The following is a 57,671-nucleotide window of genomic DNA, read 5'->3' as shown; positions in this document are numbered from 1 at the left end:
AATAGAGTTCCGTCCGGGTTGAATTGTTTCCACATCAAACCTTGTGTAAATCCTGAAATATACATTGGAACTGCGTAGAAAATAATTCCTAAAGTACCTAACCAAAAATGCCAGTTAGCCATTTTTACAGACCAAAGTTTTGTTCTCCACATGATTGGTACCAAATAATAGATCACACCGAATGCCATGAAACCATTCCATCCTAATGCCCCTAAATGTACGTGACCAATTACCCAATCAGTAAAGTGACCGATTTTGTTGATATTTTTTGTTGCCAATAATGGTCCTTCGAAAGTTGCCATACCATAACATGTAACTGCAACCACAAAGAATTTCAAAATAGGATTTTCTCTTACTTTATCCCACGCTCCTCTCAAGGTAAGAAGACCGTTTAGCATTCCTCCCCAAGATGGTGCAATAAGCATGATTGAGAAACCTGTTCCCACTGCCTGTGCCCAAGCTGGTAAAGCAGTATACTGAAGGTGGTGAGGACCAGCCCAGATATATACGAAAATTAATGACCAGAAGTGAATAATGGATAACTTGTATGAGAATACAGGTCTGTCAGCAGCTTTTGGTAAGAAATAATACATCAAACCTAAAACCGGAGTCGTTAATACGAATGCAACCGCATTGTGACCATACCACCATTGTACGATAGCATCTTTTACCCCTGCATACGCTGAGTAAGATTTCCATCCGCCGAATGATAAAGGTACTTCAAGGTTGTTGAAAATATGAAGCATCGCAACCGCAATCCATGTTCCGATGTAGAACCAAATCGCAACATAAAGGTGACGAACTCTTCTTTTCCCGATGGTAAGGAACATATTGATTCCGAAAATAATCCATGAGAATGCAATTAAAATGTCGATTGGCCACTCGTGCTCAGCGTATTCTTTTGAAGTGTTGATCCCCATAAAGAATGTGATGAAAGTAGCTACAATCATGATTTGCCACGTCCAGAAATGAATCCAAGATAACGTGTCGCTGTACATTCTTGTTTTTAAAAGTCTCTGTAAAGAGTAGTAAACTCCCACATAAACGATATTACAAACGAATGCAAAGATTACCGTGTTGGTGTGTAGCATTCTGATTCTACCAAAGCCTAATGCACCGTTGGTATTGATTAAACCTTGTATGTTTCCTGATGCCAGACTGTTGATTGTTGTATCATCGGTCCCGAACAAAAATTCAGGAAGCTCAGGATAGAAAAGCATCAATGCTGCCGTAAGTCCAAACACGAAACCGATAATTCCAAAAACTATGGTAGCGTATAGGAATGCACGAACAATACTGTTGTCATAACTAAACTTTTGTGTCTCCATATTAACTATTCACTTTTTTCTTCAAATTTATTATTATCTCCTTTTTTCTCTTCGTTTTTGTTGCCACCTTCTTCTTTTTCCTTGATTTCATCAGAGTCAAAGAGAATTCTTACAGCTGGTGATTCGTCATCTTCAAACTGTCCTTTTCTGGCAAAAACTATAAATACGACCAGAAAAACCGCAGCTAAAGAAACGCTGCAAAGGATCATTAAATATAGAATATCCATTTGACAACAAAATTAACCTATTTTCGGGGTTCAAATTTAGTGAAAAATAATGACATTCATCACGAAATACGGGTTTTGACTAATTTAAAATCAGTCTAAATAGCAGCTTTTACGCCTGTTTTTTGAAATGTTTCTTTCCGAGAATCCAGGTTGAAACTGTGGTGAAAGAAATGACAGTAATCGAACTTGCGGGCATGATTAAAGCGGCGAAAAGCGGATTCATTTTTCCGGTTACAGCAAAGGTTAAACCGACAACATTGTATAGGAAACTAATTAAAAAAGTGAGCTTTACAATGGTGATCGAACCTTTACACACATTCAGATAGCGATCAAGCTCAGAAACTTTCTCGCCGTTCATAATAACGTCCGAAGATGGAGTAAAGCTGTTGCTGTCGTCAGAAATTGCAATTCCTACATTGCTCTGTTTTAAAGCTCCGGCATCATTTAATCCGTCTCCAAGCATAATTACTTTTAGACCTTGGTTCTGAAGATTTTGTATATAATTCAGTTTATCTTCAGGGTTTTGGTTAAAGGCCATCGAGCTGTAGTTCGGAATGATCTCTTTAAGCTGGTTTTCCTCGGAAGAATTGTCGCCGCTCAGGATGAAAATTTTATAATTCAACAGTTTTTTGAAAAGACTTTTTAGATGCTCTCTATATTCATTTTTGAAAATGAATTTTCCGATGAACTGATCATTTTTACTGATATAAACGGCGGTTTCGAGATTTTTAGACTCTTGATTATTGTATTTTGCAGAACCAATCTTATAAATATTTCCTCTCACATTTGCTTCGTAACCTTTGCCTGAGATTTCTACAAAATCATCAACGGGGAAATACTCATCTTTCACCTCCAAAAACTCATACAGTGATTTCGAAAGCGGATGGTTTGAGTTTTTAACCAAACTTTTAATATTTAATAAATCAAACTCTTGAATTTCAGATCCTTCGTATTTGATGTTTGATTTTTTGCGGTGTGTAATGGTTCCTGTCTTATCAAAAACCAAAGTATTTACTTTGGCAATTTTTTCGATCGTTAAAGTGTCTTTTACGTAGAATTTGTTTCTGCCTAAAATCCTCATAATATGCCCAAAAGTAAATGGTGAGGACAAAGCCAGTGCACAAGGGCAAGCAATAATCAATACCGCAGAAATGACCTGGAACATCGTCTCCAAATCAATAAAATACCAGTAAATTCCTGCAACCAACGCAATACCTAAAATAATGAATGTGAAATATTTACTGATCTCGTTGATCAATGTATCAAGTCCTGTTTCGTGTTTTTTGAAGGCTTCCTTGTTCCAAAGTTGAGTAAGGTAGCTTTGGTCAACGTTTTTAATGACTTCAAGCTCTAAAGAAGAACCAATCTGTTTACCTCCTGCAAAGATTTTGTCGCCAGGATTTTTGGTAATGCTTTCACTCTCACCGGTAATAAAGCTGTTGTCGATATTCCCGTTTCCGCTGATCAGGATCGCATCAACCGGAATAATTTCCTGATTTCTTACTAAAATCCGGTCACCTATTTTAATTTCCGAAAGAAGGATGTTGTCTTGTTTTCCGTTAAAATCAACCTTCGTTACAGCAATCGGGTAAAAAGATTTGTAATCTCTGTCGTAAGAAAGCGAACTGTATGTTCTTTTCTGGAAAATTTTCCCTAAAAGCATGAAGAATAAAAGTCCGCATAAAGTATCAAAATATCCAGGACCGTAATCGGTGGCAATCTCGTAAATGCTTCGTCCAAAAAGCACGAAAATTCCCAAAACTATCGGGACATCGATGTTGACGATTTTATTTTTTAAACCATACCAGGCTGATTTATAATAGTCAGAAGCGGAATAAAATACAACAGGAACGGAAAGCAGGAACATTAAAATTCTGAATAATCCTTTATAGTGATCCATCCAGAAATCTTCACCACCAATATATTCAGGGAAGGCGAGGAACATTCCGTTTCCGAAAGCAAATCCCGCAATTGCAAGTTTTACTAATAAAGATTTATCTAAATTGTCTTCGTTTTTATCTGCAGTTTCAAGATTAATAGCAGGTTTATAGCCGAGATTCGTTAAGAATTTAGCTAAATCACTTAATTTTAAATGGTTATGATTAAAAGAAATCTGTAGGGTCTTCCTTGTAAAGTTTACCTGAGAATAATGAATGTCTTTATTCAGCGTATGAAGACTTTCTAAAAGCCAGATGCATGAAGAACAGTGAATTACCGGAATTCTAAAAGTGACTAAACTTGTATTTCCTTCCGAAAAGTCTGTAATTCTTTCGAAAATTTCAGGGGTGTCGAGATAATCATATTGAGAAATATTTTCGTCCGGTCGGATTCCGGCTCTTTTATTGAGTTCGTAGAAATTGCTGAGATTATTGATATTCAGGATTTCATAAACAGATTTACAGCCTGTACAGCAGAAAATTTTTTCGTCGAAAGAAATTCTCTCTTTTTCTATCCCTTGTCCGCAATGAAAACAGTTCTCGCTCACCTTCATAAATTATTGAGTCACAAAATTATAACAATTTTTTTTTGTTTATCGATTTAAAATGTTCTATTTTTGTGACAAATGTCATAAAAATGTCGCAGGAACAACAAATTGCTATTGAAGAGAGATTTGCAAGAGTTTTTAACGATAAATCATTTAAAGAAAGGTTAACCAGTGCAGATTTTGATAAGTACATGAAGGCTAAAAAAAGCCTTACTTTTCAGAAACACGATATTATTTTCGAGGATGGAGAAACTCCGAAAGGAGTTTATTTTTTAGAAAAAGGTGCTGCTAAGCTTTCAAAATCAGGGGCTTTCGGTAAAGATCAGATTTTAAGATTTATAAAAGAAGGGGATATCATCGGATATCGCGCTTTACTTTGTGGTGAAAATTTTCAGGCAAAAGCTGAAGCGATGACTGATATTGAGGCTACTTTTCTTCCTGCAGAAGTTTTTATGGATTTACTTGAAATAGATTCTCAGTTATCTTTCGTCATGCTTCAGAAAATTTCTTACGAATTGGGGGAGTCTTCAAATACCATTACTTTCCTTGCGCAAAAAACAGTACGAGAGAGATTAGCGGAAATTTTACTGCTTCTTGAACAGAAATTAGGAACTGATCCTGAAGGATTCATCAAAATATCTTTAACGAGAGAAGAGATTGCCAACATCATCGGAACGGCTACTGAAAGTGCAATTCGTCTGATTTCTGAATTTAAGGGAGATCAGCTCATTGAAGTAGACGGTAGAAATATAAAAATTCTCAACCACGACAAGCTCATGAAACTGGGGCACGTGGTTCTATAAAATTTCATAAATATAAGTCGGCTCAGTGCCGACTTTTTAACTTTTAAATAATCATAAATAGTATGTCTGTTCACTCTGAAATTAAAAAAGTTACGACCGAAACCTTGCGAAAAATGAAATTCGACAAGGAAAAAATAACCATGCTTACTGCTTACGATTTTACAACGGCAAAAATGGTTGATGCCGGTGGAATTGATGCAATATTGATCGGTGATTCCGCTGCAAACGTAATGGCAGGCTTTGAAACGACACTTCCCATTACTTTAGACCAGATGATTTATCATACCCAAAGTGTGGTCAGAGGAACCGACAGAGCTCTGGTGATTGCCGATCTTCCTTTCGGAACCTACCAGAGTAATCCTGATATCGCTCTGGAATCTGCCGTGAGAATGATGAAAGAAGGTGGCGCTCATGCTATTAAGATTGAAGGTGGAAAAGGAATTTCTAAATCAATTAAGAAAATTATCAATGCCGGAATTCCGATTATGGGACATTTAGGACTGACTCCACAATCTATCTATCAGTTCGGAACCTATAAAGTAAGAGCAAAAGAAGAAGCGGAAGCCGAAAAACTGATCAGTGATGCAAAATTGCTTGAAGAATTGGGCTGTTTTGGAGTAGTGCTTGAAAAAATTCCTGCTGATCTGGCAAAACAGGTTACAGAAAGTATCTCAATTCCAACCATCGGAATCGGAGCGGGGCCTCATTGTGACGGACAGGTTTTGGTATATCATGATATGGTAGGAATGAACAAAGGCTTTTCACCAAAATTTTTGAGAAGATATTTAGACCTATATACAGAAATTACCGGAGCGGTATCACAATATGTAAAAGATGTGAAAAGCGCTGATTTCCCAAATCAAAATGAAAGCTATTAATGAGAAGTAATTTACAGACAGCACAGGGAATCATTTCCATTTTAGCAATTATTTGTTTAGCAGTAGGCTGGTTCAGACTTTTTCCGGGAGAAATCAATGATTTTCTTTCGGCAAGATTGTTTTATATTTTAATAGGAATAAGCTTTATTGTTCAGGGAAGAATGTTGATGCTGACGAATCCTAAATTTGTTTACCCGATGTATGCAGCGGCAGGTCTGTGTATCATTGGTGCTTTTTTACCGATTGATTCAAGTCTTAACATTATAAAAACCATCGGACTTTTAGGTGGAGTTATTATTTCATTCGTGAGCAGGTCGCAGTATCGTAAATAATATGGAGGAACAAATCGTCTATGAAGACAATCACCTTTTAGTCATCAATAAAAAAGTTGGGCAACTCGTTCAGGGAGATAAAACCGGAGATGAGTCTTTGCTCGATTCTATTAAAAATTTTATCAAAAAAAGAGACAGTAAACCCGGAAATGTTTTCCTAGGTTTGGTACATCGTATAGACCGGCCGACTTCAGGTTTGGTAATTTATGCTAAAACATCAAAAGCACTTTCAAGACTGACCCAAATGGTGAAGAATCGCGAGGTTGAGAAAACATACTGGGCGGTTATTGCCAAAGAAATGATTCCGCAAAGCCAGAGATTAGTTCATTATTTAAAGAAAAACGAAAAAAATAACAAGGCGATTGTTTTTCCTAAAGCAACAGATGGTGCGAAAGAAGCAATTCTTACGTACAATGTCATCAAAACTTTAGATAATTATCTTCTTTTAGAAATTGATCTCGAAACCGGTAGGCATCATCAGATCCGGGCACAATTGTCAAAAATTGGCGTTCCGATTAAGGGGGATTTAAAATATGGTTCACCAAGATCTAATCCTGATGGCGGAATAAATCTTCATGCAAGAAAGCTGGAATTTATACATCCTGTTACAAAAGAAGCAGTGGAAATTGTTGCTCCGGTTCCGCAAAATGATGCGATTTGGAGGGCTTGTGAATAGTATTTTGTGGATTGTTTAGTTTTTAATCACTGATTGGTGTTTTTACTTAAATCGTAATATTTTGTGATTTTTATTGAATATAATTGTGTGGTATTTGTTTTGTAGTGGATATTTTTAAATTTACTATATTTGTTGAAATCTAATCCTATTTACATGAAACAATTCTACAAATTCTTTTCTACAAGAAAAACACTAAATCCCCATCTGAAAAGTTTGGCTGCGGGCTTAGTATTCCTACTTGCAGGAAGCAGTAATGAAACAAAAGGTCAGGTTTGGACAATTAATGTTTGTTCAAATACACCCAGTACTACACAAAGCAATGTTTACGGACCAATGTATTCTGTGGCGACTGCAAATGCAGCCAACAGACTTGCAACTATTTACCCTTCCTCTCAATTGACAGGTATTGCGGCACAAACGCTTACGAGTGTCTATTTTCATACTGGTGCGGGAAATTCTGCAGGTATGCTTGGTACACCCAACCTTAAAGTTTATCTTAAAGAAATTTCAAATTTAGATTGGGGTACAGGAGCACTTGACTGGGCAACATCTTCAGCAGGGGCGACTTTAGTTTTTGATGGTAATCCGGCTCCTTTAATCGGAACTACAGGAGGCTGGAAGCAAATACCACTCACGACCAATTTTACTTATTCGGGCAACCAAAATTTAGCACTTTTTCTTGAATATAAAAATACCTCTGCCAGTAATGCAATTAGTTGGTCATACGAATATACCAGTCCTTGTGTAAGCGGATCCTCTTCTGGCCTTGAGACAAAATATAGCAATAATACAACGGGAACACTTCCGACTTCACTTGCGTCTACAAATTCCAGAAGACCATATATTGGGTTTGATCATCCGGTTCTCTGTCCGTCTCCCACCAATGTTGCCATATCGGGAATTACCATCAATGGTGCAAACATTACCTGGACTGCAGGGGGAAACGAAACTTCTTGGGATTATGCCATTCAGCCTGCGGGAGGCGGTTTGCCGGCTACATTCACTAATACGAATACCACAACTTTAAATCCTGCCACACTTATTGCCAATACAAACTATGAATTTTACGTAAGAGCAGCTTGTGGCGGAACAAACGGAAACAGCATCTGGAAAGGTCCTTATGTGTTCAAGACTTTATGTGGTGCAGTTACTTCTATGTTTGAGAACTTTGATAGCTATGCAACAGGAAATACGGTTCCGGATTGTTGGGCAAGAATTGTTGGCGGAAGTAATACGGCACAAACAATAAGTGCAACGAGCCCCGCATCAGGAAACAGAAATCTATATCAGATTACTTCAAGCCCGGCTAATGCTACAATTGTTGTTTTACCGGAATTCAGTAATGTAAATGCAGGAACTCATTGGTTACGTTTTAAAGCAAGAGTAACATCTGGAACCGGAGCTTTGGATGTAGGATATGTAACGAATATTACCGATGCTTCTACATTTACTAATATACAAACTGTAAGTATTCAGAATACATCTTATTCAGCTTCAGACTCTGAATATTCGGTTGCTGTACCTTCATCAGTCCCTGCAAATGCAAGGTTGGCTGTTCGTAACAGTGGAACGTCTACTGCCGGACATTATTGGGACGATGTTTATTGGGAAGTAAAACCAAGCTGTTTAGCACCGACTAATGTTACAACAGGAACAATAACGGCGTCTAATGCACAATTATCCTGGACACCGAGTACAAGTAACCCCACAAGCAGTTATGATATTTACTACAGCACATCAAATACGTCTCCAACTTCATCTACGACTCCTAATATTGTTGGCCATACCAGTCCCAATGTGACAATATCTCCTCTTAATCCTGCAACAACTTATTATGTTTGGGTAAGATCTTCTTGCAGTTCTTCTGATAAAAGTACATGGACAAACGCAGTGAATTTTGTAACGCAATGCGATGTTTTAACAGGATCTTATTTCGAAGGATTTGAAGGATATACAGGAACTACGAACGGAACGGCTGGTGTTTTACCAGCTTGTTGGACGAATTTGGGAACCACAAACGGCGCCCATATTTCAAACAGTACAACGATAACAGGGAACAATACCCTTTATTTATGGACTTCTGGAGCACGTATTGCTTATGTTGCTCTTCCTCCAATGACTACTTTACAGTCAGGTAATTATCAATTGAAATTTGATGCAAAAGCTTCTGTAACTGCGGGAGGAATTCTTCAGATCGGATATATTGACACTGCAAATAATTTTGTTGAGCTCACTACTTTTAGCGTCTCAACAACTAATACAACATATCCTTTTTCATTTGATATTCCTGTACTACCTGCTGGTGTAACGCAACTTGCAATAAAGAATCCTGGTACTCCGGCAAACAGCTTGTCAATTGATAATCTTTCTTATGAGCCAAAAGTTTTATCAACCTCTGAAGTTTCGGGTAAAAATAAACTGAGAATTTATCCAAACCCGTTCAGTGATATTGTGAATATTGATAATGTGACAGATGTAAAATCAGCTTCTGTAATTGATGTTTCCGGAAGAACCCTAAAAACATTTAAGGAAGTATCTTCAGCTCTGAATTTATCACACTTAAAAGAAGGAATGTATATTCTTGTTTTAGATTATAAAGATAACACAAGAACAACACACAAGATCATTAAAAAATAATTCCCCTTACAATAATAAAAAAATCGGCTCTGCAATAGAGCCGATTTTTTTGTGTTATATCGTATTTTTACTGTCCCTGATTCAGCACTCCGCCAGTGTCATCTTTTGGAGTCTCCGTGTTGAGGATATTTTGATCTACTTTAGCCAGTTTATTCTTGGTGGGAATTTTATAGTTTACAGAAATCCCGAAAGTTCGGCTGTCCCATCGGTTATTTAAGTAAATAGGAGTTGGCGTATTTACTGTCTTGAAGTTCATTCTGCTGCTGTTGAAAATATCGTCGGCAAACAAGCTTACCGTTAAGCGGTCACCATCAAATTTCTTGCTTAAGTTTACATTAACCCGATTCATGATCGGTTGGGTAGACTGGAAGAAATAATAGTTCCCATTGGTGGAATAGGATAGTGTGGGAGCAAATTTAATACCTTTTGGAAGGAGAAACTGTCCTGTCACATTAAAAAACCACATACCCTTTTGCTCAGTGATTTCTTTGATATCCTGAAACTGGTATCCCGCATAGAAATAAAGGAAATTAATTTTGTCGGGATTGAAATCAAATTTCATGACTTCGCTAAGAGGTTTGCTAAATATCATGAGTGGAACAGGGATGGCAATATTGAAACTGTGCTGTGTTAAAGAACTGATGTTTACATTGGTTTGAGAAATGTTATACCCGTCTTTTTCCACATACATCATCACCTGATCGCTTACCCTGCTTACATTATAGCTGATAAATCCATAATTAAAAGCACTTAACTTGGCTTCGAAGTTATTAAAAATAGTAGGCTGAACATTGGGATTCCCTGAAATATTTACATTCGGATTTTGGAAGGTGTTGTTGTTCGGATTTAATTGTCCGGTACTTGGCAGTGTAATTTTTCTGCTGTAATTCAAATTGAAGAAGACTAAGGGGGCAATATCATATTGTATGCTTCCGTTGGGAAAAAACTGGAACTTTTTAAATGTTCTTAAATCATCCCATTTACCACTCTGTAAGTTTAAGGATTTTCCGGAAATATCATAATCTTCCGCTCTTAAACCTGCGATGAAACTGAATTTTTTAAATTTTGTATTCAGCTCAGTGTACATGGCGGCGGTTTGTCTTTGGTAATCGAGATTTTCATTTCCATAAAAATCTGTCACAAAGTTTAATTTGTCATACATCCCTCCAATGCTGATTTTTCCCTCTTCCAAAAGCTTGATTGGCTGAGAATAATCAACTCTCAAATTGTAGGCGTTTTGAGTAGATGCATTTTCCGCAGGAGAGGGTTTTATCAGAGGATTGGTATTGGGAATGTAAACAGTATTGACTGCATTTTGATCAAAATTATTTCTGAAATTAGAATAATTGAATCTGATATCTAATTTTTGTGCTTTATCGGTAAACCTTTTCTGGTACGTTGCTGTAAGCTCATTTCTGTAGTTTTTATTTTTACTTTTTCCTTCGTTAAGGTAATCAGCAACTACAAGGTTTTGAGATTGTTGAGGGTATTCGAAATTTGCAGTTCCTTCAGAAGTGTTGTAAGAGTCGTTATCAGAATTAAAGAAATCATAATTCAATAAGAGCCTGTCTTTTCCCAATTCGATCGTAACAGCTGATTTTGCGAAATATGAGCGGGCATATCTATCATTAAAGCCTGTCGACACGTCATCCATTTCGTTGCTGCCAAACGATTCGTTATAATTTTGTCCTGCACTGAATTGCCATCCAAACCACTTGTTTTTAGAATTTAAGACAATACTGTTGTTAAACTTATTTCTGAATTTATCATAATCTGAAAAACGGTATCCTCCGGAATAGGTAGCTGTAAGATAACTTTTGGCTGATTTAGAAGTAATAATATTCAAAATTGCACCTCCTGAAGTCGCCGGAAATTCTGCGCCCGGTTGAGTTACCACCTCAATTCTTTCGATAGATGAAGCGGGCATTCCTTCTAAAAATGCAGTTAAGTCGTTGGTGGAAATATTCAAAGGTCTGCCATCCATATATACCTGTAAAGACTTTCCCTGATACATCATTCCTGCAATATCGGTGACCACCATGCCCGGAAGTTTTTTAATCCCTTCTAAAGATGACCCGGAATTTAGAGCCGGTTGTTCTGAAAAATCGAAGATGGTGCGGTCTGCCTTTTGTTCAACGGCTTTTTTAGTTTGGGTGATAACAACTCCCTCAATTTGTTTTTCTTTTTCTTTGCTTTCTGTATTGTTTTTGGTTTCCTGTGCGAAACTTAAAACTGAGCCTAAAATTGAGAGCGTAAGTAATGTTTTCTTCATGATGTGACTTCAAAATCTATTCAGTTAGACGTCTAAAATTCGGATTTGTTACAAAATCTTATTGTGCTCTATCTTTTTCATCAAATTTGATATTTTTTGTATTGACTTTCTTTTTGTTGTTTCCTAATGTATAATTTACGCTCAAACGGAAACTTCTTCCGTCCCAGTAATTATTAAAATGCTGACTGTTATCACTGAAGTATATGTCTCCTCGAAATTTCTGGGCAAAAATATTGGTTACTGTCGCGTTAATCTGAAGCTGTTTTTCCATAAGAGAAATCTTAATTCCTGAATTTAAATTTGAAAAATTGTGAAAAGAAGAATTCACGTTTTTGTAAGGCAAATCCTGGCTGTAATTCAGAAAAAAGAATAAGGTTTTGTTTTTATTTAAAGTAAATGTGTTATTAAAAGAATAACTTACAGAATGCCCTTTTTGTGGCTCTGCTTCTATATTATAAACTTTAGAATCGGTTAATGATCCATTTACAGAAAGGCTCGCTTCCCAAAGATTGAAAAACTTATCGGTGTAGAAAGCATTAAACCCATAAAAATTATTGTCATAATAATTAAGATAAGTTCCGATTTGTGAAATCCCGTCTAACAAACTGATTTGTCCGAAACCGTTTTTTAGTTTTAAATAATAAATACTTGTAGAAAACTTACTGTTGTATGTATATCCCAATTCGAGATTATTAATGTAAGATGGCTTTAATAATGGATTTCCTGAAGAATAAGAATAAGGATTTTCATACCATCTGAAAGGATTCAGATTGCTCATGCTTGGTCGGTTAATTCTTCTTGAATATGAAATACTGAAAACATTTTTATTTTCTTTATAGGAAACAAATGCCGATGGAAACAATTGTCCGTAATTGTAATTATTTCCCAAATGTTTCGATGGTGTAAAGCTTTTTGCCTGCGTATTTTCATAACGAAGTCCGGCTTTTGTTTCCCAATGTTCACCAAAACTTTTAGCATAACTAAAATAAGCAGCGTAATTTTCTTCCTGATATTCAAATAAATTAGCTCTCTGCGAATCCGGAATGTATTGGTTATTAATGATGTTGAAATACTGAAGGTCAGTTGAATTTTTAAACTGATTAAATTTTAACCCCGTTTCGATAGTTCCAAAAGAAAATGGCAATTCTAAATCGCCCTGCAAAGAAAAGACCTGTGGAGCAACAATTGAAGTTGTTTTTACATCCTGAATAGAGTTATCGCTTTGTCTTAAAGTAGAAAATTTAACATTCGTATCCGAATTATTCTTAAAAAAGTTTCCGGCAAAACTCAATTTCTTTCCTAAGGAATCTAATTTTAAATCATAATAAACACTCAGTGTATGAGTAGGGTTTTTCTCACGATGGAAAGCGTTGGTCAAAAGGTTTTCAACAGAATCAGAACTGATGTTCTGGGTTTCATTAATGATATCCATTCCCGATTTTTCGTGAGCATAAATGTATTCCATTCCGATTTCTGAATTTTTATTGAGTTTGTACGAAATATTTAGGTTTGGCGTCAATTCATTCCACATATCTTTTCTTACAGAACGGCTGTAGTTCTGTGAAGTTCCTAAAATCATATAGTTTTCTACCGAACGTTTTGCTCCGTCCAAATAACCTGTTTTTAATGACAAGCTCAGTTTTTCATTCTGATAATTGAGCATTCCGTTGACATTTCCGCTGAAATAGGTTCTCTGATTCAATCCGGTATTTACTGAGCCACTCCATCCCAGGTTTGGATTTTTTTTCAAAACAATATTAATTAGCCCGCTGTTTCCCTGGGCTTCGTATTTTGCGGGTGGTGTTGTAATAACTTCTATTTTAGCAATATTTTCTGAACGGATCGTTTTCAGATAATTTATAAGAGCCGTTCCTGAAAGATTCAGCATTCTTCCGTTAATCATAACATTTATACTGCTTTTCCCGGTAATAGAAATATTTCCCAGATTATCGTCAACTTTCAGCATGGGAACATTGGCTAAGGTTTCTGCACCATCCATCCCCTGTGACGCAATTGATGCTTCTACATTGAAAATAAGTCGGTCTGCTTTTCTTTCAAGAAGCATTTTTTTCTTTCCGCTAATGGTAACAGCGTCTATATTTTTTACTTGTAAAGTATCTTGTTTCTGAGCATAAAATGATATATATAAAAATGATGCTGCGATGATGAATGTTTTTTTCATGGGTAAGAACAGTGGTTTTAAATACAGAAGAATTATTTTTTTTGATCTAAAGTTGAAAATTCAACATAATCATATTCCGGAGAGAATGTAAAAAGCTGTCTGAACACTGAAGCGTGACCATTTCCTGCAATCACCAGAAGTCTGTCTTCAGAAGTTGTAGGGATTTCCTGAATCTTTCTAAACATTCTGAGATTTCTGTTATACCAATATAGAGCAAGCAAATCTGCACCGTCGTGTTCTCTCAATTTAAAATCTCCTGTTAAATACGCTCCATATTCGTACTGATGATATTCTTTACTGTTCATATATTTGAACATATCAAGAAGGGTTCTGAAATTTTTTGGCTCCGTATTTTTAATGAAAATATTGTACTGTTTAGAAGTGGCATCATCATTTAGGAAATCATAATCTTTTAAAAGGTTTTCAAAGTACAATGAATCTTTTTTACCAAACATTTCTAGATAATCATCCAAAACTGACCTTGCATCAATGCTGAACAATTCAGGTAAATTGAGTTCGTTGGCAAGTCGCATGGCAAACTGATAACGTTCATCCCTCTGGTCTCTCAATTTGCCTTCTTTGTATTCTTTTAATTTGTCGTTGGCATTCCAGTCCGGATGGGCTTCAATAGCAATTTTTGTAGGTTTAAATTTTTTGATATAATTAACGATTTCTGTTATTTCAGCCGCTCTTTTAGGTTCCAAAACATCTATTTGATCTTTTTTTTCTGTTTTGTGTGCGTCCTGATTGGGATAATCAAGATGAAAAGTTCCTACCACCAAAACTTTAGTTTTAGGATTTGTAAAATATTCAGAAGGTTTTTTCTGTCCGAATAAAAAAGTTGATGCAGTTAATAATGCTATTAGAATGGTTGATTTCATAATGTATTGTTTTAAATATTTTTGACAAATTTATATCTCACGGTAATTTGATAAAATATCGTTTCGGCCAACCGGGAAATTAGTCGGGCTAAAATATTTTCGTCGGAAAAAAATGGGTGTTCGTAGATTTGAAAGGTTTTGAATGTGCTATTGTATCTATTTTTGGTAAATGAAAAATATAATTCTTCTTTCGGTTGTGATTTTTATGCAGCTCTTTGCAGACAGTCACAAAGTAGATGTTTGGAAAACAATCATAATTACTCCAAACGAAAGCATTGCTATTGATAAAGTAAAAGCGCCGGCAATTTTAGAAATAAAGAATCTTTCAAGTGAAAAAATAACCTTAACTTCAGATCTTAATATTCCCAATGAAATTTCCGGTAAGTCTGAACTTAAATACAGATTGCCTAAAAAAAGGGAGCTTAAAGATAGAGAACAGAAATGCAGTTCCGGTTTCAATATATTTACATTATTATTCTTCAAAAAGTATATTTCTTAACAACAAAGAATTAAAATGAAAGCGAGACAAATTATATTTCTGCACATTTTTTATTGGATTCTTAATCTTGTCTTTTCCATAATTACGCCAATTATCGCAGGCAATACAGAATTCATCGTATTGAATATTACTTTCTTTGTAGTCAGTTTTATTGCTTTTTATATCAATTATTTTTTTATTGTTCCGTTTTTTTTCAACATTGAAAAGCTGTACTTAACGATTCTGGGGTTTTTTATTAGCGTTGGCTGTTTTGTATTCTTGCGCTATGGGGTTGAAGAATTAATTCTGCCTTTGTTTATAGGGCATGGCAACTATGCTGATGGAACATCGCTTCTGTTTTACTATTATGATAACGTTTTTTATAGTTCTACCACCTTATTCATCAGTACTGTGCTGTCATTGTTCAATATTTTTTTTAAAAGAGAAGAAGAACGGCAGCAGCTAATCCAGGAAAAAAAATCAGCCGAACTTCAGGCCTTAAAGACCCAAATCAATCCGCATTTTATTTTTAATACTCTGAATAATATCTATTCCTTAGTCTATCAAAATTCAGAGAAAGCGTTGCCTGCCATTGAAGAATTAGGTCAGTTGTTAAGATACAGCACCAAAGACCTTGAAAAAGATTTTATTACTTTAGATAAAGAAATCGGTTATCTCGACAGTTTAATCGAGTTGGAAAAACTCAGAATCAAAAATCCGGAATTGTTAATGGTTGATAAAAAACTGATTCATCCAAAACTGAATATTTCTCCGATGCTTTTGGTTCCTTTTGTGGAAAATGCTTTTAAGCATGGTGATTTTAGAAACAAGGGTTTTGATATGAAAATTTCTGATGAAAATAAAATATTACATTTCTATCTTTTAAATTCTAAAAAAGAAAAAATAAAAGACTCCGTTTCAGGAATTGGAATTGAAAATGTTAAAAAACGTCTCGAAATTTTATATCCTAAAAAATATGAGCTTGAGATTACGGAAACCGAAGCCGATTTTGCCGTAGATTTAAAGATTGATTTGAAGAATGAAGAAAATTAAATGCATTATTGTAGACGATGAACCGCTTGCTGTTTCTCTGATTGAAAGCTATGTTGAAAAAGTTCCGTTTTTAGAGCTTGTTTTCTCTACAGAAAATCCGATTGAAGCTTTAGAATTTATTCAGAAAAATGAGGCCGAACTTGTCTTTCTTGATATTCAGATGCCTGAATTAACGGGAATTAATTTTATGAAAATTGTGGGAGATAAGATGAAATATATCCTTACCACAGCTTATTCTGAATATGCTTTGGAAGGTTATGAACATAATGTGGTTGACTATCTCTTAAAGCCGATTTCTTTTGATCGCTTTAATAAAAGTATTCTAAAAGCAAAGGAGCGCTTCCCTTTGGATGAGACTAAAGAAAACAGTCATTTTTTTGTAAAGTCTTCCGGTCAGCGGTATCGTATCAATTTTAATGAAATTCTTTATGTGGAAAGCATCAAAGATTATGTAAACATTAAAACTGAAACCCAGGAATATATTGTTTTAGACACTTTAAAATCTCTGGAAAATCACCTTCCTGAAAATTTCGCAAGAGTGCATAAATCTTTTATTCTGAATATAGATAAAGTGAAAAGTGTAGGTTTAAAAAAAGTAATTCTGATTTCTGAAAACGAGGTTCCGATTGGAGAAATCTATAAATTGAATCTTCTGGAAAAGCTAAAATAAAAACGCAGCTTCCATCTGAAACTGCGTTTTATTTATAATTATAATCTAACAATTATTTTTTCTCTTGTTGTTTGATCAGATTCAATGCAGATCCGGCTTTAAACCAATCAATCTGTTGATCATTGTAGGTATGATTTGCCATCACAATGTCTTTAGTTCCATCTGTGTGAATAAATTCTAAAGTCAATTGTTTTCCGGGAGCAAACTGATCCAAATCAAGGAAGTTTACCACATCATCCTCCTGAATTTTGTCGTAATCCGATTCGTTGGCAAAAGTGATTCCCAGCATTCCCTGCTTTTTAAGGTTAGTTTCGTGAATCCTTGCAAAAGATTTTACCAAAACGGCTTTAACCCCTAAATGTCTCGGTTCCATTGCAGCATGTTCTCTTGAAGAACCTTCACCGTAATTTTGATCTCCCACAACAATTGAAGGAATTCCTGCTGCTTTATACTGTCTTTGTACAGCCGGAACTTCATCATATTCTCCGGTTAGTTCGTTTTTAACCTTATTGGTTTCCATGTTGTAAGCGTTTACCGCTCCGATCAACATATTGTTTGAAATATTATCAAGGTGTCCTCTGTATTTCAACCAAGGTCCTGCCATAGAAATGTGGTCGGTGGTACATTTTCCGAAAGCTTTGATTAAAACTCTGGCTCCTGTAATATTTTTTCCGTCCCAAGCCGGGAATTCTTCCAGTAACTGAAGTCTGTCAGAAGTAGGGCTCACATTTACAACAACTGAAGAGCCATCTTCCGAAGGAGCCTGATAACCGTTGTCATCCACAGCAAAACCTTTTGAAGGCAATTCATAACCTTTTGGTTCGTCTAATTTAATCTGTTCTCCTGATTCGTTGGTTAAAGTGTCTGTAATTGGATTAAAATCTAATCTTCCTGAGATAGCAACTGCAGCAACCATTTCCGGTGAAGCTACGAATGCATGGGTATTGGGGTTTCCATCTGCTCTCTTTGCGAAGTTTCTGTTGAAAGAGTGAATAATTGAATTTTTCTCTCCTTTTTCAGCACCCTCTCTGTCCCATTGCCCGATACAAGGTCCGCAAGCATTGGTAAAGATTCTTGCGTTTTCAAATTTTCTGAATGACTCTAAGAAACCATCTCTTTCTGCTGTGAATTTTACCTGCTCAGAACCTGGATTAATTCCTAAAATAGCTTTTGGTTTTACACCTTTTGCAACCGCATCTTCCACAATGGAAGCTGCTCTTGATAAATCTTCGTAAGAAGAGTTGGTACAAGAACCGATCAATGCCCATTCTACTTCAAGTGGCCATCCGTTGGCTTCCGCTTTAGCTCTGAATTCTGAAACCGGAGTTGCCAAATCCGGAGTGAAAGGACCGTTCAAATGAGGTGCTAATTCTGAAAGATTGATTTCAATTAATTGGTCGAAATATTGTTCAGGATTTGCATAAACTTCCGGATCTCCTGTTAAATGTTCTGCAATTTTATCTGCTGCATCTACAACATCCTGTCTTCCTGTCGCTGCCAAATATCTTCTCATGGAATCGTCATATCCGAAGGTTGAAGTGGTTGCTCCGATTTCAGCACCCATGTTACAAATCGTTCCTTTTCCTGTCGCGGAAAGAGATTCTGCTCCTTCTCCGAAATATTCTACGATGCATCCTGTTCCTCCTTTTACGGTAAGAATTCCTGCAACTTTTAAGATAACATCTTTTGCGGAAGTCCAGCCAGACATTTTACCGGTTAATTTTACACCAATTAGTTTTGGCATTTTTAATTCCCAAGCCATTCCAGCCATTACGTCTACCGCATCTGCTCCACCAACACCGATGGCAACCATTCCTAAACCTCCTGCATTTACCGTATGAGAGTCGGTTCCGATCATCATTCCTCCCGGAAATGCATAATTTTCAAGAACAACCTGGTGAATGATTCCCGCTCCCGGTTTCCAGAAACCAATTCCGTATTTGTCACAAACCGAACTTAAGAAATTGAAAACTTCTGAGTTTTTATTAATTCCTTCCTGCAAATCTGCTTCTGCACCCACTCTTGCCTGAATAAGGTGATCGGCGTGAGCCGTTGAAGGAACTGCTACTTTGGCTTTTCCAGCCTGCATAAATTGTAAAAGTGCCATCTGTGCAGTGGCATCCTGCATGGCAACTCTGTCCGGAGCGAAATCTACATAAGAGTTTCCTCTTTCATGTTCTTTTGTTGCATTTCCTTCCCATAAGTGAGTGTAAAGGATTTTTTCTGAAAGTGTCAACGGCTTTCCTGTAATCTGTCTTGCTGCTGCAATTCTTTCAGGATAACGCTCGTACACTTTTTTAATCATGTCAATGTCGAAAGTCATATCTATTTTAATTTTTCTATTTCAATAAATTTTTCGTCACTCAATTAAGATTTAACGAAGAATTTTCTTTTAATAATTTATCAAATTCCGTTCCTATGCTTTATTGATGAGGATTAATATGATAAATGACTACTATATTTTATAACTATCAAGTTACGTAAAAATTAAAATTTGTGGTATTGACATAGGTTAAAATAATTTTAAAAAGTCTTAAATGGAAAGATTCTAAACAAAAATGGAAGACTTCAAAAGAAATCTTCCATTTAATATTTAAAAAGTCTTTCGACTTTAATTCAAAAATTGATTAGTGGCCAACCGTTACCAATTCCTTGATAGACGGAACGAAAGTCGTCAAGTCAATTCCCTCAACAGCTTCTTTGTATTCTTCGATACTTGGAATTCTCCCTTTGATAGCTGATAAAACAACTACCGGAGTCGAAGCCAGTAGAGATTCTCCTTTTTTACGTTCAGAATCCTCAACCACTCTTCCCTGGAAAAGACGGGTAGAAGTTGCCAAAACAGTATCTCCTTTTTCCGCTTTTTCCTGGTTACCCATACAAAGGTTACAGCCAGGACGCTCAAGGTACATCATATTTTCATACTGTGTACGGGCTTCGCCTTTCGGAGCAGCATCGTTGAATTCAAAACCTGAATATTTCTCTAATAATTCCCAGTCGCCTTCAGCCTTTAATTCGTCAATGATATTATAAGTTGGAGCGGCAACTACTAATGGAGCCTGGAATTCTACTTTACCATTTTGTTTTTCAAGATTTCTCAACATCTGAGAAACAATCTTCAAGTCACCTTTGTGAACCATACAAGAACCTACGAAACCAAGGTCAACTTTTTTCTCACCTCCGTAGAATGTAAGGTCTCTGATGGTGTCGTGTGTATATCTTTTAGAAACATCTTCATTGTTTACATCCGGGTCAGCAATCATTGGCTCAACGATTACGTCAAGGTCTACAACAACTTCTGCATAATATTTTGCATTAGCATCCGGAGTCAAGGCAGGTTTATCACCAGTTCTGATTTCCTCGATTCTCTTGTTTGCTTTGTTAATTAGACCTTGAAGAACGTGGTTTTTGTTATCCATTCCTTTGTCAATCATAATCTGGATTCTGCTTTTCGCAATTTCCAATGATTGGATCAAAGTATCGTCTTCTGAGATACAGATAGAAGCCTTAGCCTTCATTTCTGCAGTCCAGTCTGTGAATGTAAATGCCTGGTCAGCCGGAAGAGTTCCGATGTGAACCTCAATAATTCTTCCCTGGAAAACGTTTTCTCCGTCAAATTGCTTCAGCATCTGAGCCTGAGTCGCGTGAACCACATCACGGAAATCCATATGCTCCTTCATTTCGCCTTTGAAAGTCACTTTTACCGATTCAGGAATCGGCATTGATGCTTCACCTGTTGCCAAAGCTAAAGCTACTGTTCCGGAGTCAGCTCCGAAAGCAACCCCTTTAGACATTCTTGTGTGAGAGTCACCTCCGATGATGATGGCCCACTCGTCAACCGTAATATCATTAAGAACTTTGTGAATAACGTCTGTCATTGCGTGGTATTCACCTTTCGGGTCACGAGCTGTGATCACTCCGAAATCGTTCATAAATTTCATTAATTTAGGAATATTAGCCTGCGCTTTTTTATCCCAAACCGAAGCCGTATGACATCCTGACTGATAAGCTCCATCTACGATGGGAGAAATTACCGTTGCAGCCATCGATTCCAATTCCTGAGCAGTCATTAAACCAGTCGTATCCTGAGATCCAACGATATTAACTTCAACTCTAACATCAGAACCAGCGTGTAATAATTTACCTTCAGTAACACCTACTGCATTTCTATTGAAGATTTTTTCAACCGCAGTCAAACCTTGTCCTTCAATCGAAATTTCTTTTGAAGGAGCGAAAACTGCAGGAGCTGTAATTCCTAAAGTTTTAGCAGCAAACGTCTGGATTTTTTTGCCAAAAACGATGGCATAAGAACCACCCGCTCTGATAAATTCTAATTTTTGTGGAGTAAATGATTTTGAAATGTCTTTCAATTCAGTTTCTCCGTTGTATAATTTTTTCTCTTTCGTATTGATGGTCAAAACAGTTCCCGTAGCAACAGAATATTTTTCTTCCAAAACAATATCTCCATTTTCATTACGAACAGGATGTCCGTTCTCGTCGGTTTTCTTCACCCAGTTTTGAAGATCGATTCCGATACCTCCGGTTACGTCAACTGTTGTTAAGAAGATCGGAGAAATGCCGTTTGTCCCGGCTACAATCGGAGCGATATTCACGAAAGGTACGTAAGGACTTGCCTGTTTACCTGTCCAAAGTGCAACGTTGTTTACCCCCGACATACGGGAAGAACCAACTCCCATTGTTCCTTTTTCTGCGATCAGCATTACGCTTGCATCAGGGTGTTGAGCCTGTAAAGCCTTTATTTCTTCCTGTTGAGCAGGAGACATCATACATTTTCCGTGCAATTCACGGTCTGAACGAGAGTGTGCCTGATTTCCCGGAGATAATAAATCTGTTGAAATATCACCTTCTGCAGCGATGTAAGTCACCACTTTAATTTCTTCTGGAACTTCAGGAAGCTTAGTGAAAAATTCTGCTTTGGCATAACTTTCCAAAATATCTTTAGCGATTTTGCTTCCTAATTCGTAAGCTTCTTTTAAACGTGCTGTATCAGCGTCATACAAGTAAACCTGAGTTTTAAGAACTTCAGCAGCCTGTTTTGCTGTAGCTTCATCATTTCCTAAAGCCAAATCAAGCAAAACTTCGATTGACGGGCCTCCTTTCATGTGAGACAAAAGCTCAAATGCAAACGTAGGAGTGATTTCTTCAACCACAGATTCACCAAGAATGATTTCTTTTAAAAATTTAGCTTTTACACCTGCCGCACTTGTTGTACCAGGCAATGTATTGTAAATAAAAAATTTAAGAGAGTCAGCTCTGTGCTCATTAGATGTGTCTTTAATCTGTTCAATGATTGCGCTTAGCAATTCTGCACCGTCGATTGGTTTTGGGTGAAGCCCCTGTGTTTTTCTTTCCTCGATTTCTTGGATGTAATCGTTGTAAATGCTCATAATAATAGAAGTCTTTTCAAATCTTAAAATAGACTATAGAACAATGTCGTGTTTTAATCCTTGCGGTTTTGTAGCGAATGAGCTATAATCTGTGATTTTTTAAGTGTTTTTTTTGAATTGTTTAAAAGCTGTAAAAAAGACGTTTTTATAATAGCGGTGTCAAAAATTACGTCTTTAAAATGTTTTATTGTATCAAACACTTAAAAATGTTCCCAAATTTACGTATTTTTAATATTTTTAAAAGCTGAATTTATTTAGATTCTTTATAAATATGTATTTTATATTTTCTATTTTTGGCACAAAGTACATGGAGTGATGATTTTAAGAAAACTGAAATTTGGATTTTTTGTTATGTTGACTGCTTTTGTTTCTGCGCAGTCTAAATCTTTGAAAAGTAATGGATTAAACAAAACGAAAACCAATGCTTCTTTGAGTGTTGCTAAAAAAAATCCTGATTTACCTGTTGTTAATGAAAATATCCCATTGTTGATTCCGCAAAAAAAGAATGGGAAATCCGGTTTTGTTAATCAGAAAGGAAGATTTGTGATTCAGCCTGAGTATGACTTGGTCATGTTTTTTGGAGAAGACTGTAATCTTTTAAACTCCCCAAATGAGAAAGTCAGAAAATTTGGAGCTAAAGATTTTGCTACTGTAGAAAAAAACGGCATCACTTTTAGAATCAATAAATCCGGGAAGCGGGTTTACCAGTATAAAAATGGTGATTTAGGAAAATGTACATTTGAACTGCAGAAAAAACAATATCACGCATATATTTCAAAAGGAAAATATGGAGTTGTAAAAGGCTCTGCGTTTGAAACAAAATTTGACAATAGCCATTTTACTATTGTTCCGAGCTATGAATATCTCTATATTCTGGAAGGTGACGATGTTTCGAATCCTATGATTGTTGCGACATACAATAATAAGTTTGGTGTGATTGATGTAAACAATAAAATTGTAATTCCTTTCGAATATTCAGATATAAAAAGAAATTACAGCTGGAAATTGGGGAAAATGTTTGAGGTCACCAAAGACGATAAAAATTATTATTATATCGATTCAGATAATCGTTCGTATTAGATTTATATAAAAATTTAGATGGAAAATGTTTTCGTTCATTTCGGTTTAAATATTTTTTGTAATTTTGCCGCTGAAATTAAAGGGGTGCCCCAATCGGAGCTGAGATTATACCCAATGAACCTGGAACAGGTAATGCTGTTTAGGGAAACATTCATGATAATTGATGAATGATAAACGATAATTGATTTAAAAACATTGTGTAAATCATTTATCAATCATTAAACATCATTTATATATAGTCGCCCCTTTTATTCCATTAAATTTTTAAAATTTATAAGAATGAAAGGATTATTTTTTTTAGGACTTACCGCAAGTTCGCTGAGTTTTGCGCAAACTCAAAATTCCGATTCTCTGAAATTCAGAGACATTGAAGCCGTAAACTTCACCAAAAGACTTCCTGTCGCCAAAGAGATCATTAATGTTCAGAAAGATTTAGACAGCCGAAATCTGGGGCAGGACTTACCGATTCTTTTAAAAAATCAAACTTCCATTATTTCGACTTCCGATGCAGGAAATGGAGTAGGATACACCGGTTTTAGGATTCGTGGAGTTGCCGGAAGAGGAATTAACGTCATGATGAATGGTGTTCCGTTTAATGATTCAGAAAGTCAGGGGACGTTTTTTGTAAATGTTCCGGATTTGACAAGTTCAGCGTCACAAATCGTTATTCAGCGTGGAGTCGGAACTTCAAATAATGGGGTTTCTGCCTTCGGAGCGAGTATCAATGTGATTTCAAAAGAGCCTGAAGACCAATTTTATTTTAAAACAGATGATAGTTATGGTTCTTTCAACACGTACAAATATTCAGCAGAAATAGGCTCAGGAAAATTCTGGAAAGACCGACTTTCTGTGTTGGGGCGATATACCAATATTCATTCCGACGGATATATTGACAGAGCTTTTTCAGATTTAAATTCTTACAATTTTACGGCGCTATTTGAAGAAGGCAAAACAAAACTTCGTCTAATGGCCTTTGGTGGAAAAGAAAAAACATACCAAGCTTGGAATGGTGTCGACAGACAGACTTGGGAAACGAATCCCAAAACGAATTTGTCCGGAGCAATTTACGATGCAAACTGGGAAAATATTGTCGGCTTTTATGGCAATGAAACCGATAATTACAGACAAAATCATTACCAATTACTTTGGGAGCAGGGTATAAATGAAAAATGGAACCTTGAAACGACACTCCATTACACGAAAGGTCGGGGTTATTACGAAAACTATAAGCAAGGTGACCCTTATGCAAGATATAATTTACCTGATTTTAACGGAAACGAATACTCAGATTTTATCAGAAAAAAATGGCTGAATAATGATTTTTACGGAATCGTTTCTACGTTGTACGGGAAATTTGATAATCTTGATCTGAATTTTGGTGTTGTTGGAAATCAGTATTATGGAAGACATTACGGTAATGTAAAAGACGTATTCTTTGGAGAAATTCCGCAGCATGAATATTACCGAAATCGCTCGGTGAAGAATGAAGTTGCAGGTTTTGCGAAAGCTTTGGTGAAAGTAAATGATTTTGAATTCTTTGGAGATTTGCAATTGAGAAATATCGATTATGACACCAAAATTTTAATGGAAGGTGATGGCGAAGGTGCAGATCTGAAAAGAAACTGGCTGTTCTTCAATCCGAAGGCGGGAATCAATTATAAATTAGGAAACGGAAAAGTGTTTGTTTCTTATGCTCATGCGCAAAGAGAGCCAAACCGAGACGATTTAATTTCCGATAATGATGTTAAAGCTGAGAAACTGCACGATTTCGAAGCAGGTATTGAAAAGCAATTTGGTCCGGTTGCTTTCACGGCGAACCTCTATTATATGTATTATCTGAATCAGTTGGTTTTAAACGGACAGATCAGCAATATCGGTGAATTTATCAGAACCAATTCCGGGAAAAGTTACCGAAGAGGAATTGAGGTGGGCGCTTTGGCGAAACTTTCAAAACAATGGGAAGTTTCCGGAAATGTAAGTTTGAGCCAGAACAGAAATCAGGATTTCAGAATTGAAAACGAAAAAGGAACAACAAACCTTGGAAATACAGAAATCTCTTTTTCACCGAATGTCATTGCTAATTTAAGTCTGAAATTTAATCCTACTAAAAACTTCCAGTTCTCTTTAATGAATCAATATGTTGGAAAGCAGTATCTGGATAATACAGAAACTGCCGATTTACAACTGAAAGATTATTTGTTGACTGATTTTAATGCGCAATATCAGTTTAAAATTTCTAAACATGATGTTGCTTTAAAGCTTCTGGTGAATAATATCTTTGACCAAAAGTATGTGAATAACGGTTACGTTTATAATGGTCCGATTTACTTTGCTCAGGCGGGAAGCAACTTTATGTTCGGAATCAGCTGGAAGATTCAATAATCTAAAAAAGACACCATTTCGCATTTATTATAGTAGTTAGAGTTTCTAATTAAATTTTTTTAAGACTGTTTAGGCAGTCTTTTTTTATTTTTAATAGGTTTGTTAAATAATATCTGCGTGATCGGTGGAATTTGCAAACGACAAAATCACAACATTTATGTGTAAATTTTAATATCTTAAACTAAAAATAAATCTCTCAAAAAGTCATGAAAAAGTCATAAATTTGCGGTCAAATGAATATTTCAGCTTACATTTTAGAATATCTGAAGCAATTCGGAACAGTTGTGGTTCCGAAGTTTGGCGTTTTCTCACTGGAAAAATCCAAAGCAGTTATCAATTCTGAAAATGGTAGTATTCTTCCGCCTTCGAGCAAGATTACTTTCCATTCAGATTATCAGGTTGTATCGGATGATTTGGTGAATTTTATCAGTACTCAGAAAAATATTTCTAAAAATTCTGCTGAAAGCGAACTTCAAGTTCAGACCGATTTCTGGAAGAAAAAACTTCAGGCAGAACAAGCCTTAGAAATTCAAAATCTGGGAACTATTTTCGTTGAAGACGGAATTTTAACTTTTAAAGGAAATCGTTTAGAATCAGATCATCCTGATTTTTATGGTTTGGAAGAGATTCGTTTTTCCGACATCAAAAATGACGAAAGCAGTATTCCTACTGTTAACAAAGAAAAAGACTATAAATTCAATAAGTCGATTTTGTGGATTTTTCTTTTCATCATTCCGGTATTAGGAATTCTATATTTTGGTTACACACAGCGGGAATTGCTTTTCGGAAAGAAGTCTTTTGATGACGTTTCGGTGCAGACGAGTACAAAAAGAATTGAAAAACCAATTTCGATAAAAGTTGATTCTGCTCAGTTAAAAATAGCAGATTCCATTAAACATGCACAATTGAAAAAAGATTCTTTAATTCAGGATTCTATTAAAAAAACAGCCGTAAAATCTGTGAAAGTTCCGGCAACTCAAAAATCAAAACCTCAATGGAAAAAATAAAAAAAGCGTCAGAATCTCTTACGGTGATGACGAATATTGTTCTTCCGAATGATACCAATCAGCTTAGAAATCTTTTCGGAGGCGAATTGTTGGCAAGGATGGACAGATGTGCATCAATCTCAGCAACAAGACACTGTGAAAGGAGAGTGGTAACTGCTTCTGTGAATCACGTTTCTTTCGACCATCCTATTCCTGAAGGCGGTATTGTGGTAATGGAATCTAAAGTTTCCCGTGCATTTGGAACTTCTATGGAGATTTATGTAGATGTTTGGTTGGATGATCCAATCAATCAGAGGAAAACTCAGACAAATAAAGGAATTTACACTTTCGTTGCGGTGGATGAATTCAACCGCCCAATTCCAATTCCTCAAATGGAACCAGAAACTGAACTTGAGAAAGAAAGATTTGCTGCAGCTTTAAGAAGAAAAGAGTTATCACTGATTCTTTCAGGAAGAATGAAGCCGACCGATTCTGTGGAATTGAAAAAATTGTTTGCAGGAGAAATTTCTTAAACACAAATTACACAAATGTTTGCACAAATTTTCACAAACTATTTATGCAAAAGATTAGCAAGTTTAGTATTGAAGAATACTAAATAATAAAAAATTTTGTAGATTTTTTGTGATATTTGTGAAAAAATTTAGTGATATTAGTGTTTCAAAAAGCACAAATTATGAATACTAATTTTTCTGAAAATGAAATTTCAAGAATTGTTTACGAATCAGGCTATTTAATTCACAAATCTTTAGGTCCGGGACTTTTGGAAAGTGTTTACGAAGAATGTATGTTTTACGAACTCAAAAAAGAAGGTCTATTTGTTGAAAAACAAAAACCAATGCCCTTGATTTATGATGGAATTAAAATGGACGTTGGATATAGATTGGATTTACTCATAGAAAGCAAATTTGTTTTAGAAATAAAATCTATCGAAGGATTGAATGATATTCATTTAGCCCAAATTCTTACTTATTTACGGTTAAGCAACTGTAAATTGGGAATGCTAATTAATTTTAATACACTTCATTTTAAAAATGGAGTCAAAAGAGTAATCAACGGAACATTATAATTAGTGGCATTCGTGAAAATATTAGTGTAATTAGTGTTTAAAATCATGGAAATCTTATTACTAGATAAAAACCACCCTCTTATCACCGATCAGCTTTTAGAAAAAAACTTTATACTGGAAGAAGATTTTACGTCTTCTTATGATGAGGTTTGCGCGAAGATTCAGAATTATGATGGGATAATTATCCGAAGCAGAATTCCATTGGATGCTAATTTTTTGAATAAAGGTAAAAATCTAAAATTCATCGCAAGAGTAGGAGCCGGGATGGAAAATATCGATATTCCTGTTGCTGAAAAATTAGGAATTCAATTAATAAATTCTCCGGAAGGAAACCGTGATTCTGTTGCAGAACACGTTGTTGGAATGATTTTGATTCTAATGAACCGTCTTTTCATCGCTTCTCAGGAAGTAAAAAACGGAATTTGGCTTCGTGAAGAAAACCGTGGTGATGAGTTGTTAGGAAAAACTGTAGGATTAATAGGCTACGGAAATATGGGAAAAGCTACGGCAAAAAGACTTTCCGGCTTTGGCTGTAAAGTAATTTTCCATGATATTTTACCCAATATTTCTGATGAATTTGCAACACAGGTAAGTTTAGAGGAACTAAAGGAACAGGCGGAAGTTTTAAGCTTACACATTCCGCTTACAGAGGGAACTCATTATTTAATAAATGAAAAGTTTATTTCAGAAATGAAAAACGACTTTTATTTTGTAAATACAGCCAGAGGAAAGAATGTAGAAACGAAGTATTTAGTTGAAGCTTTAAAGTCAGGAAAAGTAAAAGGTGCTTGTCTTGATGTTTTAGAATATGAAAAGTCGTCGTTCGAAAATCTCGAATCTGAAAATGAAGACCTGCAATATCTTTTAAGCTCAGAAAAGGCAATTATAACACCTCATATCGCAGGTTGGACGCATCAAAGCAAAGAAAAACTGGCGCAGGTGATTGTTGATAAAATTGTATCATCTTTTTGCTAAAAATGAGACACTAAAAAATTACTCTTTTAGGGTGTGAAATTTTATGTTAAATAATTCATAATTGATTATTGGCTTTTCATATTTGAATTGAGTTTTATTAAATTGCCACTCATTTTTTGAACGCATGAAGAAGCTTAATCTGATATTTGTTACAACCTTTTTTTTATTTCTTTTTTCCTGTAAAAATAAATCTGAAAGCAATATTGCAGCCTCAGAATCTACCACGAATCTTCCTAATTACGGAAATGTAGATCTAAGCAAAGTTTTTGCGGATGAAAACTTCAGTCTGGTTGATAAAAAATATGCAGTAAATTATATTGATCAGTATTATAAAAAAGTTTGGGAAGGAGGCAATTTAAGCGGAAGTTTTCTGGTAGCGCAAGGCGAGGATATTCTTTATGAAAATTACCGTGGTTTTGCCCGGGAAGGAAATCAAAATCCGATTGATAAAAATACGGCACTTCATGTTGCGTCGGTTTCAAAAACAATGACGGCAATGGCAATGATGAAATTAATCGAAGCCGGGAAAATAAAATTAACAGATCACCTGACGCAGTTTTTTCCGGGGTTTCCTTATCCGAATGTGACGGTTCAGACTTTATTAGACCAAAGAAGCGGACTTCCGAAATACGAATATTTTATCACAAAAATTCAGCCGGCTCCCGAAGAACTTTCGAAAGTTTATATCACGAATCAGGATGTTTTAAATATGATCATCAAATATAAACCTGAGTTGGCGAGAGATACCGATACTGGTTTTATGTATTGCAATACCAACTATGCACTTTTGGCTTTGCTGATCGAAAAAATCACCCAAACTCCTTTTCCACAGGCGATGAAAGAGATGGTTTTTGATCCTTTAAAAATGAAAAACACATACATCTTTCAGGAAAAAGACATTCCGACAGCTTCGCAATCGTTTTATTACGGGGGAAACAGATTATATCCTTTAGACCGTTTAGACCTGATTTATGGAGATAAAAATGTATACACCACACCAAGAGATCTCCTGAATTTTTCTAAAGCCATGTTTTCTAAAGACTTTTTGAAGCCTGAATTAATGCAAATGGTTTTCACTCCTTACAGTAATGAAAAAGCAGGACAGAATAATTATGGCTTAGGCTTCAGAATGAAAATTTTTGATAACGGTGAAAAACTCACCTATCACAATGGTTGGTGGCACGGCACAAATTCTGTTTTTGCCCATCTTTTAAAATCAAAAGTAACGATTGTTGCCATTGGAAATAAATATTCGGGAAGAGTATACACAGCTTTGGCTTTGTCGGGATTGTTTGAAGACTTTCCAGCTCAGAAAGATAAGCTCCATAGCATTATGAATGATAATCAGGACACTTTGAAAACACAGACTGAAGTTTTTGGAGAATAATGTTTATTTTTGCTCAAATAATTTCATGAAAAGATTTCTTCTTTTATTTATCATCGGAATTCTTGTTCAGTCTTGTGCAAGAGTTGGTTCGCCAGTTGGTGGCGCAAAAGATAGTTTGGCTCCGGAGGTAATCGGTTCAAATATCGATACTACAAGAGTGAATGTAAGAAGAGATATCAAAGAACTCCGTATCGATTTCAACGAGTATATTACGCTGAAGGATATCAACAAAAATCTTAATATTTCTCCGCCAATAAAATATAACAGAGTTCTTCCATCGAATATAGCCAATAAGTCTTTAATCATTCAATGGACGGATACCTTACAGGCAAATACCACTTATAATTTTAATTTCGGAAACGCAATTGTTGATAATAATGAAGGAAACCCTCTGAGATATTACAATTTTGCGTTTTCAACAGGTGAAAAACTTGATGATCTTTACATTAGCGGGGAAGTAACCGACGCTTTGGCTCTTAAAAAGAAAACCAGCTCAGAAAATAAAATGGTTGTTGGGCTTTATCAGTTGAAAGATAGTATGGATTATCGCCAAAAACCCTATTATATTACAAAAGTTGATGATGATGGTTATTATGAATTGAATTATCTTGCACCCGGAAAATATAAAATTCTGGCGTTTGACGATGATAATGAAAATTCAATCTACAATCCCGGAAAAGAAAAGATTGCTTTCAGAAAAGATACTGTCGTAGTAGAAAAATCTATTTCAGGTTTAAATTTAAAACTATTCCCGTCTAAAAAACCGTTCAAAAAACCTGAGTTCAAGGAAATGGCAGGTGGAATTATGATGCTGTTTGAAGGGAATCCCGATGAGGTAAAAGTGCTTCCGGTAAGTGAAAAGCTTAAAAGCATTAAAGTTACTCATATCCCAAAATCAGATTCAGTGAAAATTTGGTTTGATGCAGTGAAAAGTGATGTAGGACAAACAACCAACGAAAAACTTGAGTTCAGTTACGACACGGGAAAAGTACAGGATACGGTTACAACTTTTTATAAATATAATAAGAAGAGTGTAATGGATCTCAATAATGATAGCGGTGGAGCACTATTGCCACCTAAAACTGATTTTACATTATCATCAAACTATATCATTGATAAAATAGATTCTGAAAAATGGACTTTAAAAATAGATAGTACAGTAACGGTACCTTTCACAGCAAAAATATCAGAAACCAATCCGTACCATATCTTAGTGAAAGCAGATTTTGAAAGTGGTAAAAAATATCAATTGACGGTTCCTAAAACAACGGTCTCTTCTTTCTACGATAAAAATCCGGAATCTAAACGTTTCGATTTTGAAGTTGATAAAATTGAGAACTACGGAAAGCTGATTATTAATCTTAAAAATGCTCCTACAAAAAAATATTGGTTACAGTTGTTAGACTCAGGGGAAAAACCAATTTATCAGAAATATACAAGTGGCAATGAAGTCACTTTTGATATTCTTAAACCTGCGGAATATATTGTTCGCATTTTGGTTGATAATAATGAAAATAAATATTGGGATGAAGCAGATTTTGAGAACGGAACTTTTGCCGAAGACGCTTATACATATTATAAAACAGCGGTAATCCGACCTTTATGGACTTCTAAGGAAGATTGGGATCTCACAGATACAAGAACTTTGGATACCAGTAAAATGGGAACAGGCAGCAGTCCTTCTACAAGAAACACTTCTCAGTCAACACAGAGCAGACAATCAACAACAAATCCTACAAATACAACCATTCAAAATGGTAGTACGGGTACGAGAAATACAAATAGGCAGCTTCAACAAATAAAAAGATAATGCAGAAGTTCAAGAAAATAGTTTTCTGGTTTCTGGTTGGTTTTGCCATCATTCAGTTTATCCCGATTGATAAGGCAAATAGACCGATTGATAGAAGAAAGAATTTTATTGACGTTAAAAAAACTCCGCCTAAAATTTCTGAGCTCATCAAAAATGCTTGCTATGATTGTCATTCTGACGAAACGGTTTATCCGAAATACGCTTATATTGCTCCCTTTTCTTGGTCTGTAAAAAGCCATGTGAATGAAGGCAGAGAGCATCTTAATTTTTCAGTTTGGGAAACTTATAATGATGATCTGAAGCGAAGTATGCTTACAAAATCGATTCAGACGATAGAAAATAAAGTAATGCCGATGCCTGCTTATATTATTTATCACAAAGAAGCTAACCTTACCGATGCTGAAAGAGCCTTATTAATAAAATACCTTGAAGAAATATTGAAATCTAAAACATATTAAGTTTTAATGGAATAAAAAAGTCTCGCAAATAAGCAATTTGTGAGACTTTTATTTTAATAGTGTTATTTATTGTTGCTAATATATCTTTCAAAAAATAACTTCTGAGAATCAAAAGCAATATCATCCAGATTAATTTCTGAAATTTTAATCCAGTGTGTTTCTGAGATTTCAGATAAAGCTAAATTAGCTTCAAATTTCTCGGTAACACTGTATTCATAAAATAAATCGATTGTATTGTAATCAATCTCTTTGTACTGATAAACATTCGGAAGACTTGTGAGGTATTTTAAATTATCAATATCAATTTCAAGCTCCAGTTCTTCGGAAAGCTCTCTTTTGCAAGTATTCTCAGCACTTTCTTTAGGATCAACAAAACCTCCTGCAAGATCCAGTTTTCCTTTTTTAGGTTCCTGATTTCTTCTGGTTAAATAAATTTCATCTCCGCACCGGATGACTACAGCTACAGCTCCTGCAACATTATTGTACAAAGTAAAGCTGCACTCATGGCAGCTCCACTTTTTTTCTCCGTCCCAATTGAGGGTTTCTTTTCCGCAGTTCGGACAAAATTTTAATATTTTCATTAAGCAATATTAGTATTTCTCGGATGATAATTCAAGATTACATCGCGAAGTTCTTCGGTTTTCAGATGGGTGTAAATTCCGGTTGTTGTAATGCTTGAATGTCCCAACATTTCCTGAATATATCGTAAATCTGCACCATTCTGCAATAAATGCGTTGCAAACGAATGTCTGAATGTATGGGGTGATATTTTTTTGCTTACTCCGGCTTTATCCGTAAGTTCTTTAATAATAATAAATACAATTACACGAGACATCGAAGTTCCTCTGCTGTTTAGGAAAAGGGTGTCTTCGTGCTTTTTATTGATCTTATTTTTAGATCGCACTTCATTAATATATTCCTTCAAAAGTTTAGCAGTGTATTGTGCCAAAGGAACAAAGCGTGTTTTTTCGCCTTTTCCTGTAATTTTGATGTAGTTTTCTTTAAAGTTGATATTAGAAATCTTAATGTCAATCAATTCAGAAACTCTTAAGCCACAACCATAAAGCACTTCTATAATGCAGTGATTTCTTTTGCCCAAATCTGTGCTTCTTTCGATAGCTTCGATTATTTTTTCAATATCGGTCAGGCTTAAGGTATCGGGTAAGTATAGTCCCAATTTTGGACCTTCCAGCAAAGCAGAAGGGTTATCATCGCGAATTTCATCTTCCAAAAGATATCTGAAGAAAGCTTTAATGGAAGAAATCCATCTTGCCTGTGATCTTTCACTAAATTTTTGTTTTGATAATTTGAAAATGTATTCCTGGAGATTGTCGTAGGTAATCGTTTCAGGACCAGTGTTTTCAAGGTCGTCAATTGCGTAATCTTTTAGTTTCTTGATGTCGCGGATATAAGCGTCAAGAGTATTTTCTGAAAAGTTTCTTTCGAAGCGAAGAAAGATTTCAAAATCTTTAATTTTTTCATCCCAAGTCATTGTGTTTTATTTTTTAATTTCTAATTCCTTAATTCATTTTCTGGTACTTGTATTATTTCAATCTGATGTTCTTTTAAAAAACTGATACCTTCATTATCCGAATAAGCATTAATATAGACAAGTCTTGAAATACCTGCCTGTAATATAAGCTTACTGCATTCTTTACATGGCGACAAAGTAAGATACAGTGTTGCGCCACGAGCAGACTGCGTAGAGCCTGCAAGTTTCAGAATTGCATTTGCTTCTGCATGAAGTACGTACCAGTGTGTTTTACCGTTTTCATCCTCGCAGCAATTCTCAGATCCGGATGGGGTACCATTGTATCCATCTGAAATAATCATCCTATCTTTTACGATAAGAGCTCCTACCTGCTTTCTTTCACAGTAGGAAAGTTTTGCCCATTCCTGAGCCATTTTTAGATAAGCTTTGTCAAACTTATTATACACCTGCATCGTTGTTTCGAAATAATTTGTGAATTGGTATATTAGAAATTCGGCTTTCTTTTTTCTAAAAAAGCAGAAATTCCTTCTTGCTTGTCTTTCATATCAAAAAGCTCTCCGAAAAATTTAATTTCGGTTTCAAAGCCTTTGTCAGTGTCCGACAGATTGGTTGCTTTAATTGCTTTTGAAATGGCCATCGGAGAATTGTGAGCTATTGTTTTCGCCAATTCCTGTGTTTTGGAAAGAAGCTCTTCGATAGGGAAGACTTCATTTACCAAGCCAATTTCTTTTGCTTTTTGTGCAGGAACCATTTTTGCTGAGAAAATCATCTCATTTGCAATTCCTTTTCCTACTAATTTTGGAAGTCTTTGAGTGCCTCCATATCCCGGAATCAGCCCTAAAGTTACTTCAGGAAGTCCAAGTTTAGCATTTTCAGATGCATATCTTATATGACAAGACATTGCCAATTCTAAACCGCCACCTAAAGCGAATCCGTTTACCGCTGCAATTACAGGCTTAGAAAGGTTTTCGATTTTATCAAAAAGGATATTTTGTCCGTTTCTTGCTAATTCTTCCGCCTTTTCCTGATTAAAGTTACTAAATTCTTTTATATCTGCACCAGCTACGAACGATTTTTCTCCGCTTCCTGTTAAAATAATTACCCTTACTTCATCATCAGATTGCAATTCATCAAGCACAGAACTGATTTCTTTGATGGTCAATGCATTCAGTGCATTCAAGCTTTCAGGTCTGTTGATGGTGATTACAGCTATCTTTTCTTCTTTTTTCAGCAGTATATTTTCGTAAGTCATTATCTCTTTAATCTTTAAGAACCTGCAAATTAAAAATTTTTTACAAATAAAAAGGGAAAAATTTAAATTTTTCCCTTTTAAATGTTTATCATTTAATAGTTTACTTTGAATGATTCATCATATTTGCATCAATATTGATACTTAAACCTGAAGCTATTTTCATGCCAAGCTCAATATTTGCTCTGAAAAAATGGCATAATTGGCGGTTAATAATTTCATTTCTTTTTGGTCCGTCTATTCCACTCATACTGTCAATGATATTATTTACAAGATGATCTCTGGCTTCCTGATTCATTGCTTTTGTATATAAAAGTCCGGGTTGGGTATAATGATCGTCATCGTTTTCGTTTCTGTTAAAATTAGCAACATGATTGCTGTCTAATTCATATTCATAATTCTTGTAAGAAGAATCGGGTAAAATGTCGTCAAAGCTATTCGGATGATAATTCGGTTTGTCCCTATACTCACTGGAATCAGCCATAAAACCGTCTCTTTGATAATTATTTATGGCAAAAGGGCATCTGTTAACTTCAAGCTGATGTGCATTTACACCAACTCTGTATCGGTGTGCATCAGGATATGAGAATAATCTTCCCTGAAGCATTTTATCTGGCGAAAAGCTGATGCCATTCACCAAATTGCTTGGCGAGAAAGTAGACTGCTCTACGTGCGCAAAATAATTTACAGGAATTTCATTCAACTCCATTTCTCCAACTTCAATAAGTGGGAAGTCACCTTGAAACCAAACTTTTGTAATGTCAAAAGGGTTCCATCTGAATTCTTTAGCCTGTTCTTCTGTCATTACCTGGATGTACATGGTCCACTTCGGAAAATCACCGTTATCGATAGCATTACAGAGATCTTCCTGTGCAAAATCAGGATTTTCTCCTGCCATTTTCACCGCATCCTCATTGCTGAAATTTTTAATTCCCTGCTTTGTTTTAAAATGGAATTTTACCCACACTCTTTCATTTTTGTCATTAATCATCGAAAAAGTATGAGAGCCAAATCCGTGCATGTGTCTGTATCCATAAGGAGTTCCGCGATCAGACATTAAAATTAATACCTGATGAAGAGATTCAGGATTTAAACTCCAGAAGTCCCACATCATGGTTGCACTTTTCAGGTTGGTTCTCGGAACACGTTTTTGAGTATGGATAAAATCTGGGAATTTCTTAGCATCTTTAATGAAGAAGACCGGAGTGTTATTTCCAACCAAATCCCAGTTTCCGTCTTCCGTATAAAATTTCAGGGCAAATCCTCTAGGGTCTCTTGCTGTATCTGCGCTGCCTTTCTCGCCACCAACCGTTGAAAATCTTGCAAACATTCGGCATGAGTTTCCTACTTTTGAAAAAAGTTTAGCCTTCGTGTATTGTGATATGTCGTGTGTCACGGTGAATGTTCCGTATGCTCCTGTTCCTTTTGCGTGTACAACTCTTTCTGGGATTCTTTCTCTTACAAAATGAGCAAGGTTTTCCTGCAAAATAAAATCCTGCAATAGTACGGGACCACGTGCTCCTACTGTTTGGGAGTCCTGATGCTCGTAGTATGGGGCGCCGCTGCCGGTAGTTAATTTTTTAGAATCCATATAGTTATGATTTGAGGTTTGTTTTTAAATTTTGAGTATCAAATTTAGCTGAATTTTTAATTGCTTCTGCCAAAAACATCATATCTTTGTCATAGATAATATTAATCAGATGAACATTCAGCAATTGGAATATCTTATCGCTGTAGATAAGTATAAACATTTTGGTAAGGCGGCTCAAGCTTGTTTTATTACCCAGCCCACACTAAGTGCAATGATCCAGAAGTTTGAAGATGAATTGGATGTGAAGGTTTTTGACAGAACTACTCACCCGATCAGAACCACAGACGTGGGACTTCAGATCATTGATCAGGCAAAAGTGATTATCGAATCTGTTAATGAGCTGAAAAACAAAGCAAATTTGCTGAATAATATTTTGGGTGGAACAATCAATCTGGGAATTATCCCGACAGTTTCGTCGTTTATTTTACCGACTGAAATTTTCCATTTCCTGCAGGATAATCCTAAAATTCAGATGAATGTAAAGGAAATGACTACTGATAATATTATCAAAGCTTTGAAAGCAGGAGAGCTGGATGCCGGAATTATTTCTACACCGTATGATAATGCCAACGAATTTTATCAGGATTTCTTATTCAATGAAGAGCTGATGATCTATAGTTCTGATACAGAAGCAAACAAGAAAAATACATTTATTGTTCCTGAAGAGATGAATGTGGAAAAAGTCTGGCTTCTAGAAGAAGGCAACTGTCTTAGAAGTCAGTTTGAAAACATCTGCCATTTAAAAGAAAATACTTTAAAACCTAAAAACCTTGATTTCCTTGCTTCCAATATTCAGACTTTGGTACACATGGTTGATAAAGTGGGTGGAATCAGCATTTTACCAGAATTGGCTTTGAACCAACTTTCAGAAGAGCAGAAAGGTAAAGTTTTCAGATTCAAAAAACCTTTCCCGTACAGAGAAATCAGCATTATTTATTATAAGCCGACATTTAAACAGAAAATTATTGATGAGCTTGGATCTTTTATTAAATCTTCTTTAGAGTCAAAATTAAATTACCATGAGGCTCCGAAAGATTTTGTGAGTATAAAACCGCAGTAATCTTGTGATTTAGTATAAATCATTAATTTAAAGAAAATTATCATAAACCAAGAAAAGTTTTGAGTATTAAAAAATAGTGCTTAACTTTGCAGACGTTTATTAACGAGGAAAAATTTGACCTGATTGCAACCTCTATAAAAAAATGCTAAAACAGTAATTCTTTTTAGCTTTTTCTGGGTAGTTATTCATTCTTTTCTTCATATTTTTTAATTAAAAAATACAAAGATATATGTCTTATTTATTCACATCTGAATCAGTTTCAGAAGGACATCCGGATAAAATCGCAGACCAGATTTCCGACGCACTTATTGATAACTTTTTAGCATACGACAAAACTTCAAAAGTTGCTTGTGAAACTTTGGTTACTACAGGACAGGTTGTGTTGGCAGGAGAAGTAAAATCTGATGCTTATTTAGATGTACAGCATATTGCGAGAGAAGTAATCAACGGAATTGGTTATACAAAAGGGGAATATATGTTCAACGGAGATTCCTGCGGGGTTATTTCTGCCATCCACGAGCAGTCACCGGATATTAACCAAGGTGTTGACAGAGCCGTTGCTGACGAAAATTTCGAAACAAAAGCAAATGCTCAGGGAGCGGGAGACCAAGGAATGATGTTCGGTTATGCAACCAACGAAACGGCAAACTATATGCCTTTGGCTTTAGATTTGGCGCACACAATTCTTAAAGAACTTTCTGCAATCAGAAGAGAAAATTCTGAAATTACTTACCTTCGTCCTGATGCAAAATCTCAGGTTACAATTGAGTATTCTGATGATCACAAGCCGATAAGAATCGATTCTATTGTGGTTTCTACGCAGCACGATGATTTCGGCGCTGAAGAAGAAATGCTTAATAAAATCAGAGAAGACATTAAAAATATTTTGATTCCAAGAGTTGTTGCTTTACAGGCTGATGAAATCAAAGCTTTGTTTAATGATCAGATTAAATATCACATCAATCCAACTGGGAAATTCGTTATCGGAGGCCCTCACGGAGATACAGGCCTTACAGGAAGAAAAATCATCGTAGATACGTACGGTGGAAAAGGAGCTCACGGTGGTGGTGCTTTCTCAGGAAAAGATCCTTCAAAAGTAGACAGAAGTGCGGCTTATGCGACAAGACACATCGCTAAAAACTTAGTGGCTGCAGGTGTTGCAGATGAGGTTTTGGTACAGGTTTCTTATGCAATTGGTGTGGCTGAACCTTGTGGTTTGTATATTAATACTTACGGAACTTCTAAAGTTGGTTTAAATGATGGCGAAATTGCTAAAAAAGTGTCTACCGTTTTCGACTTGAGACCATATGCAATCGAGCAGAATTTAAAATTGAGAAATCCTATTTATCAGGAAACTGCTTCTTACGGTCACATGGGAAGAGAGCATTATGTTGCTGATAAAACTTTCAATAAGGGTCTTAAAAATGAGTTGACTCTTGAAGGTTTGGAATTCTTCACTTGGGAAAAATTAGACAAAGTAGAAGAAATTAAATCCGCTTTCGGAATTTAATTCTGCTTTTCGGTATAGAAACTGCTTTAACATGAAAATGCTAAAGCAGTTTTTTTTATTTTTACACCTAAATATTTTATAATGAATATGCGATCTGCAATCACGATACTTTTTCTCTTTTTTGTCGGAACTTTGGTAAAAGCTCAATACACCGTGCATAAAATGATTAATGTGGGCTATGTTTATCAAAACCAAAGCTTTGGAGAAGTCGGAGGCAAATTAATGTTTCTGAAAAATGACGATGTGATTTACAGATTGGGAGCTTCGGCTTTAATGGGATCTGCAAATTCAGAATTTGCGATTATGCCTAAACTACAGGGTGATATTTTATTCAACTTTGAAAGAAATGTAGACTTTTATCATTCTTATTATTTTCTTGCCGGAGTTGAGGGAACCAATAAATATGTTGCTCCAAAAATCGGAGTTACTCTTTTCGGGATTTTAGATCTTACCGGAGGTTATGCTTTTCCTGTCGGAAATTCAGGTTTAAACGGTAAAGAATTAAAGGGTCTAAATGTAAATTTCTCATTAAATATTCCTACAGCCTTCTTACATGATATGTTAAAGTAACTTTTTTTGAATTATTGTTGTAAATATTTAATAATTGGTTAACAGTTATTAAATTTTTATTTATATTTACAGCATAATTTAATGCTTATTGATAAGACTCTACTTTAATACCCGTTTACGCAAACAAAATTAAGCTTGATCCTAGTCAGGAAAAATTTGTCAGCGGATAATATTTGAGAAGAGTTATGAAATCAACAGACAGTCAGTTAATATCCTTGTACCAAAAGGGCGACGAAGAGGCATTATCCATATTAATCCATCGTCATCAACGAGAGCTATTTACATTTATTTTATACAAAATAAATGATCAGGATCTTGCGAATGATGTTTTCCAGGATACCTTTATCAAAATTATTGTCATGCTTAAAGAAGGGCGTTACAACGAAGAAGGTAAATTTATTCTTTGGGCAAAAAGAATTGCTCAGAATCTTATTATCGACCATTTTCGTGCCAAAGCAAAAAATGTAAAAGTTTCTGAAACAACATTCAGCAGCGATGAGTTTTCTATTTTCGATTTAATCAGAGAACCTTCGGAAAACATTGAAGATCAGCTGGTAAGTATTCAGATTCAGGAAGATTTGCTGAAAATGTTGCAGTTCCTGCCGCAGAATCAACAGGAGGTGATAAAACTCAGGTTTTTTGACGGGCTAAGCTTTAAAGAGATCGCAGAACATACTGATATGAGCATTAATACGACTTTGGGACGTGTACGATATGCACTAATCAACCTCAGAAAAATCATGGAAGAAAATAATATTATCCTAACAAGATAATAATTCACAATGTTTCACGTTTTAAAGAAAAAACTTTTTTCGCCTATGAAAAAAAACGATTCTTTAAAAATGAAAAGCTTGAAACCCAAAAAGCAAACCATTGATTTTTTGCTCAGTTTCTCAAAAAATCTTGAAGTAGTGAAGATTAAAAATAATCATATTCACCTTTCAAAAAATTAATCATTAATTTTGTGCTGTATGAAAATTCAGCACATTTTTTTTGATCTCGACAACACACTTTGGGATCATCGCCGAAATGCTTATCTTACCATAAAAGATCTTTTCGAAAAAGAAGAAATTACTTTAAAATACAGTATCGATTTTGAAGAGTTTCATTCTGTTTACCACGAAATCAACGAAAAACTTTGGGAGCAGATCCGTGACGGAGAAATTGATAAGGAATATCTGAGGAAACATCGTTTTTATGATACTTTCAATCGTTTTGGAATTGATGATTTAGAACTGTCTATGTTTTTTGAAGAACATTTCTTAGATAAAATTCTTAATTATAATTTTCTTGTTGAAGGCGCAGAATATATTTTAGAGTATTTAAAAACTAAAAATTATACGCTTCATATTATCTCCAATGGTTTTCAGGAGGTCACGGAAAGAAAATGTATTCTTTCAGGCATTGATCATTATTTTCAAACGATTACCAGTGCAGATTCTGTTGGGGTAAGAAAACCTGAACCAGCGATTTTTGATTATTCCCTTGGATTGTCTAAAGCTAAAAAAGAAGAAAGTATTCTGATTGGTGACGATTGGATTGCTGATGTAATCGGTGCTCAACAATTCGGAATGGATGTTATTTTCTTTGATGTTTTAAATGAAAATAAAGAAGCGGAGAATTTAAAAGTGATTAAGCATCTTTTGCAGATTAAAGATTATTTATAAATGTATTTAAAAAGTTTCGGTGGCACCAGAGGTGCCGCCGAAACTTTATTCATTAAGAATTTTCAGAAATTAAACTCCTAAACTTTCTCTTACTCTTTTAATGGTTTCCGTAGCAATTACTCGTGTTTTTGCTGCTCCTTCCTGAAGTTTTGCTTCCAGTTCATCAAGATTGTTCATGTAGTAAGAAAATAATTCTCTTTCTTTTTCAAATCTTGTTAAAATTAATTGTAAAAGCTCCATTTTAGCATGACCATAACCGAAGTTTCCAGCTAAATATTTTGCTCTTAATTCTTCTGTTTGTTCAGCCGTTGCAATCAATTCATAAATTGCAAATGTTTTATCGGTTGACGGATCTTTCGGTTCTTCCAAAGTTTTAGAATCACTTTCGATGCTCATTACCTGTTTTTTCAGTTCTTTTTCAGGTAAGAAAATATTGATGATGTTTCCTCTTGATTTAGACATTTTGTGTCCATCAACTCCGGGAACATATTTCGTGTTTTCCTGCAATTCAGCTTGCGGTAAAACCAAAACTTCACCCATGTGATGATTAAATCTTGAAGCTACATCACGCGCAATTTCCAAATGCTGAAGCTGGTCTTTTCCTACCGGAACGATTTCGGCATCGTATAGTAAAATATCTGCAGCCATCAAAATCGGATAAGTAAACAAACCTGCATTTACATCCTGCAAACGGTCTGCTTTATCTTTAAATGAATGCGCCAAAGTCAGTCTCTGATAAGGAAAAAAACATGATAAATGCCAAGAAAGTTCACAGGTTTCAGGGATGTCGCTCTGTCTGTAAAAAAATGTTTTTTCGGTATCTAATCCACAAGCAAGCCAAGCCGCAGCAATCTCGTAGGTGTTATTTTTAAGTTCTTTTGCATCTTTAATCTGCGTCAATGAATGTAGATTCGCAATAAATAAAAATGATTCATTTCCTGACTGCTTAGAAAGTTCTACTGCAGGAATAATTGCACCCAAAAGATTACCAAGGTGCGGTGTTCCGGTGGCTTGAATGCCGGTAAGAATTCTTGACATTTTGTTTTAAATTATTTTAAAAAATTATTGAACTGCAAATTTAGGGAAAATTACTTTCTAATTGCGTTGTAGTATCTTAATCCCGCTTTTTTCATCCAAATATGTGGAATCATTTTTATTCTCTTTTTTTCAATATCGGTAATTACAGCACTGAAATTAAATATTAAATAAGTGTATTTTCCATCATCCAACATCATAAAATAATCTATATTATTGTAGCCAAAGAACAGTATGTTTTCCGTGTTTTTCAGTTGGTTTTCAAAGGCTCCAAAAGAATTTTTTTTATAATATTTTAAATTTTGTTGAATTTTATCTAAGGATTTTTTATTTAGTATTTTTTTTGATTTAATATTCTGGCGATAAACAGTTTTGTTTTTATTTAATACTTCTATGATAACTGAAGGTTTTGCCACAATACCATTATTTAAAGTCTGAAATATTTGAATAGCATCTAAAAATGAAACATTGTTATAAAAATAAGCTTGTTGATTTAATTTTCTGATATTAAATTCTGATAAAAATCTCTTCTCTCTTTCTTTTATTTTTAAACTATCTTGGGGTGTACTTTGTATGTTGGGATTAAATAAATTGTTTTCTCCAACTTTTGCGTCAGGATTTTCATTCAGAAGACTTCCTAATCTAATTATTTTTCTAAAACCATTTAAATTAACTCCATTGCGGTCGTATTTCAAATTTTTGAATGAACTATAATAATTAATAACCTTTCCGTTTTGGTTATCGATAACAATTATTTTTTCTCTAAACCATTCATCAAATGCTTCCTTATCTTCTGGTTTAAGGCTATAATGTAAAGATTTTTCAAAAATTTTATTTCGAATAGAATCCAGATTGTTTTTATATGAAGTTGAATCTAAAGTTGTGTAAATTTTTAATTTTTTTTCTTTAGTATTAATTTTAAGTTTTTCAAGCTCTTCATCTACAAAACGAATAACGGTGCTGTCTTTGATCTGTTTATGATCTGCATAATAATAAATATTCTCCTTTTTACAGGAAATTAGAATGAATATTAATATGACTAGCTGTAAAAATCTCATCGGGATTTAAGGAATTAAAATCTTCTCCCCACCAAACTTTGGTTCCACCCCAAACATAAAATCCCAAAAAACTTTTGCTCTTGCCAGTTTTTCTCTTGCATTGGTTTTAAAACCGGCATATTTATTGACGTCTGCTGCGTTGTAACCCCAAGCTTCAATTCCGTTTTTTCTTGCGAGATAAACTGCTCTTTCATTGTGAAATCTTTGTGAAATAATAATGTATGAGTTTTGACCGAAAATTTCCTTTGCTCTTAAAACAGAATCCAAAGTTCTGAAACCAGCAAAATCTTCAAAAATCTTATCGGCAGGAACTCCGGCTTTGATGAGCTCGTTTTTCATTTCTTCCGGTTCATTGTAATCTTTTTTAGAATTGTCTCCGCTTACAATGATATTCTTTATTTTTCCGGATTTATACAATTCAGCAGCGGCTTCAATTCTGTTGAAAAAGTAAGCATTCGGATTTCCATTGGATAAAGTTTTACTCGTACCTAGAAGAAGTCCGGTTTTTTCATCAGGCAATGTGGAAATATTGGAAGTTACATAATCTTCCGTCTGATTATTAATCGTAAAGTTTGACCAGACGATAAAAATAATTCCTGCCACGAAAAGCAGCAGGAAAATTTTGATGGTATTTTTTATAAATTTTCTCATACATTTTAGACCTTGAAGGTTTCATAAAAGTATGAAATCCCAATGAGTTTGCAACACAAAAACCTATAAAAATTGTGGGATTAAATATGTCCTTTAAAAGACAATAAAAATCTACAGATTAAATATTCTAAAATTCAAGTCCGTTCGGGAACGCTTTTTTTCTGAAAATTAATAACAATGCAGCTCCGACTGTAATGGCTGAATCGGCAACATTAAAGATATATTTGAAAAATTCAATATGTTTTCCGCCAATTAAAGGCCAGCTTTCAGGAACATACCAATCAACGATCGGAAAGTGAAGCATATCTACAACACAGCCTTTCATAAACGTAGAATAACCCTGGCCGAAAGGAACCAATTTGGAAACTCCGCCATAGCCGATCCATCTTGCGGTGCTTTCATCGAAAACGGTTCCACTGTCGAAAATCAATCCGTAAAACATTCCGTCAATTAAATTTCCAATCGCTCCGGCAAAAATCATCGCCATTGGAATCAGTAAGTAGTTTGATTCGCCCCTTTTCAGCCATTTTTTAAACAGATAAACCATTCCGCCGATCAGAAAAATTCTTACAATAACCAGAAAATATTTACCGATAATTCCGCCAAAATGAAAACCATACGCCATTCCAGGATTTTCTACAAAAGTCTTGTTGAAAAAACCGTTGATTACGGGGATGCTTTCATTAAGTTCGAAATTTGTTTTTACATAAATTTTAGAAACCTGATCAATCAATAAAATAAGTAAGGTTACTAATGCTACTTTCTTCATTATTGATCTTTCTTTGGATTGTCTTTAAAATTCCTTGCAGGTTTTTCTTTTTTCGGAGTGCGTGGTTCGAAATTTTGAGTTTTTGCTCCTCTTGTATGAAATTTTTCATATCGGATTCCGATATCTTTCATGACACTTTTAAGTGCATTCAGCTCCATTTGGTTTTTTGGGTGTACAATTAATGCTTCCATTTTAATTAATTTTTTTGTCGTTCTGAATGAGATTTACTTTTTTGAAAGTTCGTCGAGTCTTTTTCTGTCTTTTGCAGACAGATCATTGACTCCGTTTTTGCCCATTTTGCTCAGAAGACGGTCTATTTCTTTTTCTCTTTCTCTTTTGTCTGAATTGAATTTGTCATCAATCGTATAATTTTTTTCCTTTTCAGGGAAGAATCTCTGCTTTATTTTTTCTCTGTTGAAAAACCATAAAACAGCAATAAGAATGACAGCTAAAATAATGAATTCAGTCATAGATATATTACAAATTAGGTTTATAAAATGTCGTAAAACAAATTATAAACCTAATTAATTATTTACAAAAATAAGATAAAAATTTTATCTCTGCATATTTTTAGCTTCAATACTCAAAGTAGCGTGCGGAACTGCCAAAAGTCTTTCTTTAGGAATCAGTTTTCCGGTTACTCTGCAAACGCCGTATGTTTTGTTTTCAATTCTGATCAAAGCATTTTTCAGATCACGTACAAACTTTTCCTGTCTTCCTGCAAGAATAGAATTCTGCTCTTTGCTCAGTGTTTCTGCGCCTTCTTCAAACGCTTTGAAAGTAGGCGAAGTATCGTCTGTACCGTTGTTCTGATCGTTAATAAAACTTTCTCTTATCAGCTGAAGATCTTTTTCGGCTTTATCTATTTTTTCTCTAATTACTTTTTTAAATTCCTGTAGATCAGCATCGCTATATCTTACTCTTTCGTCTTGCATGTTCTTTTTTCTTTTTAATAAAATTATGAATTGGAATTTGAAAAAACAATAATTAAATATTAATTTTTTTCAACATTCACCTTGAATTTAATGTCATCTATGTCGATTTCGTTAAAATTTGAAAGTGAAGATACAATTTCTATTTTATTTGACAAGACTTCAGATGAAATATATTCTTCATTTTCTTTAATTTGATTTAAAAATGGTGAATTTTCTTCCAAAAAGATAGTAATTCTGTCTGTTAATTCAAAATCTTTATCTTTTCTGATGTTCTGAATCCTGTTGATAAACTCTCTCGCAATTCCTTCAGATTTTAATTCTTCTGTTAGCTTCAAATCTAATGCCACAGTTGTTTTTCCGTCTGAAGTTACCGTCCATCCCGGAATATCTTTTGTTGAAATTTCTACATCGTTCACGGTAATTTCATATCCCTGAATTTCGATGCTTCCGTTTTTCTCCAAAGAAGAAATCTGCTCTGCTGAAAGATTATTGATTTCATTACCAACTACTTTCATGTCTTTTCCAAGTCTTGAACCTAAAGTTTTAAAGTTGGGTTTAATCTGCTTTACAATTAAATGTGATGCTTCTTCAGCATTAATTAACTGCAATTCTTTAACATTAACTTCTTGTTTAATTAATTCTGCAACTGCCAAAATCTGCTCTTCAGTTTTAGCATCCAGCACAGGAATTAAGACTTTTTGTAACGGTTGACGCACTTTTACATTTTCTTTCTTTCTCAGAGAGAAAACCATACTTGTAATATTTTGCGCCAAATGGGTCTTTTCAACCAAATCCTGATCGATTAAACTTTCATCTGCAACCGGGAAATCTGTTAAATGTACAGATTCATTGCTGTCTTTTCCTGTTACTTTGTTTAAATCCTGATACAACTGATCCATAAAGAACGGAGCGATTGGAGCAGATAATTTAGCAACAGTTTCAAGACACGTATATAAAGTCTGGTAAGCAGAAATTTTGTCATCAGAATAATCTCCTTTCCAGAAGCGTCTTCTGCACAATCTTACGTACCAGTTACTCAAATTATCATTCACAAAATTGCTGATTGCTCTTGCAACTCTTGTCGGTTCGTAATCTTCGTAGAAAGCTTTTACTTCCTTAATTAATAGGTTTAATTCAGATAAAATCCATCGGTCGATCTCAGGTCTATTCTCGATTTCTTTTTCAGAATAATTAAATCCGTCAACATTTGCATATAAACTGAAGAAAGAATACGTGTTGTAAAGCGTTCCGAAGAATTTTCTTCTTACTTCATCAATTCCATCTTTGTCGAATTTCAAATTTTCCCAAGGATTTGCATTGGAAATCATATACCAACGTGTCGCATCTGGACCGTAATCTGAAAGGGTTTCAAAAGGATCAACTGCATTCCCTTTAGATTTTGACATTTTCAGACCATTTTTATCCAAAACAAGTCCGTTACTCATTACATTTTTATAAGCAACTGAATCAAAAACTGCTGTTCCGATCGCATGAAGTGTATAGAACCATCCACGAGTCTGGTCAACGCCTTCAGCAATGAAATCTGCAGGGAAAGCTTTATGCGTGTCGATTAATTCTTTATTTTCAAAAGGATAATGCAATTGCGCATATGGCATTGACCCTGAATCGAACCAAACGTCGATCAGGTCACTTTCACGGTTCATTGCTTTTCCTGAATCTGAAACCAAAACAATTTTATCAACAATATTTTTATGCAAATCAACCAAAGAATAGTTTTCTTCAGACATATTTCCGATCTCAAAATCTTTGAACGGATTTTCTGTCATGAATCCTGCTGCGATTGATTTTTCAATCTCATTGTATAATTCTTCGATAGAACCGATGATTTTTTCTTCTTTTAAATCTTCTGTTCTCCAGATTGGCAACGGAATTCCCCAATATCTGGAGCGGGAAAGATTCCAGTCGTTTACATTTTCAAGCCAGTTGGCAAAACGTCCTTCACCGGTAGATTTCGGTTTCCAATTGATGTCTTTGTTTAAATCTACCAACCTGTCTTTTACGGCAGTCATTTTTACAAACCAAGAATCTAATGGATAATATAATACAGGTTTGTCAGTTCTCCAGCAATGAGGGTAGCTGTGAACATATTTCTCTACTTTGAAGGCTTTGTTTTCTGTTTTCAACAAGATTGCGAGTTCCACATCCCAGGACTTTTCTGGTGCAGTTCCTTCGTCGTAATATTCGTTTTTAATATATTTTCCAGAGAATGTTTCCGGAACATTTTCTCCTTTGATAAACCTACCTTGTAAATCTACCAATGGAACCAAATTATCATTCTCGTCTTTGATCAACATTGGCGGAATTCCCGCTTCTTTGGCAACTCTCGCATCATCTGCACCAAAAGTAGGAGCGGTGTGAACAACACCTGTTCCGTCTTCTGTCGTTACAAAATCTCCTAAAATTACTCTGAAAGCATCTTCAGGATTATCATTTGGTGTAAACCAAGGAACTAACTGCTCATATTGAGTTCCAACCAATTGTTCGCCAGTAAATTCTTTTAAAATTTTAAAAGGAATTGTTTTACTGTCTGAAGTATATTTTGCTAAGTCTTCATCAGTTCCTTCCACATATTTTTTGCCGAAATTCTTTTCCACTAAAACTCTTGCCAAAACAACAGTTATTGGTTCAAAAGTATATTGGTTGAACGTTTTCACGACTACATATTCAATATCTCTTCCAACTGTCAACGCTGTGTTTGAAGGCAAAGTCCAAGGGGTTGTAGTCCATGCTAAAATGCTTACATCACCGTCAACATCATTGAATAACTTTGAAGAATCTTTTTTAACTTTAAACTGAGCGACAATCGTTGTGTCAGTAACGTCATGATACGTTCCAGGCATATTCAATTCCGCAGAAGAAAGCCCGGTTCCCGCTTTTGGAGAGTAAGGTTGAATGGTGTAACCTTTGTACAATAAATCTTTATTGTACAATTGTTTCAACAACCACCAAACCGTTTCCATGTATTTTGATTTGTACGTGATATAAGGATCCTCCAAATCTACCCAATATCCGATTTTTTCGGTAAGGTGATTCCAAACGTCCGTATAACGCATTACTGCTTCACGACAAGCTTTGTTGTAATCTTCAATCGAAATTTTTTTGCCAATATCTTCTTTCGTGATTCCGAGTTCTTTTTCTACACCCAGTTCTACAGGAAGACCGTGTGTGTCCCATCCTGCTTTACGAAAAACCTGCTTTCCGTTCTGCGTCTGGTAACGGCAGAAAATATCTTTCAACGCTCTCGCCATAACGTGGTGAATTCCGGGCATTCCGTTCGCTGAAGGCGGACCTTCGTAAAATACAAACTCAGGTTTTCCCTGACGTGTTTCCACACTTTTTGCGAAAGTATTGTTGGTTTTCCAGAATTCCGAAACTTGTCCGGCGATGTCAATAAGATTGAGGTTTTTATATTCTTTAAATTGGCTCATTGTAATTTCTCAATTTGTTGATGATTAATCAAGTTGGCAAATTTAGTGATTTTTGTCGGTTTATAATATATGTTTTATTTTGATAACGTCTATGAAAAAGTTGTTGAAAACTTTAGGATGAGAAAATGTGAATAGTCAATTGTTAAAAGTGAATTTTATGATAGGTAATAAAACAAAATGTGTAGCTTGTAATTCAATAGAGGCGGGCTTTAGCCCGGCTTCAATATTGTAATTTCGCATTGGCTTTAGCCAAAACTTATTTTCTCGTACATTTTGCTGATTGCGCAGATTTAATTTTAATATTATCATCTGTGAAAAACTGCATAATCTGTGGGAAATAATTAATTTAAAATTAAATAAATTTGTCTTCTAAATTTAAACTATTGGAACTTTTCCCATCCATCGAAAAAGCAAGCGTTCAGGAAATAAAAACTTTTCAGGAAGAAAAACTGAAAGAGCTTTTGAAATATCTTGAAAGTCATTCACCTTTTTATCAAAGATTATTCAAAGAAAATAATATTACTATTTCTGAGATTCAAACCTTGGAAGATTTGCAGAAAATTCCGACGACTGCAAAGAATGATATCCAACAGAATAATGATGATTTCTTTTGTGTTCCAATGACAGAAATTGTTGATTTCAGTACTACTTCCGGAACGTTGGGCGACCCTGTGACTTTTGGTTTGTCGGACCGTGATTTGGAAAGATTGGCATACAATGAAGCCATTTCTTTTGCCTGCGCAGGTATTCAGAAAGGCGATGTTGTACAGATGATTACAACGATTGACAAGCGATTCATGGCCGGACTTGCTTATTTTTTAGGATTAAGAAAAATGGGTGCAAGTGTGGTGAGAATGGGCCCCGGAATTCCAGAGCTGCAATGGGACTCTATTTTCAGATATAAGCCAAAATATTTAATTACCGTTCCTTCGTTTTTGTTAAAAATGATTGATTATGCTGAAAAAAATAATCTTGATTATAGAAATTCCAGTGTTTGTGGGGCAATTTGCATCGGGGAAAGTTTGAAAAATCAGGATTTTACAGATAATATTCTTTCTCAAAAAATCAAAGGAAAATGGAATATTCAGTTATACTCTACATACGCTTCAACCGAAATGAGTACAGCGTTTACAGAATGTGAATTTCAGATTGGTGGACATCAACATCCGGAATTAATTATTACGGAAATTCTCGACGACGAAGGAAATCCCGTAAAAGAAGGAGAAAGTGGAGAATTAACAATAACAACTTTAGGCGTTGAAGCGATTCCTTTGCTGAGATTCAAAACGGGAGATATTGTAAAAGCACATAACGAACCTTGCGAATGTGGAAGAAACACGATGCGATTGGGTCCTGTTATCGGCAGAAAACAGCAGATGATCAAATATAAAGGAACGACTTTATATCCACCTGCAATGTGTGATATCCTGAATGATTTTAATGGAATTTCCTGTTATCAGATTGTCATTCATTCTAATGAAATAGGTTTAGACGAAATTATTATTAAATTGAGCACAGAAAATAATGATGAAAACTTCATCAGTGAAGTTCGAGACCATTTTCGTGCAAAATTGAGAGTCAGTCCTAAAATTGAGATTGTTGATTTTGATATTTTATCTAAAATAGTTTTTCATCCAAACAGCAGAAAGCCCATTACATTTATTGACTCAAGATAGATTTTATTCTATAAAGATTGAAATATTATTATTTAATTAAAGTGGGATTTCTTTTTCTAATGCTATATTTGTTGCTTTAATTTTTTAATCTATGAAAAAAATATTTCTGCTTTTGTTTGTTACAGTTACAACCATGTCTTTCGGTCAGAATCTTACAATAATATCAGGAAATCTTGGCTTTCTGAAAGGACAAACAGAAGTTAATGTTGAACGCAATTACGGGAGTCCGCTTTTTCAGGCTGATAATTTTTCGGAAACTGAATATTTAGAAAGACGACATAAAGAAACGGTGGCTAAAAAAGGTGAAGCTGCCTGGAAAACCTGGATTGATACTTGGGAACAACACGTGGAAACAATTTGGACAGAAAAGTTTGTCGAAGGTTTAAATAAATCGAAGAAAATTAAATTCGCTCAAAATATAGAAGCTAAATATACTTTAATCATCCGTCCAACGTGGATGTATGCTGGTTGGAGCGGTTTTGTAACACAACCCGGAAAATTATCTGCAGAAATTACAATTGTAGAAACGGCAAATCCTTCAAACGTTTTGGTGACCATGAAAGGAGATAAAATTGAAGGTGTTGGAAGTAAGGTCGATTATGGAATGGAATATGGCAGACTTTCAGCGGCCTATGAAAAAACAGGAAAGGAAGTCGGAAAAGAAATTAAAAAAGCTTTGAAATAAAACAAAAGCGGTCTAAGTTCAGACCGCTTTTTTATGCTTGTTGCTGTTTTTCTGTTTTAATGAAATTGGCAAGATTTACGATTGCCGTGTCGTGAATTCTTACGAATGTATTTTTTTTGTCCCAGACGTAGCCAGCCAAAACTGCGCAAATTTTTCTTTTCACATCAGGATTTTCCGGTTGGTGGAAAAATAATTCCTGAAGATTTCCGGTGTACCATTCTTTCACATACGTTGTGAAAACATTCACGCCATATAAAATATAATCTGCAAATTCTTTTTGCCAATCTACTTTTTCGCCTTTTAGCTGTCTTATCGCCAGTTTTGCTGCTGTCATTCCGCCTTCGGTTGCAAAAGCCATTCCCGATGAGAAAACCGGGTCAAGAAATTCTGACGCATTTCCAGTCAACGCAAATCCGTCTCCGAATAATTTTTTAACTGAACAAGAATAGTCTTTCAGATGTTTTGGTTCGAAAATAAAATCCACCTCGCCAAAACGCTTTACATAATAATCAGAAAGAGAAATTGCTTTTCTAAGGGCTTCTGCAGAATCCCCATTTTCGGATAATTTATCGATATATTCAGTCGGACCAACAATTCCTACGCTCGTATTTCCATTCGAGAAAGGAATTACCCAAAGCCAGACTTCGGTTTCGATAATGTCAAACGAAATCAAAGTTCCTTCTACACCTTCTTCTCTGTTGATATCAACAACATGAGAGAAAATGGCAGAATGTGGAGAAAGTTTTGAAGGTTTTTCCAAATCCAAAAGTCTCGGTAAAACTCTTCCGTAACCACTGGAGTCGATGACAAATTTTGCATGAATCTCTTTGGTTTTCCCGTCTTTATTTTTAACCGTTGTGATAGAATCCGTTCCGTTAAATTCAATTCCGATTACTTCAGTTTCAAATTCGAGGTCGATGCCTTTGTTGATGACTTCCTGAGCCAAAGTGTTATCAAAATCAGCTCTAGGAACCTGCCACGTCCAGTTCCATCCTTCTCCGAACTTATTGCTGAAATCAAAGATGCAAACTTCATCTCCTCGCATGAAACGTGCTCCCAATTTTTTTTCAAACCCCATTTTATCTAAAGCAGGAAACAGTCCGGCTTCATCAAAATGATCCATCACTCTCGGAATTAAGCTCTCACCTACCACAAGTCTGGGGAATTTTGTTTTTTCAACAACTTTCACGTTGATATTATTCTTCTTTAAATAAGCAGAAGATACGCATCCTGAAGGCCCGGCTCCAATTACCAAAACATCAACAATTTCTTTGTCCATTTGTTTAATAAAACTTTTTATCTTTGCGCAAAATTAGTGACAATTAATTATATCTAACAAAATTATCTCTTATTACTTTAATTAATGAAAATAAATAAATTTTTAGAACTGAAAGATTTTCAGAGAATTATTATCGAAAACGAAAGGATAGAATTAGATTCATCACTTCTCCAGAGAGTGAATGAGAGTTTTTCTTTTCTTAAAGAATTTTCAAAAAATAAAGTAATTTATGGAGTGAATACCGGATTCGGACCGATGGCCCAGTTTAAGATCAGTGACGAAGATACTCATCAGTTACAATATAATCTGATCAGGAGTCATTCTTCGGGTATTGGAAACCCACTTCCTGCTGACGAAGCGAAAGCCTGTATGTTAGCAAGACTGAATACTTTGTCATTAGGAAATTCCGGCGTTCATGAGTCTGTTGTAAACTTACTTAAAGAATTAATAAACAGAGATATTACACCATTGATTTTCGAACACGGTGGTGTTGGAGCAAGTGGGGATTTGGTTCAGTTGGCACATTTGGCTTTAGTTTTAATTGGTGAAGGCGAAGTTTTCTATAAAGGAGAAAGGAAATCAACGAAAGAAGTTTTTGAAACGGAAGGTTTAGAGCCGATTCAGGTAGAAATTCGTGAAGGTTTAGCGCTAATGAACGGAACTTCTGTAATGTCAGGAATCGGAATTGTAAATGCATACAAAGCCAATCAGTTAACTGAAATCTCAATTAAATTATCTTGCGCCATCAACGAAATTGTTCAGGCGTACGATGACCATTTATCGGAAGCTTTAAATGGAACAAAACTTCACATCGGTCAGCAAAAAATCGCTGAGAAAATGAGAAATCATTTAGCCGACAGTAAATTAATCAGAAAAAGGGCAGATCATTTATATACTCATTTCGAAGAACAGGAAAAGGTTTTCAAGGAAAAAGTTCAGGAATATTATTCTTTGAGATGTGTTCCGCAGATTTTAGGCCCGGTTTTAGATACTTTAGAATACACTGAAAAAGTATTGGAAAACGAGATTAATTCAGCAAATGATAATCCGATTATTAATGTTGAAGACAAACATGTTTACCACGGAGGAAATTTCCATGGAGATTATATTTCTTTGGAAATGGATAAGCTGAAGATTGTGGTTACCAAACTGACTATGTTGGCTGAAAGACAGCTTAATTATCTTTTAAATGCTAAAATCAATGAAATTTTGCCTCCTTTTGTCAATTTAGGTAAATTAGGATTTAATTTCGGGATGCAGGGCGTTCAGTTTACGGCAACTTCTACTACAGCAGAAAGTCAGATGCTGTCAAACTCAATGTATGTGCATAGTATTCCTAATAATAATGACAATCAGGATATTGTGAGCATGGGCACGAATGCGGCGGTAATTTGCAGAAAGGTGATCGAAAATGCTTTTGAAGTTCTTTCTATTGAAGCAATTACAATTGTTCAGGCAATTGAATATCTTGGTTTTCAGGATAAAATTTCATCTAAAACGAAAGCATTATACGATGAAATCAGAAAAATTATTCCTGCGTTTTCTGATGACATGATAATGTATCCGTATATTCAGAACGTGAAAGATTATCTGAAGAATAATATTTAGCATGATTGAATCGAACCCGAAGGGTTCAATATGAGTAGTCGTAGGTAAAACCTATGGAAATAAAATTAGAATACAATCTGAACCCGATAGGGTTCAATAATCTAAAACTAAAAAACACATGATATCGCCATTGTTTGAAAATCAAATTTCATTATGATAACGCGATAACGTATGACTTTGAAAAAACAATACATATATCTATATGAAATGTGCAATCATAACAGGTGGTTCCAGAGGAATCGGGAGAGCAATCTGTATAAAACTGGCTGAAGAGAAAAATTATCATATTTTAATCAACTATACTTCAAACGAAACTGCTGCAAAGGAAACTTTAGCTAAAGTTGAAGAACTGGGAGCTACCGGAGAAATTCTGAAATTCGACGTAGGAAATGCTGAAGAAACTCAAAAAGTTTTAACAGCATGGCAGGAAAACAATCCAAACGCTGTAGTTGAAGTTATTGTAAATAATGCAGGAATCACAAGAGACGGGTTATTTATGTGGATGCCGAGTGAAGACTGGAATTCTGTGATCAATACAAGTTTAAATGGTTTTTATAACGTGACCAATTTCTTTATTCAGAAATTGTTGCGTAACAAATATGGCAGAATTATCAATATGGTTTCAGTTTCGGGGGTGAAAGGTACTGCCGGACAAACCAATTATTCTGCAGCGAAAGGAGCTTTGGTAGGCGCTACAAAAGCGTTGGCCCAGGAAGTGGCAAAGAGAAATATCACGGTAAATGCAGTAGCACCTGGATTTATCAGAACAGATATGACGCAGGATTTTAATGAAGATGAATTGAAAGCTATGATTCCTGCAAACAGATTTGGAGAAGCCGAAGAAGTAGCAGATTTAGTGGCATTTCTGGCGTCAAGAAAAGCTTCTTACATTACGGGAGAAGTAATTAATATTAATGGTGGAATTTATTCATAATCATCAGTAAATGGAAAATAGGGTTGTAATTACCGGAATGGGAATTTATTCTTGCATCGGAACCTCTCTGGAAGAAGTAAGAGAATCCCTATATCAAGGTAAATCCGGAATTATTTTAGATAGAGAAAGGAAAAAATTCGGATTCAGATCAGGGCTTACAGGAGTTGTTCCGAAACCGGATCTGAAAAATCTTTTGAGCCGTAGACAGCGTGTAAGTATGGGCGAGGAAAGTGAATATGCTTATCTTGCGACCATTGATGCACTTAAACAGGCAAACCTAGATCAGGATTTTCTGGATGCTTATGAAGTTGGTATTTTATATGGAAACGACAGTGTTTCTCAGGCGGTGGTAGAATCTATTGACATTGCGAGAGAAAAGAAAGATACGACACTGATGGGATCCGGAGCCATCTTCAAATCCATGAACTCTACGGTTACAATGAACCTTTCTACAATATTTAAGTTGAGAGGAATCAATCTTACCATCAGTGCAGCCTGTGCAAGCGGATCACATTCTCTTGGATTGGCTTATATGATGATTAAAAACGGTTTTCAGGACATGATCGTTTGTGGTGGTGCTCAGGAAACCAATAAATATTCAATGGCAAGTTTTGATGGTTTGGGTGTTTTCTCAGTAAGAGAAAATGAGCCGCAGAAAGCTTCAAGGCCATTTGACTCTGAAAGAGACGGCTTAATTCCGAGTGGTGGAGCAGCAACTTTAATTGTTGAAAGTTTAGAATCTGCACAGAAAAGAGGTGCAAATATCATTGCTGAAATTGTTGGTTATGGATTTTCTTCAAACGGAGGTCATATCTCAACACCAAATGTTGACGGACCGGCTTTAGCAATGAATAGAGCCCTTAAACAATCAGGATTAAACGCAAAAGATATTGATTATATTAATGCTCATGCGACTTCTACGCCTATTGGAGACGCTAATGAAGCACGAGCTATTCACGAAATTTTCGGAAATGAAGTTCCTGTGAGTTCTACCAAATCAATGACGGGGCATGAATGCTGGATGGCGGGTGCAAGTGAAGTGATTTACTCTATTTTGATGATGCAGAATGATTTCATCGCTCCGAACATCAATCTGGAAACGCCTGATGAAGACGCTCAAAAGATAAATCTGATCTCCAAAACAAAAAGTCAAAAAATTGATGTATTTTTGTCGAATTCTTTCGGATTTGGGGGAACCAATTCCGCATTAATAGTTAAAAAATTTGATTAAAAACATGGAAAGAGAAAAAATTATTGCTATAGCAAATGATTTTTTGATTAACGAATTTGAAGTCGACGGAGATGAGATCAGCAACGAGGCTAATCTCAAGAAAACCCTTGGTTTAGACAGTTTGGATTATATAGATCTTGTAGTGGTTATAGAATCTAATTTCGGGGTGAAATTAGGAGAAGCTGACTTTAAGCAAATGGTAACATTTGATGATTTCTACACGACCATCGAAAATAAAATCGCTGAAAAAAACGCATAATTATCGATTAAAAATCTACTCTAACCATGTAACAATATAGCAGTCTAACAGTTTTCAATGTTTAAAATATTGTTACATGGTTAGACTGATATATCGCTAAATTAGAACTATGAACAAATGGAAAGGTAAATCTAAAGGCACTATTTTAGGATATAAAATCTTCGTCTGGTGCATTAGAAATATCGGGATCCGGAGTTCATATGTTGTTTTATATTTTGTTGCTGCTTACTATTTTTTATTTCTGAAAAAAAGCAACCGATATATTTCTTATTATTTTCATAAGAGACTTAACTATAGTTTTTGGAAATCAAAGCTTTCCGTTTTCAAAAGTTATTTTACATTTGGTCAGGTGTTAATTGATAAAACTGCCATTTCTGCGGGGCTTAGAGAAAAATATACCTACGAATTTGACGGTGTTGAAAATCTTAAAAACCTTCTAGCAGAAAAAAAAGGAGGCGTTTTAATCAGCGCTCACATAGGGAATTTCG

General features: G+C 35.2%; 51 protein-coding genes (2 of these 51 cut by a window edge). 29 read left to right on the top strand and 22 right to left on the bottom strand.

What is annotated here, in order from left to right:
* The 3 genes from ccoN to ACR1PN_RS04300 all read right to left on the bottom strand — a co-directional run.
* Positions 1-1,328, bottom strand: the 5' portion of a protein-coding gene (gene ccoN, locus ACR1PN_RS04310; protein ID WP_034672716.1) for a cytochrome-c oxidase, cbb3-type subunit I. The gene continues 934 nt to the left of window position 1, outside the view; 1,328 of the gene's 2,262 nt are visible here — the first part of the coding sequence; it begins with the start codon at positions 1,326-1,328; its stop codon lies off the left edge, out of view.
* A gap of 5 nt (positions 1,329-1,333) precedes the next feature.
* Positions 1,334-1,555 carry a cbb3-type cytochrome oxidase assembly protein CcoS gene (gene ccoS / locus ACR1PN_RS04305; RefSeq protein WP_433979019.1) on the bottom strand — a complete coding sequence of 74 codons (222 nt, stop codon included), beginning with the start codon at positions 1,553-1,555 and terminating at the stop codon, positions 1,334-1,336.
* Between the two features lie 109 nt (positions 1,556-1,664).
* The gene (locus tag ACR1PN_RS04300) at positions 1,665-4,040 is read right to left on the bottom strand and encodes a heavy metal translocating P-type ATPase (RefSeq protein ID WP_433979018.1); all 2,376 of its coding nucleotides are present in this window, start codon (positions 4,038-4,040) and stop codon (positions 1,665-1,667) included.
* Positions 4,041-4,129: 89 nt separating this feature from the next.
* Between ACR1PN_RS04300 and ACR1PN_RS04295 the strand changes: the two genes are divergently transcribed.
* The 5 genes from ACR1PN_RS04295 to ACR1PN_RS04275 all read left to right on the top strand — a co-directional run bounded on the left by ACR1PN_RS04295 (position 4,130) and on the right by ACR1PN_RS04275 (position 9,366).
* Entirely contained in the window at positions 4,130-4,843 is a 714-nt protein-coding gene (locus tag ACR1PN_RS04295) for a Crp/Fnr family transcriptional regulator (RefSeq protein ID WP_378179181.1), read from the top strand.
* A gap of 62 nt (positions 4,844-4,905) precedes the next feature.
* The gene (gene panB / locus ACR1PN_RS04290) at positions 4,906-5,721 is read left to right on the top strand and encodes a 3-methyl-2-oxobutanoate hydroxymethyltransferase (protein WP_065720231.1); all 816 of its coding nucleotides are present in this window, start codon (positions 4,906-4,908) and stop codon (positions 5,719-5,721) included.
* Complete coding sequence (locus ACR1PN_RS04285) at positions 5,721-6,053, top strand: hypothetical protein (RefSeq protein WP_433979017.1); 333 nt, start codon at positions 5,721-5,723, stop codon at positions 6,051-6,053. Before panB ends, ACR1PN_RS04285 begins: the two co-directional genes overlap by 1 nt.
* Before the next feature lies 1 nt (position 6,054).
* Positions 6,055-6,729, top strand: coding sequence for an RluA family pseudouridine synthase (locus tag ACR1PN_RS04280; protein WP_433979016.1), 675 nt, complete (start codon positions 6,055-6,057; stop codon positions 6,727-6,729).
* Between the two features lie 153 nt (positions 6,730-6,882).
* Positions 6,883-9,366, top strand: a complete 2,484-nt coding sequence (locus ACR1PN_RS04275) for a fibronectin type III domain-containing protein (protein WP_433979015.1) — start codon at positions 6,883-6,885, stop codon at positions 9,364-9,366.
* A 67-nt stretch (positions 9,367-9,433) separates the two neighbouring features.
* Here the strand turns inward: ACR1PN_RS04275 and ACR1PN_RS04270 are convergent, their stop codons facing one another.
* From ACR1PN_RS04270 to ACR1PN_RS04260, 3 genes are read right to left on the bottom strand one after another with little or no spacing between them, the layout of a single operon-like run.
* Positions 9,434-11,638: a TonB-dependent receptor domain-containing protein gene (locus tag ACR1PN_RS04270; RefSeq protein ID WP_433979014.1), complete on the bottom strand. Its 2,205-nt coding sequence runs from the start codon at positions 11,636-11,638 to the stop codon at positions 9,434-9,436.
* A 58-nt stretch (positions 11,639-11,696) separates the two neighbouring features.
* Positions 11,697-13,820, bottom strand: coding sequence for a TonB-dependent receptor domain-containing protein (locus ACR1PN_RS04265; RefSeq protein WP_433979013.1), 2,124 nt, complete (start codon positions 13,818-13,820; stop codon positions 11,697-11,699).
* A 32-nt stretch (positions 13,821-13,852) separates the two neighbouring features.
* A complete protein-coding gene (locus ACR1PN_RS04260) occupies positions 13,853-14,701 on the bottom strand; it encodes a DUF5694 domain-containing protein (RefSeq protein WP_433979012.1) in 849 nt (282 codons plus the stop codon).
* A gap of 169 nt (positions 14,702-14,870) precedes the next feature.
* On the opposite strand from ACR1PN_RS04260, the gene ACR1PN_RS04255 reads away from it, so the two are divergent.
* Genes ACR1PN_RS04255 through ACR1PN_RS04245 form a run of 3 tightly spaced genes read left to right on the top strand, consistent with a single transcriptional unit; the run spans position 14,871 to position 16,902 of the window.
* Positions 14,871-15,200: a hypothetical protein gene (locus ACR1PN_RS04255; protein WP_433979011.1), complete on the top strand. Its 330-nt coding sequence runs from the start codon at positions 14,871-14,873 to the stop codon at positions 15,198-15,200.
* Positions 15,201-15,215: 15 nt separating this feature from the next.
* Positions 15,216-16,232 carry a sensor histidine kinase gene (locus ACR1PN_RS04250; protein WP_433979010.1) on the top strand — a complete coding sequence of 339 codons (1,017 nt, stop codon included), beginning with the start codon at positions 15,216-15,218 and terminating at the stop codon, positions 16,230-16,232.
* Positions 16,219-16,902 carry a LytR/AlgR family response regulator transcription factor gene (locus tag ACR1PN_RS04245; RefSeq protein WP_433979009.1) on the top strand — a complete coding sequence of 228 codons (684 nt, stop codon included), beginning with the start codon at positions 16,219-16,221 and terminating at the stop codon, positions 16,900-16,902. Before ACR1PN_RS04250 ends, ACR1PN_RS04245 begins: the two co-directional genes overlap by 14 nt.
* Before the next feature lie 52 nt (positions 16,903-16,954).
* Here ACR1PN_RS04245 and ACR1PN_RS04240 read toward each other — a convergent pair whose 3' ends face one another.
* Positions 16,955-19,225: an aconitate hydratase gene (locus ACR1PN_RS04240; RefSeq protein WP_433979008.1), complete on the bottom strand. Its 2,271-nt coding sequence runs from the start codon at positions 19,223-19,225 to the stop codon at positions 16,955-16,957.
* A gap of 304 nt (positions 19,226-19,529) precedes the next feature.
* Positions 19,530-22,310, bottom strand: a complete 2,781-nt coding sequence (locus ACR1PN_RS04235; protein ID WP_433979007.1) for a bifunctional aconitate hydratase 2/2-methylisocitrate dehydratase — start codon at positions 22,308-22,310, stop codon at positions 19,530-19,532.
* A 315-nt stretch (positions 22,311-22,625) separates the two neighbouring features.
* On the opposite strand from ACR1PN_RS04235, the gene ACR1PN_RS04230 reads away from it, so the two are divergent.
* From ACR1PN_RS04230 to ACR1PN_RS04190, 9 genes are all read left to right on the top strand, one after another.
* Positions 22,626-23,390 (top strand): WG repeat-containing protein, encoded by a 765-nt coding sequence (locus tag ACR1PN_RS04230; protein ID WP_378179788.1) that lies wholly within the window; start codon positions 22,626-22,628, stop codon positions 23,388-23,390.
* 279 nt (positions 23,391-23,669) lie between these two features.
* Positions 23,670-25,772, top strand: coding sequence for a TonB-dependent receptor (locus ACR1PN_RS04225; RefSeq protein ID WP_433979006.1), 2,103 nt, complete (start codon positions 23,670-23,672; stop codon positions 25,770-25,772).
* Between the two features lie 233 nt (positions 25,773-26,005).
* Entirely contained in the window at positions 26,006-26,779 is a 774-nt protein-coding gene (locus ACR1PN_RS04220; RefSeq protein ID WP_433979005.1) for a hypothetical protein, read from the top strand.
* On the top strand, positions 26,767-27,291 hold the full coding sequence (locus tag ACR1PN_RS04215; RefSeq protein WP_378179138.1) for an acyl-CoA thioesterase: 525 nt from the start codon (positions 26,767-26,769) through the stop codon (positions 27,289-27,291). Before ACR1PN_RS04220 ends, ACR1PN_RS04215 begins: the two co-directional genes overlap by 13 nt.
* A gap of 161 nt (positions 27,292-27,452) precedes the next feature.
* Positions 27,453-27,845: a GxxExxY protein gene (locus ACR1PN_RS04210; RefSeq protein ID WP_433979004.1), complete on the top strand. Its 393-nt coding sequence runs from the start codon at positions 27,453-27,455 to the stop codon at positions 27,843-27,845.
* Positions 27,846-27,890: 45 nt separating this feature from the next.
* Positions 27,891-28,820 carry a 2-hydroxyacid dehydrogenase gene (locus ACR1PN_RS04205; protein ID WP_433979003.1) on the top strand — a complete coding sequence of 310 codons (930 nt, stop codon included), beginning with the start codon at positions 27,891-27,893 and terminating at the stop codon, positions 28,818-28,820.
* 124 nt (positions 28,821-28,944) lie between these two features.
* Positions 28,945-30,207, top strand: a complete 1,263-nt coding sequence (locus ACR1PN_RS04200) for a serine hydrolase domain-containing protein (RefSeq protein WP_433979002.1) — start codon at positions 28,945-28,947, stop codon at positions 30,205-30,207.
* A gap of 25 nt (positions 30,208-30,232) precedes the next feature.
* The gene (locus ACR1PN_RS04195) at positions 30,233-32,017 is read left to right on the top strand and encodes an Ig-like domain-containing protein (RefSeq protein WP_433979001.1); all 1,785 of its coding nucleotides are present in this window, start codon (positions 30,233-30,235) and stop codon (positions 32,015-32,017) included.
* Entirely contained in the window at positions 32,017-32,475 is a 459-nt protein-coding gene (locus ACR1PN_RS04190) for a heme-binding domain-containing protein (protein WP_378179123.1), read from the top strand. The genes ACR1PN_RS04195 and ACR1PN_RS04190 overlap by 1 nt, the downstream gene beginning before the upstream one ends.
* A gap of 62 nt (positions 32,476-32,537) precedes the next feature.
* On the opposite strand, the gene ACR1PN_RS04185 is transcribed toward ACR1PN_RS04190, so the two are convergent.
* The 5 genes from ACR1PN_RS04185 to ACR1PN_RS04165 all read right to left on the bottom strand — a co-directional run bounded on the left by ACR1PN_RS04185 (position 32,538) and on the right by ACR1PN_RS04165 (position 36,807).
* The gene (locus ACR1PN_RS04185; protein ID WP_433979000.1) at positions 32,538-33,056 is read right to left on the bottom strand and encodes an NUDIX hydrolase; all 519 of its coding nucleotides are present in this window, start codon (positions 33,054-33,056) and stop codon (positions 32,538-32,540) included.
* Positions 33,056-33,967: a site-specific tyrosine recombinase XerD gene (gene xerD / locus ACR1PN_RS04180; RefSeq protein WP_378179117.1), complete on the bottom strand. Its 912-nt coding sequence runs from the start codon at positions 33,965-33,967 to the stop codon at positions 33,056-33,058. Before xerD ends, ACR1PN_RS04185 begins: the two co-directional genes overlap by 1 nt.
* A gap of 20 nt (positions 33,968-33,987) precedes the next feature.
* Entirely contained in the window at positions 33,988-34,419 is a 432-nt protein-coding gene (locus ACR1PN_RS04175) for a deoxycytidylate deaminase (protein WP_378179114.1), read from the bottom strand.
* 32 nt (positions 34,420-34,451) lie between these two features.
* On the bottom strand, positions 34,452-35,219 hold the full coding sequence (locus ACR1PN_RS04170) for an enoyl-CoA hydratase-related protein (protein ID WP_433978999.1): 768 nt from the start codon (positions 35,217-35,219) through the stop codon (positions 34,452-34,454).
* 100 nt (positions 35,220-35,319) lie between these two features.
* Positions 35,320-36,807: a catalase gene (locus ACR1PN_RS04165; protein WP_433978998.1), complete on the bottom strand. Its 1,488-nt coding sequence runs from the start codon at positions 36,805-36,807 to the stop codon at positions 35,320-35,322.
* 109 nt (positions 36,808-36,916) lie between these two features.
* Here ACR1PN_RS04165 and ACR1PN_RS04160 point away from each other — a divergent pair, with 109 nt between their 5' ends.
* The 5 genes from ACR1PN_RS04160 to ACR1PN_RS04140 all read left to right on the top strand — a co-directional run bounded on the left by ACR1PN_RS04160 (position 36,917) and on the right by ACR1PN_RS04140 (position 41,614).
* Positions 36,917-37,867, top strand: coding sequence for a LysR substrate-binding domain-containing protein (locus ACR1PN_RS04160; RefSeq protein WP_378179106.1), 951 nt, complete (start codon positions 36,917-36,919; stop codon positions 37,865-37,867).
* A gap of 229 nt (positions 37,868-38,096) precedes the next feature.
* Positions 38,097-39,377, top strand: coding sequence for a methionine adenosyltransferase (gene metK / locus ACR1PN_RS04155; RefSeq protein WP_433978997.1), 1,281 nt, complete (start codon positions 38,097-38,099; stop codon positions 39,375-39,377).
* An 81-nt stretch (positions 39,378-39,458) separates the two neighbouring features.
* Positions 39,459-39,947 (top strand): hypothetical protein, encoded by a 489-nt coding sequence (locus tag ACR1PN_RS04150; protein ID WP_378179100.1) that lies wholly within the window; start codon positions 39,459-39,461, stop codon positions 39,945-39,947.
* Between the two features lie 185 nt (positions 39,948-40,132).
* A complete protein-coding gene (locus ACR1PN_RS04145) occupies positions 40,133-40,720 on the top strand; it encodes an RNA polymerase sigma factor (protein ID WP_378179097.1) in 588 nt (195 codons plus the stop codon).
* A gap of 198 nt (positions 40,721-40,918) precedes the next feature.
* Positions 40,919-41,614, top strand: a complete 696-nt coding sequence (locus tag ACR1PN_RS04140; RefSeq protein ID WP_433978996.1) for a YjjG family noncanonical pyrimidine nucleotidase — start codon at positions 40,919-40,921, stop codon at positions 41,612-41,614.
* 69 nt (positions 41,615-41,683) lie between these two features.
* Here ACR1PN_RS04140 and trpS read toward each other — a convergent pair whose 3' ends face one another.
* The 8 genes from trpS to ileS form a co-directional block, all read right to left on the bottom strand.
* Positions 41,684-42,652, bottom strand: a complete 969-nt coding sequence (gene trpS, locus ACR1PN_RS04135; protein ID WP_433978995.1) for a tryptophan--tRNA ligase — start codon at positions 42,650-42,652, stop codon at positions 41,684-41,686.
* 50 nt (positions 42,653-42,702) lie between these two features.
* The gene (locus ACR1PN_RS04130; protein WP_433978994.1) at positions 42,703-43,707 is read right to left on the bottom strand and encodes a hypothetical protein; all 1,005 of its coding nucleotides are present in this window, start codon (positions 43,705-43,707) and stop codon (positions 42,703-42,705) included.
* 6 nt (positions 43,708-43,713) lie between these two features.
* Positions 43,714-44,358, bottom strand: a complete 645-nt coding sequence (locus ACR1PN_RS04125; RefSeq protein WP_433978993.1) for a SanA/YdcF family protein — start codon at positions 44,356-44,358, stop codon at positions 43,714-43,716.
* Between the two features lie 127 nt (positions 44,359-44,485).
* On the bottom strand, positions 44,486-45,127 hold the full coding sequence (locus ACR1PN_RS04120) for a lipoprotein signal peptidase (RefSeq protein ID WP_378179083.1): 642 nt from the start codon (positions 45,125-45,127) through the stop codon (positions 44,486-44,488).
* Positions 45,127-45,318 (bottom strand): DUF2683 family protein, encoded by a 192-nt coding sequence (locus ACR1PN_RS04115; RefSeq protein WP_433978992.1) that lies wholly within the window; start codon positions 45,316-45,318, stop codon positions 45,127-45,129. The genes ACR1PN_RS04120 and ACR1PN_RS04115 overlap by 1 nt, the downstream gene beginning before the upstream one ends.
* A gap of 33 nt (positions 45,319-45,351) precedes the next feature.
* Positions 45,352-45,597, bottom strand: a complete 246-nt coding sequence (locus tag ACR1PN_RS04110; protein ID WP_433978991.1) for a DUF6576 domain-containing protein — start codon at positions 45,595-45,597, stop codon at positions 45,352-45,354.
* Positions 45,598-45,681: 84 nt separating this feature from the next.
* Positions 45,682-46,062, bottom strand: coding sequence for a TraR/DksA family transcriptional regulator (locus ACR1PN_RS04105; protein WP_378179074.1), 381 nt, complete (start codon positions 46,060-46,062; stop codon positions 45,682-45,684).
* 59 nt (positions 46,063-46,121) lie between these two features.
* On the bottom strand, positions 46,122-49,511 hold the full coding sequence (gene ileS / locus ACR1PN_RS04100; RefSeq protein WP_433978990.1) for an isoleucine--tRNA ligase: 3,390 nt from the start codon (positions 49,509-49,511) through the stop codon (positions 46,122-46,124).
* A 383-nt stretch (positions 49,512-49,894) separates the two neighbouring features.
* On the opposite strand from ileS, the gene ACR1PN_RS04095 reads away from it, so the two are divergent.
* Both ACR1PN_RS04095 and ACR1PN_RS04090 read left to right on the top strand, forming a co-directional pair.
* On the top strand, positions 49,895-51,187 hold the full coding sequence (locus ACR1PN_RS04095) for a phenylacetate--CoA ligase family protein (protein WP_433979158.1): 1,293 nt from the start codon (positions 49,895-49,897) through the stop codon (positions 51,185-51,187).
* Positions 51,188-51,278: 91 nt separating this feature from the next.
* On the top strand, positions 51,279-51,872 hold the full coding sequence (locus tag ACR1PN_RS04090; RefSeq protein ID WP_433978989.1) for a hypothetical protein: 594 nt from the start codon (positions 51,279-51,281) through the stop codon (positions 51,870-51,872).
* Between the two features lie 31 nt (positions 51,873-51,903).
* On the opposite strand, the gene ACR1PN_RS04085 is transcribed toward ACR1PN_RS04090, so the two are convergent.
* Positions 51,904-53,151, bottom strand: a complete 1,248-nt coding sequence (locus tag ACR1PN_RS04085; RefSeq protein WP_433978988.1) for an NAD(P)/FAD-dependent oxidoreductase — start codon at positions 53,149-53,151, stop codon at positions 51,904-51,906.
* An 84-nt stretch (positions 53,152-53,235) separates the two neighbouring features.
* Between ACR1PN_RS04085 and ACR1PN_RS04080 the strand changes: the two genes are divergently transcribed.
* The 5 genes from ACR1PN_RS04080 to ACR1PN_RS04060 form a co-directional block, all read left to right on the top strand.
* Positions 53,236-54,759, top strand: a complete 1,524-nt coding sequence (locus ACR1PN_RS04080; protein WP_433978987.1) for an HAL/PAL/TAL family ammonia-lyase — start codon at positions 53,236-53,238, stop codon at positions 54,757-54,759.
* 202 nt (positions 54,760-54,961) lie between these two features.
* Entirely contained in the window at positions 54,962-55,693 is a 732-nt protein-coding gene (gene fabG, locus ACR1PN_RS04075) for a 3-oxoacyl-ACP reductase FabG (RefSeq protein ID WP_433978986.1), read from the top strand.
* A 10-nt stretch (positions 55,694-55,703) separates the two neighbouring features.
* Positions 55,704-56,924 carry a beta-ketoacyl-[acyl-carrier-protein] synthase family protein gene (locus ACR1PN_RS04070; protein ID WP_433978985.1) on the top strand — a complete coding sequence of 407 codons (1,221 nt, stop codon included), beginning with the start codon at positions 55,704-55,706 and terminating at the stop codon, positions 56,922-56,924.
* 4 nt (positions 56,925-56,928) lie between these two features.
* Positions 56,929-57,183, top strand: coding sequence for a phosphopantetheine-binding protein (locus tag ACR1PN_RS04065; RefSeq protein WP_100377894.1), 255 nt, complete (start codon positions 56,929-56,931; stop codon positions 57,181-57,183).
* 109 nt (positions 57,184-57,292) lie between these two features.
* A protein-coding gene (locus ACR1PN_RS04060) for a lipid A biosynthesis acyltransferase (RefSeq protein ID WP_433978984.1) crosses the window boundary here: on the top strand, positions 57,293-57,671 show its beginning. It continues 506 nt past the right edge of the window; the window shows 379 of its 885 coding nt (coding positions 1-379); its start codon is at positions 57,293-57,295; the stop codon falls past the right edge of the window.

Origin of the sequence: Chryseobacterium sp. RLHN22, assembly GCF_051011795.1 — a bacterium.
Lineage (GTDB): Bacteria > Bacteroidota > Bacteroidia > Flavobacteriales > Weeksellaceae > Chryseobacterium > Chryseobacterium zhengzhouense.
The sequence above is the reverse complement of the archived record's forward strand: the minus strand, read 5'-3'. Positions and strand labels throughout refer to the sequence as shown.

Bases quoted from the DNA above. Each gene is read 5' to 3' on its own strand.
- ccoS (WP_433979019.1), bottom strand. From the start codon at position 1,555: ATGGATATTCTATATTTAATGATCCTTTGCAGCGTTTCTTTAGCTGCG.
- ACR1PN_RS04295 (WP_378179181.1), top strand. From the start codon at position 4,130: ATGTCGCAGGAACAACAAATTGCTATTGAAGAGAGATTTGCAAGAGTT.
- panB (WP_065720231.1), top strand. From the start codon at position 4,906: ATGTCTGTTCACTCTGAAATTAAAAAAGTTACGACCGAAACCTTGCGA.
- ACR1PN_RS04285 (WP_433979017.1), top strand. From the start codon at position 5,721: ATGAGAAGTAATTTACAGACAGCACAGGGAATCATTTCCATTTTAGCA.
- ACR1PN_RS04280 (WP_433979016.1), top strand. From the start codon at position 6,055: ATGGAGGAACAAATCGTCTATGAAGACAATCACCTTTTAGTCATCAAT.
- ACR1PN_RS04275 (WP_433979015.1), top strand. From the start codon at position 6,883: ATGAAACAATTCTACAAATTCTTTTCTACAAGAAAAACACTAAATCCC.
- ACR1PN_RS04270 (WP_433979014.1), bottom strand. From the start codon at position 11,638: ATGAAGAAAACATTACTTACGCTCTCAATTTTAGGCTCAGTTTTAAGT.
- ACR1PN_RS04265 (WP_433979013.1), bottom strand. From the start codon at position 13,820: ATGAAAAAAACATTCATCATCGCAGCATCATTTTTATATATATCATTT.
- ACR1PN_RS04260 (WP_433979012.1), bottom strand. From the start codon at position 14,701: ATGAAATCAACCATTCTAATAGCATTATTAACTGCATCAACTTTTTTA.
- ACR1PN_RS04255 (WP_433979011.1), top strand. From the start codon at position 14,871: ATGAAAAATATAATTCTTCTTTCGGTTGTGATTTTTATGCAGCTCTTT.
- ACR1PN_RS04250 (WP_433979010.1), top strand. From the start codon at position 15,216: ATGAAAGCGAGACAAATTATATTTCTGCACATTTTTTATTGGATTCTT.
- ACR1PN_RS04245 (WP_433979009.1), top strand. From the start codon at position 16,219: ATGAAGAAAATTAAATGCATTATTGTAGACGATGAACCGCTTGCTGTT.
- ACR1PN_RS04240 (WP_433979008.1), bottom strand. From the start codon at position 19,225: ATGACTTTCGACATTGACATGATTAAAAAAGTGTACGAGCGTTATCCT.
- ACR1PN_RS04235 (WP_433979007.1), bottom strand. From the start codon at position 22,310: ATGAGCATTTACAACGATTACATCCAAGAAATCGAGGAAAGAAAAACA.
- ACR1PN_RS04230 (WP_378179788.1), top strand. From the start codon at position 22,626: ATGATTTTAAGAAAACTGAAATTTGGATTTTTTGTTATGTTGACTGCT.
- ACR1PN_RS04225 (WP_433979006.1), top strand. From the start codon at position 23,670: ATGAAAGGATTATTTTTTTTAGGACTTACCGCAAGTTCGCTGAGTTTT.
- ACR1PN_RS04220 (WP_433979005.1), top strand. From the start codon at position 26,006: ATGAATATTTCAGCTTACATTTTAGAATATCTGAAGCAATTCGGAACA.
- ACR1PN_RS04215 (WP_378179138.1), top strand. From the start codon at position 26,767: ATGGAAAAAATAAAAAAAGCGTCAGAATCTCTTACGGTGATGACGAAT.
- ACR1PN_RS04210 (WP_433979004.1), top strand. From the start codon at position 27,453: ATGAATACTAATTTTTCTGAAAATGAAATTTCAAGAATTGTTTACGAA.
- ACR1PN_RS04205 (WP_433979003.1), top strand. From the start codon at position 27,891: ATGGAAATCTTATTACTAGATAAAAACCACCCTCTTATCACCGATCAG.
- ACR1PN_RS04200 (WP_433979002.1), top strand. From the start codon at position 28,945: ATGAAGAAGCTTAATCTGATATTTGTTACAACCTTTTTTTTATTTCTT.
- ACR1PN_RS04195 (WP_433979001.1), top strand. From the start codon at position 30,233: ATGAAAAGATTTCTTCTTTTATTTATCATCGGAATTCTTGTTCAGTCT.
- ACR1PN_RS04190 (WP_378179123.1), top strand. From the start codon at position 32,017: ATGCAGAAGTTCAAGAAAATAGTTTTCTGGTTTCTGGTTGGTTTTGCC.
- ACR1PN_RS04185 (WP_433979000.1), bottom strand. From the start codon at position 33,056: ATGAAAATATTAAAATTTTGTCCGAACTGCGGAAAAGAAACCCTCAAT.
- xerD (WP_378179117.1), bottom strand. From the start codon at position 33,967: ATGACTTGGGATGAAAAAATTAAAGATTTTGAAATCTTTCTTCGCTTC.
- ACR1PN_RS04175 (WP_378179114.1), bottom strand. From the start codon at position 34,419: ATGCAGGTGTATAATAAGTTTGACAAAGCTTATCTAAAAATGGCTCAG.
- ACR1PN_RS04170 (WP_433978999.1), bottom strand. From the start codon at position 35,219: ATGACTTACGAAAATATACTGCTGAAAAAAGAAGAAAAGATAGCTGTA.
- ACR1PN_RS04165 (WP_433978998.1), bottom strand. From the start codon at position 36,807: ATGGATTCTAAAAAATTAACTACCGGCAGCGGCGCCCCATACTACGAG.
- ACR1PN_RS04160 (WP_378179106.1), top strand. From the start codon at position 36,917: ATGAACATTCAGCAATTGGAATATCTTATCGCTGTAGATAAGTATAAA.
- metK (WP_433978997.1), top strand. From the start codon at position 38,097: ATGTCTTATTTATTCACATCTGAATCAGTTTCAGAAGGACATCCGGAT.
- ACR1PN_RS04150 (WP_378179100.1), top strand. From the start codon at position 39,459: ATGAATATGCGATCTGCAATCACGATACTTTTTCTCTTTTTTGTCGGA.
- ACR1PN_RS04145 (WP_378179097.1), top strand. From the start codon at position 40,133: ATGAAATCAACAGACAGTCAGTTAATATCCTTGTACCAAAAGGGCGAC.
- ACR1PN_RS04140 (WP_433978996.1), top strand. From the start codon at position 40,919: ATGAAAATTCAGCACATTTTTTTTGATCTCGACAACACACTTTGGGAT.
- trpS (WP_433978995.1), bottom strand. From the start codon at position 42,652: ATGTCAAGAATTCTTACCGGCATTCAAGCCACCGGAACACCGCACCTT.
- ACR1PN_RS04130 (WP_433978994.1), bottom strand. From the start codon at position 43,707: ATGAGATTTTTACAGCTAGTCATATTAATATTCATTCTAATTTCCTGT.
- ACR1PN_RS04125 (WP_433978993.1), bottom strand. From the start codon at position 44,358: ATGAGAAAATTTATAAAAAATACCATCAAAATTTTCCTGCTGCTTTTC.
- ACR1PN_RS04120 (WP_378179083.1), bottom strand. From the start codon at position 45,127: ATGAAGAAAGTAGCATTAGTAACCTTACTTATTTTATTGATTGATCAG.
- ACR1PN_RS04115 (WP_433978992.1), bottom strand. From the start codon at position 45,318: ATGGAAGCATTAATTGTACACCCAAAAAACCAAATGGAGCTGAATGCA.
- ACR1PN_RS04110 (WP_433978991.1), bottom strand. From the start codon at position 45,597: ATGACTGAATTCATTATTTTAGCTGTCATTCTTATTGCTGTTTTATGG.
- ACR1PN_RS04105 (WP_378179074.1), bottom strand. From the start codon at position 46,062: ATGCAAGACGAAAGAGTAAGATATAGCGATGCTGATCTACAGGAATTT.
- ileS (WP_433978990.1), bottom strand. From the start codon at position 49,511: ATGAGCCAATTTAAAGAATATAAAAACCTCAATCTTATTGACATCGCC.
- ACR1PN_RS04090 (WP_433978989.1), top strand. From the start codon at position 51,279: ATGAAAAAAATATTTCTGCTTTTGTTTGTTACAGTTACAACCATGTCT.
- ACR1PN_RS04085 (WP_433978988.1), bottom strand. From the start codon at position 53,151: ATGGACAAAGAAATTGTTGATGTTTTGGTAATTGGAGCCGGGCCTTCA.
- ACR1PN_RS04080 (WP_433978987.1), top strand. From the start codon at position 53,236: ATGAAAATAAATAAATTTTTAGAACTGAAAGATTTTCAGAGAATTATT.
- fabG (WP_433978986.1), top strand. From the start codon at position 54,962: ATGAAATGTGCAATCATAACAGGTGGTTCCAGAGGAATCGGGAGAGCA.
- ACR1PN_RS04070 (WP_433978985.1), top strand. From the start codon at position 55,704: ATGGAAAATAGGGTTGTAATTACCGGAATGGGAATTTATTCTTGCATC.
- ACR1PN_RS04065 (WP_100377894.1), top strand. From the start codon at position 56,929: ATGGAAAGAGAAAAAATTATTGCTATAGCAAATGATTTTTTGATTAAC.